The sequence below is a fragment of the Kocuria rhizophila DC2201 genome (genome assembly GCF_000010285.1).
Classification (GTDB): Bacteria; Actinomycetota; Actinomycetes; order Actinomycetales; family Micrococcaceae; genus Kocuria; species Kocuria rhizophila_A.
This window is the reverse complement of sequence record NC_010617.1, coordinates 1-57671: the sequence shown is the minus strand read 5'-3', so window position 1 is coordinate 57671 and position 57671 is coordinate 1. Positions and strand designations below refer to the sequence as shown.

The following is a 57671-nucleotide window of genomic DNA, read 5'->3' as shown; positions in this document are numbered from 1 at the left end:
CGTGGCCGGTGTGGTTTGGGGTGCCCTGGCACTGATCGTCACCGCCATCACCGTGCTGCGCCTGGACATCCCCGTGTTCTACTCGAGCGTCCAGGTGCGGATCTCCGCGGTGGGCCCGGGGTTGTTCCTGGTGCTGTTCATGGTGGGGCTGCTGACCACCGCCTCCGTACTCGCCTCCCGTTCCACGCAGACCGCCCCCGGCCGCGTGGTGATCGGCGCCGAACGCACCGCTCCGGGCGTGCTGCAGGTGCTTCGCCCCGTGGTGGTGCAGTTCTGCGTGTTCGGTGCCGTGGCCGGGCTGGGCCTGCTGATCTGGGCGTTCGTCAAGGGCGGCGCCATGGCCGGGTTCTCCGCCCTGTTCTGGCTGCCGATCGCGGTGGGCTGGCTGTTCGTGCTCTCGCTGCTCTCCGCGCTGACCGCGGGCGGTGCGGCCGTCTCCTTCACGGAGCTGACCGGCGGCTCCCACGCGTTCTACCTGTGGACCGAGGGCACCGTGCCCGCGTGGGCCGTGGTGCTGTGCATCCTGCTGGCGCTCGTGTCCGTGGTCTGCGCGGCCATTGCGTGGGCGCACGTGCGCCCCGTGGACCAGCGGGTGGCACGCAACCCGTTCGCGTGGGCCGTGCTGCCCGTCGCATACTTCCTGCTGGGGCTGCTGCTCATGTGGCTGCTCACCGTCAGCGGCTACGCCGCGCAGGGCTCCAGCCGATCCCAGGGTGCGGGCTTCAGCATGCGCCCGGCCGGGTGGACCTGCCTGGTGTTCCTGCTGTGGGGCGCGGCCATCGAGCTGCTCGCGCGCTTCGTGGCACCCGCCTTCATGCACTCCCTGCCCGCTCCCCTGACTCGCGCGCTGCGCGGTTCGGACCGGGCCCGCGGCCGCGCCGCCGTGGTGGCCTCCGCCGCCGGGATGGATGCTGCGGCCGCCGCCCGCACCGCTCCCGCCCAGGGCACCGTCCGGGAGGGCGACGCCGCGGCGCCCGGTGCCGCGGGCCCGGCAGGTGACGCAGCGGCGTCGTCCGCGCAGCACCCTGCCCAGGAGACCGTGAGCGCCCAGCGGGACGCCACCGCGCCCGGCGACCAGACGCGCGTGCTGCCCACGTACGACGACGCCGAGCACACCGCGAGCCTGCCCCCGCAGCGCACGCCCATGGACCCCGCGAAGAAGAAGCGGATCCGGTGGATCGCGGTCGTCGTGGGCGCCCTGATCCTGCTGGGCGTGGTGGCCGCGGTGGTGTTCTCCATCCTGAGCCGCACCGTGTTCGGCCCGGACAACCAGGCCGAGGACCTGCTGCAGTCCGCCAGGGACGGCAAGGCCTCCGCGGTCGCGGACGTGGCGGACCCGAACGTGAGCACCGCCCAGCGCGCCCTGCTCACGAACGAGGTGTACGGCGCCGCGCAGCACCGGATCTCCTCCTACGAGATCAAGGACACGCGCATCGACGGCGACCACGCCACCGTGAGCGCCACCGTGACCCAGGACGGCGTGACCACCCCCGTGGACGTGCCCATGGTCAGCGACTCCCGCAACGGACTGTTCAAATCCTGGCGCGTGGACGGCTCCGCGGGGATCCCGCTGTACCAGACGTTCAGCGTGGAGGTCCCGGCGGGCGTCAGCGAGCTCACCGTCAACGACAAGAAGGTGCCGGTGGACGCCCAGGACCAGTCCTACAGCACCCAGTTCACGGCGCTGCCCGGTGACTACGCCGTGGGCATCGACTCCGCGAGCAAGTACGTGAGCTACGGCGGTCAGCAGGTGGCCGAGATCCGGGCCGGGTCCGAGCCCATGAGCTCCGCCATGAGCTTCGACCAGTCCTACACCCCGGCGCTCGAGCAGGACCTCACCAAGCAGCTCAACGCCTCGCTGGACACGTGCGCCAAGAAGTCCGAGTTCGAGCCGCAGGGCTGCGCGTTCGGGTATCCGATCTTCGGGGACGAGGAGGACTACCGCAACCCCTCCTGGACCATCGAGCGCTACCCCACCTACTCGGTGTCCTCCCTGGGAGGCGAGACCACCTTCACCACCAGGAAGTCCGGTGAGGCACGGTTCGACTACCAGTACAACGACCAGTGGGACGAGGACAAGCCCGCCAAGTGGAAGGACCGGGACACCACCACGAGCATCTCCACCTCCGGCACGGTGACCGTGTCCGGGGACAAGATCACCGTGAAGACGAACGACTGATCCCCACCCGCCACCGCCCACCGCGGTGACACCGAACGCCCCTCCCCTCGCCCGGGGAGGGGCGTTCGTGCGTGGTGGACGCGGTGGCCCCGCCGTGCCAGGGGCGTCGAGGGTGCCGCGGAGGCGCTCCGGCAGGGAAGGCGAGGGCCGCGGAGGGGGCGGCGCAGCGTCGTCGTCCTGCCGCCGCGCCGCCCGGGCTCAGAGGTCCTGCGGCCCCAGTGGCAGGCCCAGCAGGTACCAGACCACGAACAGCAGGAACCAGCCGATGAGCATGGCGATCGACACCGGCAGCACCAGGGAGATCAGCGTGCCCACACCGGCCTCCTTCTGGTAGCGGCGCAGGTAGCCGAGCACCAGGGCGAAGTACGGGCTCACGGGGCTGATCACGTTGGTGGGGGAGTCGCCGATGCGGAACAGCGCCTGGGTCATCTCCGGGGAGACGTTGAGCAGCATGAGCATGGGCACCATCACCGGGGCCAGCAGGGTCCACTGGGCGGAGCCGGAGGTGATGAGCAGATTCATCACGGCCACGATCACCACGATGCCCGCGAACGTGAGCACGGGGCTAAGGCCCAGGGAGCCGATGAAGTCCGCGCCGTACACGGCCAGCACGGGCCCGATCCCGGACCACTGGAAGTAGGCGGTGAACTGGGCGGCGGCGAAGAACAGCACGAGCACGGGGGTCACACCGGCCAGCCCCTTTGCCATGGCCTCGGGGACCTCGCGGGCCTGCGTCATGGTCCCGGCGGCCCGGCCGTAGACCCAGCCGACCACCGCGAAGATGATGGCGATGACGATCCCCACGTTGAGCAGCAACGGGGACATCAGGATGGAGCCGTCCTCCGCGCGCAGCGGGGAACCGGGGATCAGCAGCAGCGCCAGGTAGATGGCCAGCATCACCACGAACGCGATCCCGGAGTTGCGCAGTCCGCGCTTCTCGCGGGGCTTCAGGCGCATGTCGTTGAAGTCGCCCATGTCCTGCTGCTTGGTGTCCGTGTCCTCGGCGAGCGCCTCACCGCGCTTGGAGAGCACCGTCTCGGTGACCACGGTGATGATGGCCGCGAGCACCAGGGAGGAGACGAACGTGAAGAAGTAGTTGGACACCGGGGTGACCAGCACGCTCTTGTCGATCAGCCCGGCGGCCGCGGTGGTGATCCCGCCCAGCAGCGCGTCGGACGCCGTGGGCAGCAGGGACGCGTTGAAGCCGGCCGCCACCGAGCAGAACGCCACGATCAGCCCCACCACGGGCGAGCGCCCGGCGGCCTTGAACGCGAGCGCGCCCAGCGGGATGAGCACCACGTACATGGCGTCAGAGGCGATCGAGCCGGTGATGCCGGTCAGCGCCAGCACGAACGTCAGCCACTTGGGGCCCACGCGCGCCACGGATCCGCGCAGCGCGGCGGAGAGCATGCCGGACTGCTCGGCCACGGCCACACCCAGCAGCACCACGATCACCAGGCCCAGCGGCGGGAACTCCACGAAGTTGGTGACGGACTCGGACACCATCTTCCGCAGCCCGTCCGGGGCCAGCAGGTTGGTGACCGCCACGGTCTCGCCGGTGGCGGGGTTGAGCGCGCTGAGGCCCATCGCGGAGAGGATCCAGCTGAGCAGCAGCACGATGCCCGCGAGCAGCAGGAACAGCCAGAAGGGGTCGGGGAGCTTGTTGCCCACCCACTCGATCCAGTTCAGGATCCGGAGCAGGACCCCGGTCCCCCGGTTGCCCGATCCTTTCGGACGGGCGCTGGGCGCGGTTGACGACATGGCGGGTTCCGTTCTGACGGCCGACGTGTGATCTGCCTAACGTACGCAACCGTCGGCCCGGCTCGGGGCAGGACACGGGCGCGCGGACAATGTGGCACCGCGGCCCGGCCCCGCTGTTCGCCGTGGCCGCGTCACACGACCTCCCTTAGTGTCACAGTGACTTTTAGCGGTTAGAGTCTCCTCAACACCATCCGGGCACCGGCCCGGTCCAACGGGCGGAGGGCGGTGGCCATGGGCACCCCGTGCACGAGCATTGCCGTGTCCACCGTGATCTTCACGGTGCGCCCCACCGGACCGGACGGGCGACACGAACTGCGGCTGCCCCTGGTGCGCCGGATCCGGGATCCCCACCGCCACCGGTGGGCACTGCCGGGCGGCCCGCTGAGTGAGGACGAGGGCCTGGAGGACTCCGCCGCCGCGTACCTGCGCCTCACCACGGGCCTCGACGCCGCCCACCTGGAGCAGCTCGCCACGTTCGGCGGTCTCACCCGCTCCCAGGGCGCCGACGAGCGCGTGGTCACCGTGGTCTACTGGGCCGCCCTGTCCCCCCGGGAGGCCGCCGCGGGCGAGGACGACCTCAACGTCACGTGGCTGCAGGCCACCGACCTGCCACCCCTGGCCTTCGACCACTCGCTCGTGGTGGCCCACGCCCTGGACCGGTTGCGGGACCGGATCGCGGACCCCACCGTGGCCCGCTCCTTCCTGCCCGACTCCTTCACCATCGCCCAGCTGCGCGAGGTGCACGAGGCTATCCTGGGCCGCGCCGTGGACGCCCCCAATTTCCGCCGCCACGCGCTGCGCTCCGGCCGGCTGCAGGACACCGGTCAGCGCGTTTCCGGTACCCCGCACCGGCCCCCCGCGCTGTACCGCTTCACCGAGGACACCGCCCCGGACTTCACCCGCTCCGGCCCGCACGCCGCAGAGCGTCCCGGCCACGCGAGCAGTCCCAGCCCGCCGGGACCGTCGAGCCTGCCGAGTCCGCCATCACCCGAGAGCCCTACGAGCCAGGAGACACCATGACCTCCGTCGCCACCCGCCTCACCCTGCTGTCCTCCCGCCCCGGGGACCGCGCAGCCGCGCAGCCCGGCACATCCGGCGGCTCGTGCAGCGCCGCCCTCGCGGAGCAGCCGTGGGACTTCCCGGCCCCGCTCACCGAGGGCTACGGCCCCGGGGCGTCCCAGCACGACGTCGTTCCCCCGGGCTCCCCCGCGCAGCCCGCCATCCCGCAGCGCTACCGGGACGCGAGCCCCGGGGAGCTGGATGCCATGATCAGCACGGCCAAGCAGACTCTGGGGAACCGCGTGGTGGTGATGGGCCACTTCTACCAGCGGGACGAGATCGTGGCGCACGCGGACTTCATCGGGGACTCGTTCCAGCTCGCGCAGCAGGCGAAGGCGCACCCGGAGGCCGAGGCCATCGTGTTCTGCGGCGTGCACTTCATGGCCGAGACCGCGGACATCCTCTCCACGGAGCAGCAGGCCGTGATCCTGCCCAACCCGGCCGCGGGCTGCTCCATGGCGGACATGGCGGACGAGGACTCCGTGGAGGAGTGCTGGGCGGAGCTCGTGGACGTCCTGGGCCCCCATGCCACGGACGAGCACGGCACCGTGCTCACGGATGAGCGCGGCGAACCGCTGGCCTCGGTGGTCCCCGTGACCTACATGAACTCCTCCGCGGCGCTCAAGGCGTTCTGCGGGCGCCACGGGGGCATCGTGTGCACGTCCTCCAACGCCGCCACCGTGCTGGAGTGGGCCTTCGCCCGCGGGCAGCGGGTGCTGTTCTTCCCGGACCAGCACCTGGGCCGCAACACCGCCAAGGCCATGGGCGTGCCGCTGGAGCAGATGCCGCTGTGGAACCCGAACAGGCCGCTGGGCGGCAACTCTCCCGCGGCACTGGATGATGCGCGGGTGATCCTGTGGCACGGCTTCTGCTCCGTGCACCGCCGCTTCACCGTCGCCCAGATCGAGCAGGCCCGCGCCGAGCACCCCGGGTGCACCGTGGTGGTCCACCCCGAGTGCCCCATGGAGGTGGTGGACGCCGCGGACTCCGCCGGCTCCACGGACCACATCCGCAAGGCTGTGGCCGCGGCGGAACCGGGACAGACCTTCGCCATCGGCACCGAGATCAACATGGTCAACCGCCTGGCCGCGGAGCACCCGGAGCACACCATCTTCTGCCTGGACCCCGTGATCTGCCCGTGCTCCACGATGTACCGCATCCACCCCGGCTACCTCGCGTGGGTCCTGGAGGAGCTCGTGGCCGGGCGCGTGGTCAACCGGGTGAGCGTGGCCCCGGAAGTCGCCGCCGAGGCGTCGGTGGCGTTGGAGCGCATGCTCGCCGCGGTGCCGCGTGCGTGAGGCACGGGATCGCCCGGAGGACGACGCCGCTCCGCGCGTTCTCGTCGTGGGCTCCGGTGCCGCCGGACTCACCGCCGCGCTGGGTGCCGCCGCCCGCGGCGCCCGGGTCACCGTGCTGAGCAAGTCCACCCTCGGGAACACCGCCACGGACCGCGCGCAGGGCGGAATCGCCGCCATGACCCGCGGCCTCCCCGGGGGGCAGCCCCTGGACACCCCGCAGCTGCATGCCCGGGACACCCAGGCCGCGGGGGTCGGGCTGTGCGACTCGGAGGTGGTGCGCGGCGTCGTCGCCGACTCCCCGGACGCGATCACGCTCCTTACCCGGCACGGCGTGTCTTTCGACCGCGTGGCCGGGGCAGACTCCCCGTGGGTCCAGGGGCTCGAGGGTGCGCACAGCGTGCCGCGGATCCTGCACGCCGGGGGTGATGCCACCGGACGGATGATCCAGGAGGCCCTCGCGGCACGGGTGCGGGAGACCTGCGATTTGGCAGATATGAGTGTCCAGGAATACACACTGGTCACCGGCATCCTGCAACGGGGCGGAACCGTGTCCGGCGTGACCGCGCGCTCCGTGGATCCGGCGGGTTGCCTGGGCCCCGAGCACGTCCTGGCCGCCGACCACGTGGTGCTCGCCACCGGCGGCGCCGGACACCTGTACCCGTTCACCACCAATCCCGAGGTGGCCACGGGGGACGGCATCGCCCTGGCCCTTCGTGCGGGGGCCGCGGTGCACGACCTGGAGTTCCTGCAGTTCCACCCCACCGCGCTGGCAGCCCCGGGCTCGTTCCTGATCTCGGAGGCCCTGCGCGGTGAGGGGGCCGTGCTGCGCAACCACCGCGGAGAACGATTCATGCTGGCGGTGGATCCCCGCGCGGAACTCGCGCCGCGGGACGTCGTGGCCCGGGCCATTGCCGCCGAACGGGTCTCCGCCCCCGGAGCGCACGTGGTGCTGGACTGCGCTACGGTGCCCGTGCCGGACGGCTTGACCCGGGCCGAGCACCTGGCCCGTCGCTTCCCCACGATCGACCGAGCACTGCGGGACCGCGGGATCGACTGGTCCCGCGAACCGGTTCCGGTGAGCCCCGCCGCGCACTACCTCATGGGTGGGATCACCACCGACGACGCCGGACGCACCACCGTCCCCGGGCTGTGGGCCGCGGGCGAGTGCGCCGCCACGGGACTGCACGGCGCCAACCGGCTCGCGTCCAACTCGCTGCTGGAGGCCGTGGTCTTCGGCAATCGCATCGGGCGGCTCGTGACCGACGCACCGGCCGATCCCACGTCCTGGCCGGCGTCCGATCGACATGACGCGCCTCCCACCTCACCGGACCGGCACACCACCCCTGGCAGCACGGCACCGTTCACCCGTGCGGCCCTGCAGGCCGTGATGTGGCGGAGTGCCGGAGTGATCCGCACCGAGGAAGGCCTCGCGGAGACGCAACGGGCGCTGGACGGGTGGCTCGCGGCGTCGTCGTCGGAGGGGCCCCGAACGGACGCGGACACCCTCGCGGAGCACGAGGACCGGAACCTGCTGACCGTGGCGAGCGGACTCGTGCGAGCGGCGCGGCGGCGGACCGAGTCCCGCGGGGCCCACCACCGCGCCGACGATCCGGCATCCACCGGTTCCCAGCACCCAAACCCGTCAACCGCACGTCATGCCGCCCGGGGCATTGACGGGGCCGCACACCCCGGCATCCCCAGCAGCGCGAACACGGCCCTCCCCGGAGGACACCACGACGTCAGCGCACCCACCAGCACCGAAAGGACAGCACATGCTGCACCGCTCAGCCGTTGAGACCGTGATCCGGGCAGGACTCGCGGAGGACGCCCCGTGGGGTGACCTCACCTCCGAGCTCGCGCTCCCCGAGGACGCAAACGCCACCGCCGCGGTGGTGTCCCGGGAGAACGGAGTGTTCGCGGGCGCGGAGGTGATCCGGGTGGGCTTCACCGTGCTGGACTCGGCCGCGGAGGTGGAACTGCACGTCGCGGACGGGGATCAGCTCGACCCCGGCACCGCCGTGGCCACGGTGCGCGGGCCGGCGCGGGCCGTCCTCACTGCCGAGCGCACGGTGCTGAACCTCGTGCAGCGGATGTCCGGGATCGCCACGACCACCGCGCGCTACGTCTCCGCCGTGGAGGAGACCGTGGCGGAGGTGGAGCGCTCGAACAAGCTTCCCGCCGGAACCATCACCCGCACCCGCGTGTGCGACACCCGCAAGACCACTCCGGGGCTGAGAGCGCTGGAGAAGCACGCCGTGACGTGCGGCGGCGGTCACAACCACCGCTTCGGGCTCTCGGACGCCGTGATGCTCAAGGACAACCACCTGGCCGTGCTCACCGCCGGGGGCGCACCCCTGTCCCGTGCCCTGCGCGACCTTCGCCGGAAGATGCCTCACACGACTTGCATGGTGGTGGAGGTGGACCGGCTGGACCAGATCGAGGACGTCCTGGCCGGTGGCGCGGACGTGGTGCTGCTGGACAACTTCGCGCCCGCGGACCTGGTCAGCGGGGTGGCCATGATCGACGGTCGCGCCGCCGTGGAGGCCTCCGGCGGGATCACCCTGGAGACCATCGGCCGGGTGGCCGCCACGGGCGTGGACGTGATCTCCGTGGGAGCCCTGACCCATTCCGCGCACGCACTCGACCTGGGCCTGGACATCGTCGTGGGCTAGTGGTTGTTCACCAGGCTCAGTAGGACCACGGAGTCCTCCTGGGCATGGAGGGAGTGTCGCTGCTGCGGGATCACGGCGTGCTCCCCCGCGGACAGCGTCACGAAGTCCTCGCCCGCGGCGAGCTCCACGCGTCCCTCGATCACCTGCAGGGTGGCCTCACCGGGGTTCTCGTGCTCCTTGAGCTTCTCGCCCCGTACGAGCGCTATCACCGTCTGCTGCAGGCGGCGGCCACGGCCCCCGTGGAGGTTGTGCGCGGCGCGTCCGCTGGAGACCTCGTGGGCCTGCTCCAGCAGTGTGCGGGCCAGTGTGGTGAGTGAGTTCGCATCCATGTTCCCTGTCTACCGCAGCTTCCGCCGCCCGTCATCCTTCCGCTCGTGAGAGGACACCCATGATCTACCTGGACCACGCCGCGACCGCCGCTCCCCGCAGGGACGTGCTTGAGGCCATGTGGCCGTGGCTCACCACGGAGTACGGCAACGCGTCCAGCCACCACGAGCGCGGGCGTCGTGCGGCCCACGCCCTGGAGGACGCCCGCGAGCGCGTGGCCGCTGTGCTCAATGCCCGTCCGGGTGAGGTCGTATTCACCTCCGGTGGCACGGAGGCGGACAACCTCGCGGTCAAGGGCATTGCGCTGGCCCGCCGCGAACGCGGGCCCGGCCGCGCCCGCGTCGTCACGAGCGCGATCGAGCACCACGCCGTCCTGGACTCGGCGGCGGACCTCGCCCGGTACGACGACTTCGAGGCGCGGACCGCACCCGTGGACACGAGCGGTGTCGTGCTTCCGAACGCCTTCCGCGCGCTGCTCCGGGGCGACGACGACGCGGCCGAGGTCGCTGTGGCCTCCGTGATGCTCGCGAACAACGAGGTGGGCACCGTGCAGGACATCGCCGCGCTGGCGGAGATCGCCACCGAGCACGGCGTGCCCCTGCACACGGACGCCGTGCAGGCCGCGGGCGTGCTCCCACTGGACGTGAGGACCCTCGGGGTGAGCGCACTGAGCCTTGCGGGTCACAAGATCGGCACGCCCCCGGGCATCGGGCTGCTCTGGATCAAGCGGGGCACACCCTTGCGGCCGCTGCTCAGCGGCGGTGGTCACGAGCGGGGACGCAGGTCCGGAACCTCCACCGTCGCGGGGGCGGTGGGGCTCGCCGTCGCCCTGGAACGCGCCGAGGCGGAGCGCGAGGAGCATGTTCGGCGCACGGTGGCGCTGCGGGGCCAGCTCATCGAGGGCATCCTCGGCCGCGTGCCCGGTGCCCTGCTCACGGGCCCGGACTCGAGCGCCGGTGGGAACAGGTTGGCCACGAACGCAAGCTTCTGCTTCCCGGGCGTCAACGGGGAAACTGTGCTGGTGGACCTGGAGAACCGAGGGGTGTTGGTGTCCTCGGGGTCGGCGTGCTCGGCGGGTTCCACGGAACCGTCCCACGTGCTCACCGCACTGGGCCTCTCACCGGAGGTGGCGAGCACCGCGGTGCGCTTCAGCCTGGGCAGGGACACCACCGCGCAGGACGTCGACACCGCGATCGCCGCCACGGCGGACGTGGTCGCGGCACTGCAGGGCCGCGGCTGATCCCGCCGTCGCCGCTTCGACGTCCGACGCCGCACACCGGGCCCGGTGAGCGCGGCATCCCGGTCCCTGCCCCGGGCGCCGGGCTCCCGGGAGTTCCCGGCGCCCACGACCCGACCCGGAGCGAGGAGTCGGCGCCGCGATCCACCTGCGCGGGCTACACCTCCACCGGGTACGGCGGCTTCTCCCCGCGGGCCATGGCCACGGCGTTCTCTGCGGCCATCCGCGCCATGCCGGCCCGGGTACCCGCCTCCGCAGAGCCGATGTGCGGGAGCAGGAACGCGTTGGGCAGCTCCAGCAGGCCGGGCTCCACGGCGGGTTCGTTCTCGAACACGTCCAGCCCGGCGGCGAAGATCTGACCCTCGCGCAGGGCGTGCACCAGGGCCTTCTCGTCCACCACCGGCCCGCGCGCCGTGTTGACCAGCACCGCCGTGGACTTCATGCGGCGCAGCACGTCCGCGTCCACCAGGTGCGTGGTCTGCTCCGTGAGCGGGACGTGCAGCGAGAGGTAGTCGCTCGTGGCCACGAGCTCGTCCCACGGCACCTGGGTGACGTGCCCCGCCAGCTCGCCCAGTTCCTCGTCGGACACCACGCGGTCGTGCGGCGGTCGCTGCGTGAACTGGACGGTCATGCCAAACCCGAGCGCGCGCCGGGCCACGGCCTTGCCGATCCGGCCCATGCCCGCGATCCCCAGGGTGGCGCCGGTGACGTCCTGGCCCACCAGCAGACCGGGGCGCAGTCCCTCGAACCTGGCCGCGCGCAGGAACTCGGAGGCCTCGTGCGCGCGGCGGGCGGCACCCAGCAGGAGCAGCACGGCCAGGTTCGCGGTGGCGTCGTCGAGCACGTCCGGGGTGTTGCCCACCGCGATCCCGTGCTGCGCGGCCGCCGCCACGTCGATGTTGTTGTACCCCACGCCGTAGTTCGCGATGCCCCTGATCCTCGCCTCACCCAGAAGCTCGGCGGAGAAGGCGTCCGAGGTCTGGGACAGCGCCACGTCGTACTCGCCGCCCGTCACCGCCTCCCGCAGCTCCTCGGCGCTCATGCCGCTTCGGATCTCCACGTCTCCCGCGTCGCGCAGGATGCTCGGGCCGGGCTCGGGAATCTGCTGGGTCACCAGGAAACGGAGCGTGCTCATGGGCGGGACTCCTCGGGAGGGGTGGCTGGTAGCGCGAAACCCCGCACGGCGAGCGCCGCGCGGGGTTTCGTGAGGTCATGGCATCGCGGGGCGACGCACCACGACGGGATCAGATGAGGGACTTGGCCCCGGCGCGCGCCTTCTCGAAACGCTCGGAGACATCCGCCCAGTTCACGATGTTCCAGAAAGCCTTGACGTAGTCCGCCTTGACGTTCTGGTAGTCGAGGTAGAAGGCGTGCTCCCACATGTCCAGCTGCAGCAGCGGGATGGTGGCCACGGGGACACCGTTCTGCTGGTCGTACATCTGCTCGATCACCAGGTTCCCGGCAACGGGCTCGTACGCGAGAATGGCCCAGCCGGAGCCCTGGATGCTCGTGGCGGCAGCGGTGAAGTGGTCCCGGAAGCCGTCGAAGGAGCCGAAGAAGTTGTCGATCGCCGCGGCGAGCTCGCCGGTGGGCTTGTCGCCACCCTCGGGGGACAGGTTCTTCCAGAAAATGGAGTGGTTGATGTGACCACCCAGGTTGAACTGCAGGTCCTTGGAGAGCTTGGCGGCGCCGGCGGCGTCACCGTTGGCACGGGCCTCCTCCATCTTCTCCAGCGCGGTGTTAGCACCGGTCACGTACGTGTTGTGGTGCTTGTCGTGGTGCAGCTGCATGATCTGGGCCGAGATGTGCGGCTCCAGCGCGGCGTAGTCGTACGGGAGGTCGGGGAGAGTGAACTTTTCAGCCATGGTGAAACATCCTTTCGTTTGCGGGCGTGATGGTTCAACTGTCCATCGCCGCCGTTCCGCAGGTCAAGGATGTTCAGCCACTGGCGTACGACTCCCGGGCCCCGGTCACGTTCCGTCACACCACGTTCCCCGCGCCCACTCCCGCCCTACCCTCGGGGCATGCCAGTCTCCGACGCCGCCCGCACCAGTTCCCGTCCCGCCCCGAGCACGGCGGGTCTCGACGTCCCGGACGTGACGCCTGCCCAGCACCGTCATGCCGCAGGCATCGTCGAGCTCCGGGACACATTGGCCCGCTGGATGCAGGCGCGCGGCATCGACCAGTGGCGCGAGGGCGAGTTCACCGCCGCCCAGGTGGAGCAGGAGATCGAACGCGGTGAGTGGTGGGTCATGGATTCCCCGGGCCACCCCGAGCGGGTTCTCGCGAGCGTCCGGGTGATCTGGGAGGACCCCATGATCTGGGGGCAGCAGTCCGAACCCGCCGGATACATCCACGGGGTGGCCGTGGACCGCCGCCTGCGCGGCACGAAAACGGGCCCGCGGCTCGTCCGCGCGGCCGAAGATGTCATCGCCGCGTCCGGTCGGTCGGTGTCCCGCCTGGACTGCGACAAGTCCAGCCCCGTTCTGGAACCGTTCTACGCAGGGCTGGGCTACACGCCCCGCGGCGAGGTGGATTTCGACGTGCCCGGCATGGACTACCGGGTGAGGTTGATCCGCATGGAGCGCACCCTGCCCCCGCGGGACGACACCGGGAGCACGGCAAACGGCTGAGGCCGCACACCGCCACCTCTGCCACCCGCGCAGAACAGGCCCCGCAACGCCGGCCAGGTGGCGGTCGGCGCACAGGTCCGCCGCGCTCTACGCCTGGTGCGCGCAGCGCCGCCTCAAAGCCTTGCGGTGCGCCGCCGACCGCGAACGCGCGGCCACGGCGGGTTCAGGCGCACGCGTCCCCTTCGGATACCGGGCCGGTGAAACGGCGACTCCGCTCGACGCCCGGGCCGTGACATCCTGCCGCATCCGCTCCAGTCCGCGGACGATCTTGTGACGGGAAACCCTGCGGGTCCAGGGCATCTTCCACCACAGCGCACCGCGCACGCGGAAGTCCGCACACATGTGCACATCGACCCCGGTGTCCGTGGGCGCCCACGTGTATTCGAGGGTCATGTCCACGGCCCCCCGCGTGGTGCGCAGGAGAAGTGACTTACCGGGCACCCGATCCGCGACGATCAGGATGAAATCCACGCTGAATGGGCCCAGCGGGACTTCGAACTCCAGCGCCGACCCCACATCCAGCTGTTGTTCCGGGGACGTGGGCCAGGTGAACTCCACCCCGAACCACTCCCCCATCTCCTTGGGCCGGCCGATCAGGCGGTCGAACTCCTCGACGGACACGGGTACCTCCTGCTCGGCGAGCAGGGTGAAACTGCGGTCGGCGTTCTCGACCTGGGTGATGCGAACGGACATGATTCCCCCTTGAGCGTGCCTCCCCGTGCCGCCCGTCCCACCGGGTAGCAACTGCACGCAAATAGTCGGTCGAATCAGTGTGATGCAGAAATGATGACGCGTCATCTCAGTCGAGGGGATGCACCGTGCACAGGCGGTGGAAAAGGGTTACCCACAGGGGTGGAGAAGCCAGTGAACAACCTGAACGCATGTTCGAGCCACATTCTCGGATGGCGGCACGAGCTGCCAGTGACATGCTTTTGACCTGGGGAAACGATCCGCGATCGGCTCCGGTCGCAACCGGGGCGCCCGTGGTATCAGTTATCCACCCCTGTGGAGAAGATGTGTGGATAACACGTTTTGTCCACACTTTTGGGTGGACCTGTCCACTTATGAGGGGACACTTGTGTGACAGTGTTATGTCAGGGGCGTCAGGGACGGCGCTCACGGGCAGTCAGCGGAATCGGTGGGCCTCCATGAGGATGCCCCCGAGAGGGTCCACCGACGCGTTCGCGTGGAGGGCGCGGCTGCGGGGAGGAACCCACTGAGGGTCTCTCCCGTGACGAACTGGGACCAGTCGCTGAAGTTGGCCAGGCACAGCACCACGCTGCGCCTGGCGGGCCGCTGATATCCGAGGACGTGGGGATTGTGGGTGCTGAACGGGATCAAGGTGGCGCCCTCGAACTCCGCTGCTCCACCCCGTTCCCCAGGTAGCTCAGGGGACGCCCCCGGTGCCCATGGCCAGCAAGTACGCCAGCAGGATGCGGTCGACGGCCGGGCCGGGCTCGGTCTCGAGCCCCGGGAGGGGAGCCAGAACGCGCGCAGCAGGTCGTGGACCCGGGGCTGGGACTCGCACGTGCTCCCCGGCTGCTTCCAGATGAGCGCCACCGCATCCAGGCGCAGAACCTGTGCGCCCTGGTTGGCCAGGAACAGCGGTTCCACGGCCATGGGGTAGAGACCTGCGGACTGGAGTAGTGGAGGTCCCACTGGAAGCCGTGGAACGTGGACCAGACCCAGCGCGGATCGGGATCACAGGGGCTCGCACGGGTGTCCCGGCGCATGTGTTCCTGCGGCACCTCCAGCAGCTGGCCCTGGCCGGTGACGTCCGCGCTGATGCGGCCCCGTCCAGCACAGGCACGCAGCACATCGCGGCTCGAAGGTGGCGGGCGCATGACCACCTGCTCATCCTCCGTTCACTGCACAGCTTGTGCACAGCGTTGTCCACAGGTGTGGAAACCTCGGGACCACGCCTCGGGCCCACGTGGGAGAACACTGGCATCGCCGCAGGTCAGCGTGGGCTGTGCACATCCCTGCCGTGTGTGGACAACCCTGTGTGGAAGAGTGCGCCCCCCCCGTCACGACGATCTGACGACCATGCACCTGAATGGGACATGACGAACGCCCGGGGTCCCGTCCGATGAACGGGACGCCCGGGCGCTGCGCGCTGCCCCCGGAGGACGACGGGTGTCAGGAGGCCTTGTCGTACCCGTGATCGGCCAACCACTGCTTGGCGGCATCCCCAGGGTTCTGCTGCTCGCCCCCACTGACCTCGCGGTTCAGGTCGATCAGGTCCTGGGTGGTGAGCTTGGTGGAGAACTGGTTGAGCGCGTCCACCGCCTTCTGGGGCAGCCGGTCCGGCGCGGTGAGCGGGAGCACCTGCTGCGCGATGAAGTTGTTCTTCGGGTCGTCCAGCACCACCAGGTTCTCGTCCTGGATGGCCGGGGTGGTGGTGAAGATGTCCGCCACCTGCGCGTCCCCCTTGGTGAGGGCCTGCACGGTGAGGGGCCCGCCGCCGTCGTTGATGGGCTGGAAGGACTTGAAGGAGCAGTCGTACTTCTCCTTCAGTCCCTTGGTGCCGTAGGCGCGCTCCTGGAACTCGGGGGGACCGGCCATCACCAGGTCTTTGCACACGGAGGAGAGGTCTGTGGCGGACTTGAGCCCGTACTTCTCCGCGGTGGCCTGCGTGACCACCAGTGCGTCCTTGTCCTCCGCCTTGGAGGCGTCCAGCACCGAGAGGTCCTGGTTCTTGAGGCTGTCCGGCAGCGCCTTCACGATGTCCTCGGCGGAGGCCGCCGTGGCGTTCTTGTCCGCGAACAGCAGCAGGTTGCCGGAGTAGTCCGGGACCACGTCCACGGAGCCGTCCTTGACCGCCCCCACGTACGCCTCGCGGGCGCCGATCCCTGGTTTCGTCTCCACCTTCACCCCGGCGTCACGCAGCACGCCGGCGTAGAGCTCCGCCACGATCTGCGACTCCGGGAAGTCCGCCGAGCCCACGGTGACGGAGTCCGAGGAGCCGCCCGAGGCGTCGTCGTTCTTGTCCGCGAGGGGGTCCGAACCGCCACTGCACGCGGTGAGCGCGAGCACGGCGGAGGCGGCCACCCCGGCGAATGCCGCGGGGCGCCACCGGGCGCGGGAGGACGGGTGCTGCGAGGTCATGGGCGATCTCCTGTCAGTCTGAGACCCGGTGACGTCACCAGGCGTTGGGTGAGAGCAAGAACTGCGTCGGCGGCCAGCGCGAGCACCGCCACGAGCACCACGGACGCGAGCATGCGCGAGTAGTCACGCACCGCGAGCCCGTCGATCAGGTAGCGGCCCAGCCCGCCCAGGTTGATGTAGGCCACGATGGTCACGGTGGCGAGCACCTGCAGGGCCGCGTTGCGGATCCCGCCGAGGATCACGGGCAGCGCCACCGGGACCTCCACCCTGAACAGGGTCTGCGACTCGGTCATGCCCATGGCCCGCGCGGCGTCCACGAGCGAGGGGGACACCGCGGCGATCCCCGAGTAGGTGCCGGAGAGGATGGGCGGCACGGCCAGCAGCACGAGCGCGAGGATGGGCGGCATCAGCCCCAGGCCCATGAGCAGGGTGAACAGCGTGAGCAGACCCAGGGTGGGCAGCGAGCGCAGCGCCCCCGCCAGGCCCACGACCGCTCCCCCGCCGCGGCCGGTGTGACCGACCCACAGGCCCAGGGGAACCGCGATCACCAGCGCGATGGCCATGGTCAGGGCGCTGTAGCCCGCGTGCTCGAGCAGGCGCTGGGGGATGCCCGTGGCGCCGGTCCAGTTGGCGGGGTCGGTGAGGAACTGCGCGGCTTCGGTGAACAGGCTCATGCGGGGGCACCTCCGGACTCCACGGCGGCCAGGGAGCCCGCAGCGTCCCGGGAGCCTCCGGCGGCCTCGGAGCGCACCGCACCACGACGCCGCCCGCCCGGCTTCCCGGGGCCCGTGCCCGTGCGCTGCCAGCGGGTCAGCACGTGGCCAAGCAGCCGCAGCAGCTGGTCCAGGACCACGGCGATCACCACGGTGGCCACGATGCCCACCACGATCTCGGCGATGATCGAGCGGCGCAGCCCGTCCGTGAACAGGGTGCCCAGCGACTGGATGCCGATCACGGCACCCACCGAGACCATGGAGATGTTCGAGACGGTGGCCACGCGCAGCCCCGCGATCATCACGGGAACGGCCAGCGGCAGCTCCACCCCGAAGAACCGGCGGGCGGGCTTGTACCCCATGGCCGTGGCCGCCTGCAGGACGTCCCGGTCCAGGGACTCGAACGCGTCCACGCACGAGCGCACCAGGATGGCGATCACGTACAGGGTCAGCGCCACGACCACGTTGACCACGGACGTGATGCGCGTGCCGAGCACCAGGGGCAGCACCACGAACAGGGTGAGGGAGGGAATGGTGTAGAGCAGCGAGGACCCGGTGACGAACACGGGACGCAGCCAGCGGTTGCCGGCTGCCAGCCGCGCGAGGGGGACGCTCATGAGCAGGCCCACCACCACGGGGATCACGGACTGCACCAGGTGCGCACCCGCGAGCTCCAGCACCGCGGGCCAGTTGTTGGTCAGCCAGTTCACGGGCGCCGCACCCGCTCGGTGCGGGTGGCGCGCTGGGCCTCGATGGCCCGCATCACCACATCGCCCGGGACCACGCCTGCCACCGAACCGTCGTCGTGGACCGCCACGGCCTGCCCGGACGGCGAGGACAGGGCGGCGTCGAGCGCGGTGCGCAGGGAGCCGCCGTCGTGCCACAGGGTCCCGCCCACGCGCAGCTCCTCGCGCCCGGCGGCCCGGCCGCCATCGTGCACGGGGAGCCAGCCCAGGGGGTGGCGACGCTCGTCCACCACGAGCACCCAGTCCGACGACGCCGCGCCGCCGCCCTGCCACGGCGCCGGGTTCTCGACTCCCGGGCCCAGCACGGTGCGCTCACCCGTGGTGGAGCTGAGCACCGTGACGGGCTGCAGCTCCACGGTGGCGTTGTCGAAGCTCAGGGAGCGGAAGCCGCGGTCCCGGCCGATGAAGTCCGCCACGAAGTCGTCCGCGGGTGCGCGCAGCAGCTCCTCGGGGCTGGCGTACTGGGCCAGGCGGCCGCCGCGGGCGAAGACCGCCACACGGTTGCCCAGCAGGATGGCCTCGTCGATGTCGTGGGTCACGAACACGATGGTGCGGTGCAGCCGTTTCTGCAGGTCCAGCAGCTCGTGCTGCAGGTCCTGGCGCACCACCGGGTCCACCGCGGAGAACGGCTCGTCCATGAGCAGGATGGGAGGATCCGCCGCGAGCGCCCGGGCCACCCCCACGCGCTGCTGTTGCCCGCCGGAGAGCTGGGCGGGGTAGCGCCCGGCCAGGGACTCGTCCAGGCCCACCGAGCTCAGCAGCTCGCGGGCACCTGCGCGGGCCTCACGCTTGGAGACCCCATTGAGGCGGGGGACCGTGGCGATGTTGTCCTCCACGGTCCGGTGCGGGAGCAGCCCGGACTGCTGCATCACGTACCCCATGGAGCGGCGCAGCTGCGCGGCGGGAATGCTGGAGACGTCCTGCCCGTCCACCTCCACCACGCCCTCGGTGGGATCGACCATGCGGTTGAGCATGCGCAGCGAGGTGGTCTTGCCGCAGCCGGACGGGCCCACGAACACCGTGAGGGATCCCGCCGGGACGTCCAGGTTGAGATTGTCGACCGCTGTGGTCCCATCCGGATAGACCTTGCTCACACCGCGATAGCGGATGGCCATGTCGGTCATGGGGTCCGTGTCCCTTCGTAGGCGTGGCCCTCATCATAGTCACCTGCAACAATCAGCGGACGAACTCATCGCTGTTTTCCGGGGCCAGGAACTCCTCCGGGATCCGCTCCGCGCCCGCGACGTCCGAAACCAGGTGACGGTCGATGGGCACCCCCCGGCGCAGCACGCTGATGCCACCCCCGGGCTCGTGCAGCACGCACGCGATCTCCGTGTAGGAGCGCACCCCGGACCTGCGCAGCGCGCCGTGGAGCTCGGAGCGCGTGATGTGGGCCCGCCGCAGGGCCGCCTCGTCCACCGCGTCGCCGACCATCAGCAGCCGGGCGGGGGCGTTGAACAGCCGGTGCCACCGCGGCCGGGCCCCGAGCTGGCCGAACACGACCTCCAGCAGGAACAGGGTGGCCAGGCCCAGCACGCCGCTCGCGAGCGTGGGCGGGTGCCCCAGGATCACGCGCCCCGCGACCGCTCCGAGCATCACGGTGACCACCACGTCGAATGTGGACATCCCCGAGAGCACCCGCTGGCCCAGGACCCGCACGAACACCAGGAACACCACGTAGATCCCCGCGGCGGAGAGCACCACACCCACCGCGTGCGGCACGGTGATGCCCAGCTCCGCCCACAGTGCGTCCCACCCGGTCACGCGCGCCTCCTGAGCTCGTGGGGAACCTCCGTCCGCCGGGAACGCTACCCGGCGGCGTCGTGGTCCGTGTGTGCGGCGGCGAACTGCGTGTCGTGCAGCTCCGCGTAGCGACCGCCGTGCGCCAGCAGCTCCTCGTGGGAGCCCCGCTCGACGATCCGGCCGGCCTCGACCACCAGGATCTGGTCCGCCCGGCGGATGGTGGAGAGCCGGTGGGCGATCACCACGGCGGTGCGCCCGGACATGGCCTCGTCCAGGGCGGCCTGCACGTGGGCCTCGTTGGTGGAGTCCAGCGCGGAGGTGGCCTCGTCCAGGATCACCACGCGCGGGCGCGCCAGCAGCAGCCGGGCAATGGTCAGCCGCTGGCGCTCACCGCCCGAGAGGCGGTAGCCGCGCTCGCCCACCACGGTGTCCAGCCCGTCCGGCAGGGACTCGATCACGTGGCGCAGCCGGGAGCGTTCCAGCGCGTCCCAGAGCTCAGCGTCCGTGACGCCCTCGCGGGCCACGGAGAGGTTCGCACGGATGGTGTCGTGGAACAGGTGGCCGTCCTGCATGACCATGCCCACCGCGTGGCGCAGGGACTCGAAGGTGGTCTCCCGCACGTCCTGGCCGCCGATGCTCACCTCGCCCGAGTCCACGTCGTACAGCCGCGCGACCAGCTGCGCAATGGTGGACTTGCCCGCTCCCGAGGAGCCCACGAGCGCCACGGTGTGCCCGGGGGCGGCGCGGAAGCTGACGTCGTGCAGCACCTCCTCCCCGCCGCGGGAGTCCAGCACCGCGACGTCCTCGAGGGACGCCAGCGAGACCTTGTCCGCGGAGGGGTAGGAGAAGTTCACGTGGTCGAACTCCACGGCCACGGGGCCCTCGGGCAGCGCACGGGCCGTGGGGCTCTCCACGATCAGGGGCTTGATGTCCAGCACCTCGAACACGCGCTCGAAGCTCACCACGGCGCTCATGATGTCCATGTGGGCGTTCGCGAGCATGGTCAGGGGCGTGTACAGCCTGGTCAGGAGCATGCCGAGGGCCACCACGGACCCGGCGTCCAGGTGGCCCATGAGCGCCTGGGTGCCGCCCACGCCGTACACCAGGGCCAGGGCGAGCGCGGAGACCAGGGTCAGCGCGGTCACGAAGGTGGTCTGCAGCATGGTGGAGCGGATGCCGATGCCGCGCACGTCCGCCGCGCGGGCCGCGAACTCGCGGGACTCCTGGGCGGGATCGCTGTAGAGCTTGACCAGGGTGGCGCCGCCCGCGGAGAACCGCTCGGTCATGCGGGTGGACATCTGCGCGTTGTACTGCGCGGACTGGCGCTGCAGCGCGGCGAGCTTGCCGCCCATGGCGCGGGCCGGGACCAGGAAGATGGGCAGCAGCAGCAGGGACAGCAGCGTCACCTGCCACGAGATGGTGACCATGACCCCCACGGTGAGCAGCAGGGACACCACGTTGGACACCACGCCGGACAGCGTGCCGGCGAAGGCGCGCTGCGCGCCGATCACGTCCGTGTTCAGCCGGGACACCAGCGCACCGGTGCGGGTGCGGGTGAAGAACGCCAGGGGCATGGTCTGCACGTGGTCGTAGACGGCGGTGCGCAGGTCGTAGATGAGCCCCTCGCCGATCCGCGCGGACTGCAGCCGGCTCAGCAGGGAGAGCCCGGCGTCCGCCACGGCCACCACGGCGATCGCGGTGGCCAGCCATATGACCGCGGAGACGTCGTGGCCGCCGGTGATGGCGTTGACCACGTCCCCGGCGAGCACGGGGGTCACGACCCCCAGTACGGCCAGCACCACGGACACCAGCACGAACGCCAGGATAGCCCCGCGGTGGGGGCGGGCGAAGGTGGCGATCCGCCTGATCGTGTCCCAGCTGATCCGGCGACCCTTGTTGTCCTGCCCGCTCATGGTCCGCCACAAGGCCGTGTGGGCGCTCTGCATACTCACGCGGCCACTGTAGACCCGCGCTCAGACGCGTCGAACGGCTCCCGCGCGGCCCGCTGAGGGGCCACGGACTCAGGCGGGGCAGTCCAGCCCGAGCACGCTGCGGGCGTTGGCCCCGGAGTTGAGGGCGCGGCCGATCTCGCGCAGCTGCACCACCTGCTCGGGGCTGAGCCGGTCGAAGACGATCTCCCGCACGTGGCGCACGTGCGCCGGCGCGGCCTCCTTGACCCGCTCCAGGCCGGCGGAGGTGATCTCAGCGATCACCACGCGGCGGTCGTCCTGGCGGCCCTCCCGGGTGACCAGACCGTCCCGCTCCATGCGGGCGACGATGCGGGACAGCCGCGACTGGGACGTGTTCGTGGCGGTGGCCAGCGCCGACATCTTGTGCCGGTGGTTCGGAGCCTCGGACAGCATGGCCAGCACCAGGTACTCGGCCAGGGACATGTCCTCCTCGCTGCGCAGCTGACCCTCCACGGATCCCGGCAGACGGAACATGATCGACACGAGCGCGAGCCACGCCTCCCGCTCGTCCTCGGACAGCCACTTCGTCTCAGTCATGCGCCCAATTGTAGTGTGCATATATTGCCGCTGCAAATGTTTCTCCCCCGTTCGTCCCCGCTCCGACGAATCCCACGGGCCACCGCGAACAGGCAGGGTCAGCGAAACCTATCCGGACGGGTCGGTGGTCAAGTCTTTCGACATCAATCTGACCTGGTCAGCGGCCCGGGACTCGGTGGCGGTGTACACCACCGACGCCACCGGTTGCCAGATGTTCAACAGCGGGTCGTCGTCACGCTTTCCCGTCTACTACACGGGTGTGGTTGCAATGACGGATTCCGACGTGGCCAGAGGCAGCAAGAGAATTCGCACATTCGCCGACATCGCGGTCACCCTCAGCAATGGCCAGACATTGAACAAGACCCCTCCAGTCGATTACTTCGGGTAGCGCACCACCTCGCCCACACGATTCTGGCCGAACCCGGATGACCAGTCCGACGTCGAGCGGTGCCTTCATAATGGACCCCATGGATTCCCTCGCCACCTGGCCCACTCCCCGCACCGTCAACGACCGCGGCTTCGACGCCGCAGCCATGCGCCAGCTGGGGCGGGCGCCGTCGGGGGCGGGGACAGCGGCGTCGTCAGCGGGGGCCGCTGAACCGGGGCCTGCGGACGGGACGGGCGACACCGCGGAGGGCATCAGCCCGCAGGGCGACACCCCTCAGGAGCGTGGGGCGCAGGGCGCTCCCGGAGCCGGGGCGGCCCGGAAGCCCTCGGTCGGCGAGCGCCTCGTGGCCTCCCTGCTGCTCGTGATCCCGCTGGTGTGCGCCGCGGTGGTGGTGCTCGCCGCGCTGCGCTTCGCGGACACCCGCAACGGGCTGTGGCTCGGACTCGTCGCCGTGGTGCTGGTGGTCTCCGCGCTGGGGTGGGTCGCGGCGCTGCGGAGGTCCTTCGCCAGGGCGCAGGGACACCTGGCCTCGCGGCTGCCCGGCGTGATCGGCCACGGCGTGGGGATCATCCGCGAGCTGGACGTGGAGTCCCCGTTCGACGAGAACGGCGTCTCGGACACCGTGACCGCCCACCTGACCGTGCGCGTGAACCCCACGCAGGGCCCGGCGTTCACGGGGACCGTCGACGCCGTCTACGCGGTCGCAGACGCCGAGAAGCTCGAGGTGGGCGCCCACGGCCCGGTGCGCTACCTGCGCTCGGACCCCGAGGGCACGGTGGGCATTGAGACCCGCCTGGACGAGGAGAAGGTGCAGCAGATCTACCGCGCAGCCGCCATGAACTGACGCCCAGGAACCCGGGACGTCCGCACGCGGACGCGCGCTGCCGTGGCCCGCACGCCGGAGAGCGCACGAGGGCGCACGGGGCACACGGTGGATCAGGACGCGGAGCGCTCCGGGGACACGGAGCGCTCCGGGGACACGGGCGCCGTCGCACGGACCGCCGAGGAGCCGGACGCGGCAGATCCACCGCGAGCGGCATCGTGCTCGGGTCGGGCGGCGCCGGACCGTCCGGAGACCTCACGCTGGGCACGCGCGGGAACCACGACGTCGTGCTGCTCGGTGTCCGCCTCGGGCTCCTCGACCACGCGGGTGCCCGTGCGGCGGGCGCGCCCGGGGCCGTCGAGCGAGGTGATGCTCACGGCCACGACGTTGAGGGCCAGGCCCAGGAGCGTGAGGATCCAGCCGAGCACCGCCACCGAACCCGAGGCGCACAGCAACCCGATCACCACCAGGGCCAGGGAGGTGATGTAGGCGGGGGTCTTCGCGCGCTGGAAATCGAACGTCATGTTCCCATTTCATCATGCTTCCCTGGCAGCCCCTTGCGTGCCGGGGCGGTGCGGGGAGGGCTTCACCCTCGACTTAACCGCTTGTCAGGCCCACCCCCGCGGCAGTTCACTGAGAGGTAGTTGTCAACGAAAGGATTGGAACGACATGCCCAGGAACCAGACCCTCCAGCTCAACGACGGGAACACTATCCCCCAGCTCGGCTTCGGCGTGTGGAAGGTGGATGCGGACGTGGCCGAGGACGTGGTGAGCCAGGCCCTGGAGATCGGCTACCGCCACATCGACACCGCCAAGATCTACGGCAACGAGGAGGGCGTGGGCCGCGCGATCGCCGCCAGCGGCATCCCGCGCGAGGAGCTGTTCGTCACCACCAAGCTGTGGAACGACGACCAGGGCTACGAGTCCACCCTCGAGGCCTTCGACGCATCCCTCGAGCGCCTCGGCCTGGACTACGTGGACCTCTACCTCATCCACTGGTCCCAGCCGGAGAAGGGCATGTACCTGGAGACCTGGAAGGCCTTCCAGGAGATCAAGGCGTCCGGCAGGGCCCGCTCCATCGGCGTCTCCAACTTCACGCCCCAGGCCCTGCAGGACGTGGTGGACACCGGCGTGGTCCCGGCGGCCCACCAGATCGAGCTGCACCCGTACTTCAACCAGCAGGCCATGCGGGACATGGACGCCCAGCACGGCATCGTGACCGAGGCGTGGTCCCCGCTGGGCCAGGGCAAGGAGGACCTGCAGGACGAGACCGTCAAGAGCATCGCTCAGGCCCACGGCGCCACCCCTGCGCAGGTGGTCATTGCGTGGCACCTGGCCATCGGCAACGTGGTGTTCCCCAAGTCCGTGACCCCCGAGCGCATCCAGGAGAACTGGGACGCCCAGGACGTCACCCTCTCCCAGGACGAGGTGGACCAGATCAGCGCCCTGACCAGGGACGACGGCCGCATCGGCTCGGACCCCGCGGACTTCAACGACTGATCCCCCGCGGGGCCGTTCCACGGCCCCGCGGCGCACCCCCCGGCCCCCTGCTCCCAGGGAGCCGGGGGTCTTCGCGAGGTGCGTCGAAGAACCGTTCACCGCCCCACCGGGTGCATCATGGTGAGTTATGAGTCAGCACACACCGGGTGGCGGCCACACCAGCGGCGCCCCCGTCAGCCCCGAAACGACAGTGGATCCGCACAACCCCGCGGGTCGGAAAACCTTCTTCGGCCAGCCAGGGATGCTGGCCAACCTCTTCTCCGTGGAGATGTGGGAGCGCTTCTCCTTCTACGGCATGCAGGCGCTCGTCCTGTACTACATGTACTACGCCGTGTCGGACGGCGGTCTGGGCCTCGACGAGGGCGTCGCCGCGGGCATTGTGGGCGCCTACGGCGGCACCGTGTACCTGTGCTCCATCCTGGGCGGCTGGGTGGCCGACCGCCTGCTCGGCTCCGAGCGCACCATGCTCACCTCCGCGGTGCTCATCATGTTCGGCCACATCGCGCTGGCCCTGATCCCGGGTGTGGCCGGTCTGACCGTGGGTCTTCTGTGCATCGCCGTGGGCTCCGGTGGCCTGAAGACCACGTGCGTGAACCTCGTGGGCACCCTCTACGAGCGGGAGGACCCCCGCCGTGACGCCGGGTTCTCCATCTACTACATGGGTGTGAACATCGGCGCACTGTTCGGCCCCCTGCTCACGAGCTTCGCATGGGGCACGTGGGGCTTCCACGCCGGCTTCGGCATCGCCGCCATCTTCATGGCCCTTGGCCTGGTCCAGTACCTGCTGACCCGCAAGGGCCTGCCCGACACCGTGCACACGGTGGCCAACCCCCTTCCCCGCTCGCAGTACGGCAAGTGGATCGGGATCGCACTGGCATTCATCGCCGTGGTAGTGGTCTTGCTGCTCACCGGGATCCTCAATCCCGGCAACCTCTCGGACGCCGTGATCCTGGTGGTCGTGGTGGCAGCCGTGGTGCTGTTCGCCACCATGCTGCGGGACAAGGGCCTCTCGGCGGATGAGCACTCCCGCGTGGTGGCTTTCATCCCGCTGTTCATCGCCACCGCGGCATTCTTTGCCCTCTTCCAGCAGCAGTTCACGGTGCTGGCCATCTACGCGGACACGCGCCTGCAGCTGTCGATCTTCGGCATCGACTTCAAGCCGTCCGCCACGCAGTCCATCAACCCCGTGTTCATCATCCTGATGGGCATGGTCTTCGCCGCGGTGTGGACCAAGCTGGGCACCCGTCAGCCGAGCACCCCGGTGAAGTTCGGCATCGCCCTGCTGCTGATCGGTGTGGCGTTCCTGCTGTTCATCACCCAGGCCCACACGGAGTCCGTGTTCGTCGGCTGGATCGTCCTGGTGCTGTTCTTCGCCACCCTGGGCGAGCTGTTCCTCTCCCCCGTGGGCCTCTCCCTGGCCACCAAGCTGGCCCCGCGCCGGTACCCGGTGCAGATGGTCGCGCTGTACAACCTGTCCATCGCCCTGGGCACCGCGCTGTCCGGCTCGCTCGCGGAGTTCTACTCCCGCGAGAACGAGGTCGGGTACTTCGGCACCATGGGCGCGATCACCATCGTGCTCGGCGTCGTGATGCTTCTGGTGGCCAAGCCCATCCTGAAGCTCATGCGCGGCATCCGCTGAGCCCACCGCCGCTGCGCAGAGCGCCTCGCACCCCCCGGGTGCGGGGCGCTCTGTCCGTACCGCGGCACCGACCGGACCCGTGGGCGGCAGGCGCGCGGGCGGCGTCGTCCCCGGATCCCGTCCCACGGCGGACGACGACGCCGCGCGGCCCGCAGGTGCCGCACGCGCCCCGCTCATCGCCTATGGTGTCCTGTACGCATGAGCCGCGAGTCACAGTCCTGCGAGGGCTGCCTGTCCACGCGCGGCCGGACGAGGTCGAACCGCGGAGGACGACATGAGTGACGCAAACACACCGCACGGTGCCACACCGGTGGCGAAGGGCCGGGACACGTCCGCGGCCACCACCGGCGGGGGCACGGACCCCTCGGGAGGTGACCACGAGCTCAAGCGCGTGATGGGCCCGGGGCTGCTGCTGCTGTTCATCGTGGGGGACATCCTCGGCACCGGTGTGTACGCCCTGACCGGCAACATCGCCGGCGAGATCGGCGGCGCCGCGTGGGCGCCCATCCTCGTGGCGTTCGTGGTGGCCACCATCACCGCGTTCTCCTACCTGGAGCTCGTGACCAAGTACCCCGGCGCGTCCGGCGCGGCGCTGTACACGCACAAGGCCTTCGGCATCCACTTCCTCACCTTCCTGGTGACCTTCGCGGTGCTGTGCTCCGGCCTGACCTCCGCCTCCACCGCCTCCACCACCGTGGCCGCGAACTTCGCCAAGGGCTTCCACCTGGACCTGAGCCCCTTCGGCGTGACCATGGTGGCCGTGGGCTTCATGGCGCTGCTGGCACTGATCAACCTGCGCGGGGTGTCCGAGTCCGTGAAGCTCAACGTGGTGCTCACGTGCATCGAGCTCACCGGCCTGCTGATCGTGATCCTGGTGGGCTTGTGGGCGGCGTTCCAGGGCAACGCGGACTTCAGCCGCACCATGATCTTCGAGACCTCCGAGGACAAGAACATGTTCCTCGCGCTCTCCTCCGTGACCTCCCTGGCGTTCTTCTCCTTCGTGGGCTTCGAGGACTCCGTCAACATGGTCGAGGAGACCAAGGACCCCACCCGCAACTTCCCCCGCGTGATGCTGTTCGGGCTGTGCATCACCGGCGTGATCTACGTGGTGGTCTCCCTCTTCACCGTGGCCATCGTGCCCATCGGCGAGCTCGGCGAGTCCACCACCCCGCTGCTGGACGTGGTGAAGATCGGTGCGCCCAACATCCCCATCGACACCATCTACCCGTTCCTCACCATCTTCGCCGTGGCCAACACCGCGCTGATCAACATGCTCATGGCCTCCCGTCTGCTCTACGGCATGGCCAAGCAGGGCGTGATCCCCGGCGTGCTGTCCAAGGTGCTGCCGGGCCGCCGCACCCCCTGGACGGCCATCCTCTTCACCACCGCCCTGGGCATGGTGCTGATCGTGATCGTCAACAACGCCATGGGCAAGAGCACCGCGTCCGCCCTGGGCGGCACCACCGCCCTGCTGCTGCTCGGCGTGTTCACGGTGGTCAACATCGCGGCCATCATCCTGCGGCGGGACCGCACCCAGGAGGGCCACGACTACTTCCACGCACCGCGCGTGCTGCCCTACCTGGGCGCCATCACGTGCGCGTTCCTGCTGGGCCCGTGGGCGCAGGACACCATCGAGTACCAGATCGCCCTGGTGCTGATCGCCCTCGGCGTGGTGCTGTGGGTGCTGAACTTCCTCTACGCACGACTGTTCACCGGCCGGCGCACGCGGTTCCAGCACCCGGAGGACATCGCCCACCTCGAGGACGTGGACCGCTGAGGTCCACCCCGCCGCCCCACCACCGCCCCTTCACGGACCTGGAGAAGTCATGAACATCGTCGTCGGTTACCTGCCCACGCCCGCCGGCCGCGCCGCGTTGCGCGCCGCCATGGACGAGGCGGCACTGCGCTCCGCCGGCCTCGTGGTGGTCCAGGGCCACCACACCAGGCGCTGGGGCCGCCACACCGGCCCCGAGGAGACCGAGACCGCCGTGCGCGAGGACCGCGCCGCCCTCGACGCTAGCGGTGTCCCGTACGAGCTCGTTCCCGTCGCGGACGACGCCGATCCCGCGGACACCATCCTCGACGTCACCGACCGTGAGCACACCCAGCTGCTGGTCATCGGCACGCGCAGGCGCACCCCGGTGGGCAAGCTCATCATGGCTCCCACCACCCAGCGCCTGCTGCTTGAGGCCGGCTGCCCGGTGCTGTGCGTCAAGGAGGGCTACGAGTCCGCCTGATCCGGGCACGGCGCGGGGTCGTCACCGGGCCCGCTGAGCACCCGGGCGCGTTGACCCCGGACGGCGTCGGCACCGGATGCCGTGGGCACCGAACATGGTGCGCCAGGCGCCCGTCCTGCGGGGCGGAGGTTCCTGCGGAGTGACGCAGGGTGGCGCCCCGTGTGACGGCATAGGGGTGGACCGTCCGCAGGGTGTGTTCCGCTCCGCTCCACGACGACCGCCCTGCTCCACGGCGAACGACCCGACCCACGACGACGACGAGCCGGACCTTTCACGGTCCGGCTCGTCGTTTCCGCGAGGGCGAGAAGGCGCGGCAGGTGGGCCCCGCCGGGTCTCGCCCGCGGGTCAGGCTGCGCGGTCCACCCGGTGCTCCTCGCGGGAGGATCCGGTGCGCTGCGCGGAGCGTGCGGCGCCACCGTGCGATCCGCTGGAGTCCGCCGCGTCCGCACGGGAGGCCTGAACGGTGCCCGCGTGCTGCGCAGGAGTCGGGGCCGTGGAACCGGTGCGTCGGGCGGCCACGGAGACCCCCGCCTGCTGCCAGCCGAATCCGAAGGCCAGGGCCGGCACCACGATGTTCGCGAGCGACGCGCCCGCAATCACCCCGGCCCACGCCACCGGCAGGGCAGCGAGGACGTCCAGGGGGTAGTGGGCGCCGGAGTACATGCGGGCCGCGCCCACCAGCACCACGCCCACGGTCCCCCACAGGAGGATGCTGTGCCGGGACCGCGCCGTGGCGGCCACGAGGGCGAGACCCAGGACGATGGACACCAGTGCTCCGGTGTGCGACGACGGGAACGACGTGCTGCCGATGACCACGCTGAGGGGGTCACCCGTGAGTGCGGGCCGAGGGCGTTCCACGGCCACCTTCACGAGCCCCACGGCACCCCAGCCGGCCAGGGCGGTGATCCCGAAGCCCGTGGCGTCCAGGGGGCGGCGCCGGATGACGGCGAGCCAGCCGATGACGGCCGCGATGATGAGCACGACAGCGCCGTTGGACAGCGCGAACTGCACGATCGTGGCAATGGTGTCCAGAAGGACGTTGCGATGCTGGGAGAGCCCCTCGAGCAACGCGGTCTCCCCGTCGGTCACCTGCGGTGAGAGCACCAGCAGACGTCCTATTGTCGCCGTCATCAGCACCACGACCAGAGGAACGGCTACGCGGTGACGCAACTGCGGCAAGTGCCACGGGGACCCGCCCGGCGAGGGGGAAGTGTACTGCGCCGGATTGGTCATGCCTCCCATGGTGACACGAGACACCGGACGATTCCTGGTGTCGGCGTGTCATGACCGCCGTGGCGTGGTAGGGCGTCGTGTTTCACGTGAAACGACATTTGAAAATCAACGTCATTCGTGTGCATGACTGGATAGCTATATGTATATACAAAAGGTTTCGCCGTCGCAGCCGCCCGGTGCACGCGTCCACGCGCGCCTCCCGGACGGCGGGCAATACTCTCATCCCGTCTGCACTGCTCGAACGATGACTACACTCAAGCACCACAAAGCATTCGAGAAGGGAAGAGACGATGGAGTACTCGCCCCCGGACCCCGCAACCTCCTCCCGGAGCCCCGGGGAGACCGCCGCACCCGGTGCAGCGGCGTCGTCGTCCGCCTCCACCCCGGCCGGGGGTGCCGACCGCGCGAGCGCGCCCGGGTCCCAGGCGGCCCTGCGGCTGGCCAACCGGCGGCGCGTGGTGGACGCTGTGCGCGGTCTGGGCGCCGTGACCCAGGCGAGGATCGCGCGGGAGACGGCCCTGGCTCCGTCGACCGTGTCCTCGATCGTGAAGGAGCTCACCGCGTGCGATCTGCTGACCGTGGAACCGGACCACGGCGGGCGGCGGGGACAGCGGGTGCGTTTCAGCGCGAGCGCCGGCCACCTCCTGGGCGTGGACGTGGGTCACCGTCACGTCGCGGTGGCTCTCGCGGACCTCAACCTGGAGATCCTCGCCCAGCGGCGCGCGGAGCTCTCCCCGCGGCACGGTGCCCGGGAGGTGCTGGATGTCGCGCGGGGCATGGCCGACGAGCTGCGGGACGAGCTCGGGATCCCGGCGGAGCGGGTGCTGCGCGCCGGAATCGGCCTGCCCGCCCCGGTGGACGCGCAGGGTCGGGGACTCGACTCAGCGGTGATCCTGCCCCACTGGTCCGGGCTCGACGTGCGGGAACTCGCCGCCCACGTGCTGGGATGCCCCGTGGTGGTGGAGAACGACGCGAACGCCGGTGCGGTGAGCGAGCACGCCCTCGGCGCGGGCCGCGGCGCCCGCGACATGGCCTACCTCAAGGTCTCCCACGGCGTGGGCGCCGGGCTGGTCCTGGGTGGCACCCTGTACCGCGGAGCCACCGGGGCGGCCGGGGAGATCGGGCACATCACCCTGGACGAGCGCGCCGGGCTGTGCCGCTGCGGCAACCGCGGCTGCCTGGAGACGTTCGTGTCCTCCGCCGCGGTGCTCGAGCTCGTGCGTCCGTCCGGGCAGCCCGTGGAGAGCGTCTCGGACGTCGTGGACGCGGCCCTCGCCGGGGACCCCGGGTGCTCCAGGGTGGTCTCGGACACCGGCCGGGTGATCGGCGTGGTGGTCGCGCAGCTGTGCAACCTGCTCAACCCCGAGCTCGTGGTGCTCGGCGGCGACCTCGCCCGCGCGGGAGAGCTGCTGCTCGAGCCCCTGCGCACGGCCGTGGACCGGTACACGCTCCACGGCAGCTCCCCGGTGCGGGTGGTGCCCTCCGAGCTCGGACCCCGGGCGCACCTCACGGGGGCGCTGCTGCTGGCCCGCGAGGACACTCCCCTGCCGGTATGACCGCGCGGTGCCGGAACCTCGCGCGGGACGGACGGACCGACGAGCGCACTCGGGGTGCCGGGGCGACACGATCCGCGTTGTGTTCGACTCATGGACATTCTGTGACCGGGGTCCTAGTCTTGGGTCACTGTCCTTCCCCGACAGCCGCCTCATCCGCACCCGGTGGGCCGCGCCTCCCGTCCCCTCGGGACCGCCCGCCGGCACCGTGCCTCGGATTCATGGCGAGTTCTCGGGTGCGGGACCCACTGAGCGTTGATTTTCGGGACAGCAAGGGAGCTGTGGGATGAGCCAAGCGGCACAAACACACCCGGCGGAGCACCACCGGACAAACACCGGTGCGGTAGTCCGCATCACCACCGTGGCCGCGTTCGGCGGTCTCCTCTTCGGATACGACTCCGCCGTGATCAACGGCGCCGTCTCCTCCATCCAGTCCAGGTTCGAGGTGGGCCCCGGCCCGCTCGGCTTCGCCGTGGCCGCCGCCCTGCTGGGTGCCGCGGTGGGCGCGTTCTTCGGATCGCGCGTGGCGGACCGGCTGGGGCGGATCCCCCTGATGAAGGTCGCGGCGCTGCTGTTCCTGGTCTCCGCGATCGGCTGCGGTCTCACCCAGACCATCGACTGGCTCATCGTGTGGCGTGTGGTGGGCGGCATCGGCGTGGGCGTGGCCTCCGTGATCGCCCCCGCCTACATCGCCGAGGTCTCTCCCGCGCACCTGCGCGGTCGCCTCGGGTCCCTGCAGCAGATGGGCATCGTGCTCGGCATCTTCCTGTCCCTGCTGGTGGACGCGCTGCTCGCCACGTGGGCCGGCGGTGCCTCCCAGGAGCTGTGGCTGGGCCTCGCGGCCTGGCGGTGGATGTTCCTGGTCATGGCCGTGCCCGCCCTGCTCTACGGCATCGGCTCGTTCATGATCCCCGAGTCCCCCCGCTTCCTGATCTCTGCGGGCCACGAGGACCAGGCCCGTTCCGTGCTCACCCGCATCTACGGGGACGTGGCCCTCGACGGCCGCGTGGAGAAGATCCGCCACACCGTGAACAACGAGCGCAAGCCCCGCTTCTCGGACCTGCGCGGCTCCATGGGCGGGCTCAAGCCCATCGTGTGGGTGGGCATCGGCCTCGCCGCCCTGCAGCAGTTCGTGGGCATCAACGTGATCTTCTACTACTCCAACGTGCTGTGGGAGTCCGTGGGATTCAAGGAGTCCGACTCCTTCACCATCTCGGTGGCCACCTCCGTGGTCAACGTGCTGGTGACCATCGTGGCCATCTTCCTGGTGGACCGGATCGGGCGCCGCCCGCTGCTGCTGGTGGGCTCCGCCGGCATGGCGCTGTCCCTCGGCGTCATGGCCGTGGTGTTCGCCACCGCCAGCAAGGTGATGGTGGACGGGCAGCTCACCCCGGACCTCGGCCCGGTGGCCGGCCCGGTGGCGCTGATCGCCGCCAACCTGTTCGTGGTGTTCTTCGGCGTCTCGTGGGGTCCGCTCATGTGGGTGCTGCTGGGCGAGATGTTCCCCAACCACATCCGCGGTGCGGCCCTGGCCGTGGCGGGCGCGGTGCAGTGGATCGCCAACTGGGCCGTGACGGTCTCCTTCCCGTCCATGTCCAACTACTCGCTGGGCCTCACGTACGGCGTCTACGCGTTCTTCGCGCTGGTGTCCCTGATCTTCACCATCAAGATGGTGCGGGAGACCAACAACGTGGAGCTCGAGGACATGACCGACTGAGTCCCTCCCCGTGCCGCAGCGCGCCCCGGACCGCCCTCGAGCGGTCCGGGGCGCGCTGCGTTGCGGGACCCGGTCATGTCGCATGCTGGACGCAATGTCCACCCCGAGCCTACGGTCGGGTATTTTCGGCAGGACACGCGCGGGTGCGTCCGGGTTCCGGGCCGGGCGGCGCACCCTTCTTTCGACGGCGAAAAGAGAACCTGCCATGACCCAGCACACCGCCACCGCAGCGTCGGGCCGCAAGTCGGCCGGCCACGTGATCGTCGACTCCCTCGCCGCGCACGGCGTTGAGCGGGCCTACGTGGTCCCCGGGGAGAGCTACCTGGACGTCCTGGACGGCCTCCACGACTCTTCGATCGAGACCGTGGTGTGCCGTCAGGAGGGCGGGGCCGCCTACATGGCGGAGGCGGACGGGAAGATGAACCAGGTTCCGGGCGTGGCCATGGTCACGCGCGGTCCCGGGGCTGCCAACGCCCACGTGGGGCTGCACACCGCGTGGCAGGACTCCACCCCCATGGTGCTGTTCGTGGGGCTCATCCCCTTCGAGCACCGTGAGAAGGAGGCGTTCCAGGAGTTCGACCCGCACCAGTGGTTTGCCTCCGGGGCCAAGCGGGTGATGGTCCTGGACCACGCGGAGCGCGCATCCGAGTACGTGGCCGAGGCCATGTTCGCGGCGCGCTCGGGCCGCCCCGGCCCCGTGGTGGTGGGCCTGCCGGAGGACATCATCACCCGGGAGATCGAGCCCACGCTGCACCCCGAGATCCCCGTGGCCGGCGGCGGCATGACCGTGGACGACTGGAAGGCCCTCAAGGCGGCGCTCAAGGCGTCCACGAAGCCGCTGTTCGTGTTCGGCGGCAACGACTGGAGCGTGGCCGGCGCACAGCGCTTCACCCAGTGGCTCGAGGAGCACCACATCCCTGCCGCCGCGGAGTGGCGCTGCGAGGGCACCGTGCCCTTCGGGTCCCCCTCCTACGTGGGGCCCATCGGCTACGGGCGCCCCAAGCCCACCGTGGATCTGCTGGAGGAGACGGACCTGCTGGTGTTCGTGGGCACGGTTCCCGGGGACGTGATCACCAATGGCTTCCTGGTGCGCCAGGACTGGTCCAAGAAGAACTTCATCGTGACCATGGACCCCTCCATGCGCGGCCGCTCGGGTGCCGTGACCTACCAGATCGTGGCCAAGCCGGACGTGTTCGTGCGGGACCTGGTGCGCATGACCCTCCCGGTGAAGGACACCTGGCGGGACTGGTGCCGCCGGATGCGCCGCCAGCAGGAGGAGTTCTCTGCCCCGCAGCCCCTGCCCGAGCAGGATGGTCCCGCCACCATGGACACCATGATGGCGGAGCTCGTGAAGGCCCTGCCCGAGGACGCGATGGTCACGTTCGGCGCGGGTGAGCACACCAACTGGGCGCACCGCTACTTCCCCACCAACGGCTACGCCTCGATGATCTCGGCGCGCAACGGCTCCATGGGGTACTCGGTGCCCTCGGCCGTGGCGGCGTCCCTGAACTTCCCGGGCCGCCGGGTGATCTCGATCGCCGGTGACGGCGAGTTCCTGATGAACGGGCAGGAGCTGGCCACGGCCGCGCAGTACGGCGCCACCCCCCTGGTGATCGTGATGGACAACCAGGAGTACGGCACCATCCGCACCCACCAGGAGCGCCAGTACCCGGGCCACGTGTCCGGCACGCAGCTGAAGAACCCGGACTTCGCGGGCATGGCGCGTGCGTTCCACGGCTTCGGGGTGCGCGTGGAGCGGGAGTCTGAGATTCCCGGGGCCCTCGAGGAGGCGTTAAGCGCCATCGACGAGGACCACACGTTCGCCCTCGTCCACCTGGTGGTGCAGCAGCGCCAGAAGGCATACTGAGCCGCGTATAAACGCTGGTCAAAGCGCACTTCCTAGAGCGGACGGCGCCGCGGTGCCCCTCCCCGGGGGGCGGTCACCGCGGCGTCGTCGCACGCGGAGGGCCTCGCCGCGCCTGCCCGGCCGGTGCCCACTGCGGCGAGCGCCGACCGTCACCCGAGCGGGTGGGCCTCCTGGTCCCGGTGCATGCGCCCGGCGAGCACCGCCAGCACCCCCAGGGCGGGCGTGAGCACGGCGACGCCCCAGAAGATCGCCGCGGGCGGGACCACCTGGGCCACCGGGCCCGCGACGGCCATCGAGATGGGCATGAGCAGCAGCGACACGAAGAAGTCCAGCGAGGAGATCCGGCCCAGCATGTGCCCGGGCACGCGGCGCTGCAGCAGCGTGCCCCAGATGACCTGGCCCGCGCCGCCCGTGGCGCCGAAGACGCACAGGGCCGCGGCCATGACCCACCACGAGCCGGTCATCCCCACCAGACCGAAGGGCAGGGTGCCGAAGCCCCACAGCCAGATCATGGTGGTGAGGTACTTCCGGGGCATCCGCAGGGACGCCATCACGCTGGAGCCCACGGCGGTGGAGATCCCGTACAGCCCGAGCATGGCGCCGTAGTCGGCCACCGTGCCGCCCAGCCGGTCCACCACCAGGAACGGGACGAGCACCTCCAGGGGTCCGATGAACATGAAGATCGCGCTCATGGCCCACAGCAGGGTCCACAGCAGCCACGGGGTGTGTACGCAGTAGCGGAAGCCGTCGAGCATCTGGGCCAGCATCGAGCCCGGACCTGCGGCGTGGCCGGACGCCGCGGCGTCGTCGTGCGCCGCCTCCTTGTGCCCCGCACTGTCGAATCCTGCGGCGTGGTGCCCCGCAGCGTCGTGCCCCGCCACGTCGTGGTGGTCAACGACGTCGTCGTGGTCAGCGGCGTCGTGCCCAGCAGTGGCGAATCCGGCGGCGTCGTGCCCCGCGGGGCGACCCTCCGGCAGCCGCAGGCGCAGCATGAACGCGAGCGCCACGGCGTGGCACACCGCGATGGCCAGGACGGAGGCGCCGGGCAGCGCGAGCCCCGTGAGGGCGCCACCCACCGCGGGGCCGGCGGCGAGCTGCAGCAGGGGCCGGGCCGTGCCCTCCACCCCGTTGGCCGCGAGCAGCTGGTGGGGCGGCAGGATCCTCGGCAGGGCCGCGGAGTACGCGGGGTAGAAGAAGCCCACCGCGCCGGAGAAGGCGAAGGCCGCGGCACCCAGGTGCCACAGGGCGAGCGTGCCCGTCCAGGTCAGCACCGCGATGCTCAGGGCGGTGACGAGGTTGACCACCTCCACGCACCGCAGGATCACGGGCAGCCGGAAGCGGTCCGCGGCCACCCCGCCGATCAGCACGAAGACCACCATGCCCACCGCGCCCGCCGCGGTGACGAGCGAGAGGTCCACCGCGGAACCGCCCAGGGCCATGACCCGGGCCACCATGGCCACGGCCCACAGCCCGGAGCCGAACACGCTCATGCCCATGGCCAGCGCCAGCACCGTGTAGGTGCGCGAGGAGAACGGCTCGAGGGCGCGGGGGAGCTTCACCGCCCCAGGCTACCGGCCCGGTGCACGGGCTCGTGCGAGCGGGCACGTGTGAGCGGGCTCGCACCATGGCGTACGGTGAAGGCCCAGCCCCGGTCCGGCCCCAGCCCAGCCCCGGTCCCGCCCCCGAAGGAGTGTGCATGCGCGCCACCCATGTCCCCACCAGCGGAAACGTGCTCGTGAAGCAGTGGCCCGATCCCCGCGCCTCGCAGGACGGCCAGTTCGTGGTCCGGGTGGTGGCCGCGTCCGTGTGCGGCTCAGACCTGCACTCGGTGCTGCACGGCACCCTGCACGAGCGGGCTCCCGAGCTCGCGGGCTACCCGGGGCACGAGGGCGTGGGTGTGGTCACGGAGTCCCGGTCGCCCAGGTTCCCCGTGGGCACGGCGGTGCTGTGCCTGCCCCCGGGTGAGCTCGGCGGCACCTTCGCGGAGCTCATGCTCCTGGACGAGGAGCACGCGGTGGCGCTGCCGCCCGAGGCGGATCCAGAGGACCTCACGCAGATGCGCCGCTACATGATGGCGCAGCAGATGGGCACGTGCCTCTACGCCATGAACCTCTACTGGCCCACCGAGGTGCCGGCCCGGCGCGCGGGCACGTGCGTGGTCATGGGCGCGGGCTCCGCGGGCCTCTTCTTCCTGCAGGACGCCCTCGCGCGCGGCTTCGAGCGGGTGGTGGTCTCCGACAGGGAGGAGTCCCGCCTGGCCATCGCGCGCGAGCTGGGGGCCGTCACGGTCCGGGTGCCGGAGGAGAGCCTGGCCGAGGTGGTCTCGGAGCTCACGGACGGCGCGGGTGCGGACCTCGTGATCGAGGCCGTGGGATCGGACACCCTGCGCGCGGAGGCCGTGAACATCGTGGCCCACCGCGGCATCGTGGGCTGGTTCGGACTCTACGAGAGCTTCGACCCCGCCCCGGTGCCCGTCTACGAGGTCTTCCGCAAGTGCGTGCGGCTGCAGGGTTCCGTGGCCGCCCAGTCCGAGCCCGGGCTCATCTCGTTCCACGAGGCCGTGCGGCGCATCCACGCCGGGGAGGTCGAGGTCGACTACTGCCTCGGCCCCGTGCACACGCTCGAGGAGACCCTGGACGTCCTGCGGCGCGCGGAGCGCGGCGGGGACGGTGAGGTGAAGTTCACGATCGTCCCGTGACCCGCCCGGGGGACGACGACGCCGGGCTCAGTCCCGCGCGTCCGCGGCGTCGTCCTCGGGACCCCTGTTCCGCATGCTGGTGACCACCTGGATCGCCACGGGGATCAGGGAGAGGAGCACGATCAGGATGGCGATCAGGTCCACGTGGTCGCGGATCAGCGGGATGCCGCCCAGCAGGGAACCCGCGACCACCATGATGGTCACCCACAGGAAGCCGCCCAGCACGTTCCAGCCCACGAACGCGCGGTACGGGTGCTTGGCGGTGCCCGCCACGAGCGGCACGTAGGTGCGCACGATCGGCACGAAGCGCGCGAGCACGATCGAGCGGCCGCCGTAGCGGCGGAAGAACTCCTCGGTCTGCGTGAGGTACTTGGTCTTCAGGAACCGGGCGTCGTCCGAGAAGAAGCGGCGCCCGAACCGGTGCCCCAGGTAGTACCCCACCTGGTCCCCGGCCACCGCGGCGAGGAACGGCACCAGGATCATGAGCCACAGCGGGATGTGCAGGGGCTCGTGCAGCAGCCCGCCCGTGAACAGCAGGGAGTCGCCGGGCAGGAATGGGAACAGCAGACCCGACTCGATGAACACGATCACGCTCATCCCGGCGAGCGCCCACGGGCCCAGTTGTTCGAGCAGCTGGGCGGGGTCCCCCAGCGGGATCAGCTGCGGGGCGAGGATCCCGGCCGTGTGCATCACTTCAGGCGTCATGGTGTCCCAGTATGCCTGGCCCGCGCCGGTGCCGCGGCATCCCGTGCGCGCACGACGCCGCCCTCCCGCCCCTCTCGAGCCCCGCCGCGGCCGCCGGGCGGGCCCACCCGGCGGGTGGCCGTGAAAGCCCTGGAGATCCCCCGCGAACTCGCCGGGCGCGCACGGCGAACCGGTGGACCGGAGGGGTTTTCCCTATGCTGTGTTCCTACGGTGACCGGTGCACCCCCGCACGCCCGGCACCCCGTCCATGGGCCTTCACGGGAAACGAGCACTCTGCAATGGCGTTCTTCGAGCTCACCGGGTGGCCCGTCTTCTTCGCGTTCACCGCGGCGGCGGTCCTTCTGCTGGCGTACACGGTGCTGGTGCTGCCGCGGCGCCGCCGCCCCGGCGTGGGCAAGTACGTGCTGCAGCTGGTGTGCGTGGTGCTGGTGGTGGTGCTGACCCTGATCAGCGTGTTCCTCAAGATGAACATGGACAACCAGTGGTACTCGAGCTGGGGGGACCTGTTCTCCAACGGCGGCGGGGCCGTGAGCGCCTCCAGCTTCGGGGCGGCCCCCGCTGCGGCGAAGGCCCTCAAGGACCTCCCCCACCAGCCCTTCTCCGCCGCCCAGACCGATCCCACCAGGAACAAGAGCTTCGGCTCGCAGGTGGACCCGGGCAGCACGTCTGGGCAGTGGGTGCAGTTCACCCTGCCCGGCAAGGAGTCCGGGATCACCCAGGAGGCCACCGCGTGGCTGCCGCCCTCCTACACGCAGGACCCGCAGCGCGCGTACCCCGTGATCACCGCGTTCACGGGCTTCCCCGGTGACGTGCGGACCTACACCAAGGCCATGGACATCGGCCAGCACATCCGTTCCGCGGTGTCCGAGGGGACCATGCGCGAGGCGATCGTGGTGATCGCGGACGTCTACCCGGGCAACAACGACACCGAGTGCGTGGACAGCAACCACGGACTCTGGGAGACCTACGTGAGCCGGGACGTGGTGTCGTGGATCCGCTCGAACCTGAGGGTCTCCGACGACCGTGACGCCTGGAGCACCTACGGGTACAGCGCCGGGGGGTGGTGCTCCACCATGTTCACGGTGCGCCACCCGGACGTGTGGTCCAGGAGCGTGAACCTGGCCGGGTACTTCACCCCCATGTACAGCCCCGGGCAGCAGTGGAAGACCAGGGATCCCGCGTCCTACAACCTCGCGCGGGTGGTCGAGCAGGAGAAGCCCGACGTGGACATCTGGTTCTTCTCCGGTGGTGAGGACACCATCTCCCTCAAGGCCATCCGCGCCTTCGCGCCCTCGGTGTCCGGGCCCACGGGTCTGTCCTCCAACATCTCCGAGAGCGGCGGGCACCGCGTGGCCCTCTGGGCGGCCCAGCTGGACGCCTCCCTCGCGTGGCTCGGCCACACGTCACCCGCGTTCGCACCGGTCCCGGCCTGAGCCCCGGGCGCGCACCGCATGAACGGTCTGGCATATTCAGGGGCGGTCCTCGCCACCGCCGTGGGCGGCTTCGACCCCGCCCCCATGATCATCATGGCGGCCGCCCTGGGCGCCAGGCTGCGGCACCGCCACATCATGGGTGCCTCCGCGCTGCTGCTGGCCGGCACGGCGGCGTGGGGCACTGCCCTCACGCTGCTCGTGGGGCCCCGGCTGCAGAGCGTGGGCTGGTGGGCCCTGGTGCGCCACGGCGCCGCGGCCGCGTGGATCGAGCTCGCGCTCGGCCTGGTGGTGGGCGGCTACGCCGTGTGGCGGGCCGTCGCACGACGCCGCTCGCGCGGGCGCGACCCCGAGGAGAAGCCCCCCGCCACCAACCCCTGGGCGCTGTACGTGACGGCCCTGGTGTTCGTGGCGATCGTGGTGCTCGACCTCCCGTTCGACGTGCACGTGGCGGCCGCCGCCACCCAGCCCCTCGTGAGTGCCGTACTCGGCTGGATCGCGTGGGCGCTGATCAGCCAGCTCCCCCTCACCCTGCTGGTGCTGCTGACCGTGGCCGGGCGCCAGGAGCGCTTCTCCCGTGTCCTGCGCAGGGCGTGGACCGCCGTGGCCCCGTGGGTGAACCTGCTCGTCACCGCCCTGCTGGGGCTCGCCGCCCTGGTGATGCTCGTGGACGCGGGGGCGTTCCTGGGGCTGGGCCGCTTCCTGATCGGCTGAGCGCCCCGCTCAGACCGCCGTCTGGGAGGCCGTCACGGGGTGTCCGGCGGCCAGGCGGCGTCGTCGGTCCGCCCGCTGCCGTCGGACGCCCGCGAGCGCGAGCAGCCCGCCCGCAATCGACAGGGCGCAGGCCACGACCGCCGGGGACCGGTACCCGAAGCCCGCGGAGATCACCGCACCTCCCAGCAGCGCGCCGATCGAGTTGGCCACGTTGAACGCGGCGTGGTTCAGGGACGCCCCCATGAGCTGCGCGGAGCCCGCGGCGGTGATGAGCCAGCTCTGGATGCTGGGCATGATGAACGAGTTGACCAGGGACATCACGAAGCCGGCCACGAAGATGCCCACGGGGGAGCCTCCCAGTGCGCCTATCAGCAGCAGTGCCAGCGCGAGGGCGGGGAACCCCACGGCCATGGTGCGCCGTGCGCTGCGGTCCGCGCTGATCCCGCCGAGCACGTTGCCCACGGTCATGCCGATGCCCACCACCGCCAGCAGCCACGGGATGGCCGCCGCGGGAAGGCCCGCGAGCTCGCGGCCCATCTGGGAGAGATACGTGTAGATGGCGAAGAACCCGCCGAAGCCCACGGCGGCGACACCCATCACGATCCACACCTGCGGCAGGGCGAAGGCCCGCAGCTCACCGCGCCGGCTCGCGCCCACCACGGGCTCCTGACGCGGGACGGTGGCCCACAGACCCAGCACCGTGAGGGCGAAGACCACGGCCACCGCCCCGTAGGCAGTTCGCCACCCATACGCCTGACCGATGGCCGTCATCACCGGCACACCCACCACGTTGGCCACCGTGAGACCGGACAGCGCCAGGGCGACCCCCTTGGCCTGGTTGCCGGGGCCCATCACGGTGGCGGCCACGAGGGACGCCAGGCCGAAGTAGGCGCCGTGGGGCACACCTGCCAGGAAGCGCAGCACCAGCAGCGATTCGAAGGAGGGGACCAGCGCGGAGGCCAGGTTGCCCGCGAGCAGCGCCGCGGCCATCACCAGGAGCATCACGGTGCGGGAGGACCGCGCCGCCACGAAGGAGATCACGGGGGCACCCACCACCACACCCACGGCGTACGCGCTCACCAGCTGACCGGCGCGCGCGATGCCGGTCTCCGGGGAGCGGCCGTAGAGCTGCGGCAGGAGGTCCTGGGCGATCTGCGGGAGCAGCCCCATCGAGGCGAACTCGGTGCAGCCGATGCCGAACCCGCCCAGGGCCAGGGCGAGCAGTGCGAGTCGACGGCGGGCGGGAGTCAGCTGGGTCATGACCACGCTGCCTTTCGTGGATCCGGGGAGTGTGGACGGCACGGGAGGCCCGTGCGTCCCGAACGGCTCGGCGCACGCGTCGGCGGGTACGGCAGTGAGCGGGTGGTGTGCGCGGGACGGTTCAGGAAACACATCCGCGAGAGTGCACAGAACACTGGAACACCCCACCCCGCCGGATTATTCGCGTCCCGCCGGGGCTGTGCGGGAGATCACCGGGCGCTTCTCCCCACCCGGTGCACGAGAGTTTTCCACAGGTGTGGACGAACGTGTGAATATCTCGTCCCACATGTGTGCTCCGGGCCGCTCGGGCCCGCCGGAGCACTGTCCACAGCAAGGTTCACAGCTGTGGAATTACAACTTTGTAAGTTGTTAACAGGTGTGGACAACCGCTGTGGAGAACTCGGATGACCGGGGTTCATGCTCGTTCGCGCAGCCCTGGCAGCATCAGCACGCCCAGCAGCGCCCCCGCCACCAGGCCGCCCACGTGGGCCTGCCATGCCACACCCGCCACCAGGAACCCGAACACCAGGTTGATCCCGATCAGCACCGCAATGGGCGTCACGCTGCCGCGGAAGTGGCGGATGAACACGAACATGGCCCCGAAGAGCCCGAAGATCCCCCCGGACGCGCCGATGACCAGCACCCCGGGGTCACCCCACAGCGCCACGCCCACGGAACCTCCCAGCACGGATCCGAGGAACAGGGCCGTCATCCGCCACGGGCCCAGCAGCGGTTCGAGCATGCGGCCGAAGAGGTACAGCGTGTACATGTTCAGCAGCAGGTGCACGGGCGAGGGCATGGCGTGCACGAAGCCACTGGTCAGCATGCGCCAGGGCTGGGTCTGTGTGAGGGCCGGCGCATAGCCCAGCAGCGAGGAGAGGTCGTAGGGCGTGAACAGCCACGTGGCCCATTGCAGCGCCCACCCCGCCCCGCAGAGCCCGATGATGCTCCATGTGACCGGCCAGTGGCCGCGGGCCCGGACCGGGCGGGGCGGAACATCGCCCGGGGGAGGTTCCGGCATGCTCCCCGGGTAGGGGTTCTCGGGCTCATTGCTCATGTCTGCTCCGGCATGTCTACTGGTAGGAGGCACCATGCCCCCCGGATAGACGTGGAGCCCACCCGGTAACCGGGTGGGCTCCACGCTGTGCGGTGTGAAGGACTCAGACGGCTTCCACGTCGATGGAGGTGATCACGCAGTCCTCCACGGGGCGGTCCTGCCCGCCGGTGCGGACCTCGTTGAGCTCGTCCACGACCTTCTTGGAGGCGTCGTCCGCGACCTCGCCGAAGATGGTGTGCTTGCCCTGCAGCCACGTGGTGGGCGCGGTGGTGATGAAGAACTGCGAGCCGTTGGTGCCGCGGCCGTTGCGGGTGCCGGCGTTGGCCATGGCCAGCATGTAGGGGGCGTTGAAGTTGAGCTCCGGGTGGATCTCGTCGTCGAAGTTGTACCCGGGGCCGCCGATGCCCTGACCCAGGGGATCGCCGCCCTGGATCATGAAGTCCTTGATGATGCGGTGGAACACCACGTCCTTGTAGAGCGGGCCGTCCTGCTTCTCACCGGTGCGGGGGTCGGCCCACTCCTGGGTGCCGTCCGAGAGGCCCACGAAGTTCTTGACCGTCTTGGGGGCGTGGTTGCCGAAGAGCTCCACCACGATGTCCCCGTGGTTGGTGTGGATGGTGGCCTTGTGCGTGGCGATAGCGGAAGTCATGACTGTCATTCTGGCACGCGCGTCGCGGCGCCGTCAGGACGGGCCGGAGCCGTTCAGCGCACAGTGAAAAGCCCCGCGTGCTTCCCGTTCACCGGGAGTCTCCCAGCTCACAGAACGTATGCTGGGGGTGGAGATGTACGCGATCACCACCGTAGGAGGGAGACATCATGAGCTTGTTCAAGAGCAAGGCCCAGAAGCAGGTCAAGGCCGCCAACAAGGCCGCCGAGTCCAAGGTCGTCCACGCAGGAGACTGGCTGTCCACCGAGATCGGTGAGCTCGGTGAGAAGCTGCAGCAGGGTGTGCAGGCCGGCGCCTCCGCCCTCGCCAGCGGCGTCGAGGCCACCGGCCCGTACGTGCAGGAGGGGCTGGGCAAGGCCCAGAGCCTCGGCGAGGACGCCAAGAAGCGCAGCGAGAAGGCCAAGGCCGCCGGTGTCGCCGCCGCGGCTCCCCTCGCCGCCAAGGCCGCGAAGAAGACCGAGCACGGCCGCGCCGCCGCCCAGGAGAAGTACTCCGGGGCCGTCGCCGCCCTGGCCGGCAAGGTCGCGGACGCTGACACCTCGGACCAGTTCGACGCCCTCGTGGCCAAGCTGACCGGTGACAAGAAGACCGTCAAGCGCATCCAGAAGGCCGCCAAGAACTCGGCCAAGGAGTACGCCAAGCAGCAGAAGAAGGCCCAGGGCGGCCACAAGGGCCTGCTGGTCCTCGGTCTGCTCGTGGCCGGTGGTGTGGCGGGCGTGGCCGCGTGGCGTGCCTCCCGCCCCGTGCAGGATCCCTGGAAGACCCCCGCCACCGCGTCCCCGCGCGTGTCGGCCTCCCCCGTCAACACCAACTCCACCGTGGCCGCCGGCACCGGTGTGAAGGTGGACGACATCAAGGATCCCACCTCTTCCGTGCACAAGGAGGGCACCGCCTCCCAGGCGGCCCACCGCGCCACGGAGAGCGTGAAGTCGGTGGCCGAGGACGCCAAGCAGACCGTCAACGAGGTCAAGGAGCAGATCAAGGGCTCCAAGACCGACGACACCAAGCTGGGCTCCCCGGACAACGCCTCCAAGCACAACCCGGGTGACACCAAGCACTGAGGTTCCGTGAGGCTCCCCCGCGGAGCCCCGTGACCACCACGACGCCGCGTCCCTCTCAGGAGGGGCGCGGCGTCGTCGTCGGTGGGCAGGGCCCGGGCGGGTCAGGAGAAGATGCCCGCCACCGTGTCGTAGGTCTGGTAGACGCCCAGGATGATGAACAGCACGGCGCACACCACCAGCACCGCGTTGGTGAACATCCCGTTGCGCCACCGCTTGGGGGTGCGCGAGGTGTTCAGCAGCCCCAGGAGGGTCACGGCGAGGAACGGCATGAACAGGGCCCCGAGCACGCCGTAGAGCAGGATCAGGAACACGGGCTTGTCCAGCAGCAGCAGGAGCATGGGCGGGAACGTGAGCCACAGCAGGTAGAACTTGAAGTACTTGCCGCCGTTCACGGTGTCCGGGTGGCCGCTGGGCTTCTTGCGGACGTTGCCCCAGTAGTCGGCGAACATCAGGGACACCCCGGACCACACGCCCACCACGGACGAGAACGAGGCCGCCCAGAAGCCCACCAGGAAGGTCACGCCGATCACGTCCCCGTAGCGCTCGCGCAGCACCTTGTCCAGGTCCAGCAGGCCCTTGTCCCCGGCGCTGATGGCGTAGCCGGCCGAGTAGAGTACCTCGGCGCCCACCACGAGCATGGCGAGCACGAAGATGCCCGTCACGGTGTAGGCCACGGCGTTGTCCAGCTGCATCACGCGCATCCAGCGGGGCTGGTGCCAGCCCTTCTCCCGCAGCCAGTAGCCGTAAGCGGCCAGGGTGATGGTGCCGCCCACGCCACCGGCCAGGGCCAGTGTGTAGACCACGCCGCCCTGCGGGATCACGGGGATCAGCCCGGTGATCATCTGCGGGATGTTGGGCAGGGTGATCACGGCCAGGCCCACCATCACCAGGAACATGATGCCCACCATGGCCGCGGTGAGCTTCTCCACCACGGCGTAGCGTCCGGCCCACACGATTGCGAAGCCGATCAGGCCCATGATGATCGCCCAGGCCCACAGGGGCAGGAACGGGAACAGCGCCGCGAGGGGCAGCGCGGAGGAGGACATGGCCGTGGCCCCGTACACGAAGCCCCAGATGAGGATGTACGGGCCGAAGTACCACGAGGTCCACCGGCCCAGAGAGCGCCAGCCCTCGAAGATGGTGCGGCCACTGGCCAGCGAGTACCGCCCGGCGCCCTCCACCAGCACGATCTTCATGATGGTGCCCGCCACCACCGCCCACAGCAGGGTGTAGCCGTAGCGAGAACCGGCGGTGAGCGTGGCCACCATGTCCGCGGCCCCCACACCCGTGGCCGCCACCACGAGACCCGGGCCGATCAGCTTCCACCGTTCGATCCTCTCGAGCGGTTCATGGGGGTCCACCGACGCCAGGGGCTGCAGGGGGGTCTTGTCGCGCATTCGGGTACTCCGCACCTCGGGATATGGGGGACGTCACAGCCAGTGGTGACCAGTGTGTCACGGAGCCCGGCGCGGACCGCGACGGTGGCGGACCGTGGCGCCCCGCGGCGTCGTCACCGGTTACCGGCCAGGGACCTCGGCACTGGGAGGTCGTGGCACCGGGAGGTCGCGGCACCGGCGAGGACCTCGAGCGGGAGCGGCCGCAGCGCTCCGGGAACGCGAAAACCCCCGGCCACGCGAGGTGACCGGGGGTTGGGCTGCCGTGGAGCCTAGGAGATTCGAACTCCTGACATCTGCCTTGCAAAGGCAGCGCTCTACCAACTGAGCTAAGGCCCCGTATTCGGTTGTGGCGCCCTCCACCGGTGGCGGGAGCGCCGTGCCGCGGATCTCAGTCCACGGGGTCCACTGCCGAATTCCAGGCGTTCCGCTTAGCCTCGGACTCGCGCCAGGACTTGAAGGCCGCCACGGACAGGCCAGCCACGGCGATCAGTGCCGCAATGCGTGACTTCACGGGAGCCTCCGGACGAGTGACGACTCGCGGTGGGAATTCGATGGGTGGGCGTACCAGGAATTGAACCTGGGACCTCTTCGTTATCAGCGAAGCGCTCTAACCGTCTGAGCTATACGCCCTCAGCGTGGCCGCAACAGAGCATTCTCTGGCTGGCCACGCCAAGACTTTACCGGAGGTTGGTCCCCGCACCAAATCTGGGCGGGGCCGCACTCAGTCGTCGGTGAGGGTGACCCCGATGCCGCCGATCAGCGACGCCGCGATGTTGTAGAGGATCGCACCCAGCACGGACAGCGCGGACAGCAGGATCACGTTGACCACGGAGATCAGGGTGGCGAACAGGGCCACGTTGCCGAGCGAGAGGAACTGCTTGATGTCGGTGCCCTCGGCGCTGCCGCCGAGCATCGACAGCAGCTCGTTGATGCCCTCGAACAGCCCGGTGAGGTTCAGCACGAGCCACAGCACCAGCGAGGCCACCACGGTGATGATGCCGAGCGCCACGGACAGCAGGAACGCCAGCTTCAGCACGGACCACGTGTCCACCTTGGACACCACCAGGCGGGCGCGGCGCACCTTGGCCCGGGGGGCGGGTCGCACGAGGCCCTTGCCGGAGCTCTTCCCGTTCTGCTGGGACGGCGACTTCCTGGGGGCAGAAGTCTTCGCGGGTTGACCCGCTTTCGAGGCCGAGCTCGCGCTCATGCGTCACCTCCGTTGTCGTTGTCCTCCAACGCTACTGCATCGTTTTGCGCATCGGACGCAGGGCCGTCCTGCTCCTCGGCCTCGGGCACGGACCCGTCCGCCGCCACGTCCGTCTCGGCCACGACGACGCCGCCCGGCCCGGTGGCGTCCGCGGCGTCCTCCTCGGCCACTTCCTTCTCGATCTCCCGCTCGGCGTTGCGGGCCACGCCCACGATGGTGTCGTTGGGCCCCGGCTTGGCGAAGATCACGCCCATGGTGTCGCGGCCGCGGGCCGGCACCTCGCTCACGGTGGAGCGCACCACCTTGCCGCTCTCCATGACCACGAGCACCTCGTCGTTCTCGCCCACGATCAGACCGCCCACGAGACCCCCGCGGACCTCGGCGAGCTTGGCCACCTTGATGCCCAGTCCGCCGCGGCCCTGCACCCGGTACTCCTGCACCGCGGTGCGCTTGGCGTAGCCGCCCTCGGTCACCACGAACACGTGGGAGTCGTCGCTGACCACGTTGGCCGAGAGCAGCTCGTCACCGGAGCGGAACTTCATGCCCGTGACACCGGACGTCGCGCGGCCCATGGGGCGCAGGGCGTCGTCGTCCGCGGTGAAGCGCAGGGACTGGCCGTGGCGCGAGATCAGCATGATGTCGTCGTCGGTGTCCACGAGCATGGCCGAGACCAGCTCGTCGTCGTCGCGCAGGTTGATGGCGATCACCCCGGCGGAGCGGTTGGTGTCGTAGTCCGTGAGGCGGGACTTCTTCACCAGGCCGTTGCGCGTGGCCAGCACCAGGTAGGGGGCGTCCTGGTAGGAGTGCAGCTCCATGACCTTGGCGATCCGCTCCTCCGGCTGGAACTCCATGAGGTTGGCCACGTGCTGGCCCTTGGCGTCCCGCCCGGCCTCCACGAACTCGTAGGCCTTGACGCGGTAGACCCGGCCCAGGGTGGTGAAGAACAGGATCCAGTTGTGGGTGTTCGTCACGAAGAAGTGCTCCACGACGTCGTCCCCGCGCAGCTGGGCACCCTTGATGCCGCGGCCGCCGCGGTGCTGGGCGCGGTACTCGTCCGCGCGGGTGCGCTTGACGTAGCCGTCGCGGGTGATGGTGACCACCACCTGCTGCTGCGGGATGAGGTCCTCCATGGACACGTCCCCGTCGAAGCCGTAGAGGACCTCGGTGCGGCGGTCGTCCCCGTAGCGCTCCACGATCTCCGCGAGCTCCTCCGAGATGATCCCGCGCTGGCGAGCCTCGGACGCGATGATCTCCTCGTACTCGGCGATCAGCCGCTGCAGCTCCGCGTGCCGGTCCTGGATCTTCTGACGCTCCAGGGCGGCCAGGCGGCGCAGCTGCATGTTGAGGATCGCCTGGGCCTGGGCCTCGTCGATGCCCAGCAGCTCCATGAGCCCGTTGCGGGCCTCTTCCACGGTGGGGGAGCGGCGGATCAGGGCGATGACCTCGTCCAGCGCGTCCAGGGCCTTGAGCAGACCCAGCAGGATGTGCGCCTCCTCCTGCGCCTGCTTCAGGCGGTACCGGGTGCGCCGCACGATGACGTCCATCTGGTGGCTCACCCAGTGGTGCACGAACGCGTCCAGGGACAGCGTGCGCGGCACACCGTCCACGAGCGCGAGCATGTTCGCGGAGAAGTTCTCCTGCAGCTGCGTGTGCTTGTAGAGGTTGTTGAGCACCACCTTGGGCACGGCGTCCCGCTTGAGCACGATCACCAGGCGCTGGCCGGTGCGCCCCGAGGTCTCGTCGCGCATGTCCGCGATGCCCTGGACCTTCCCGTCCTTGACGAGGTCCGCGATCTTGATGGCCAGGTTGTCCGGGTTGACCTGGTACGGCAGCTCGGTGACCACCAGGCACGTGCGGTTGTGGATCTCCTCCACACTGACCACCGCGCGCTGCGTGATGGAGCCGCGGCCCGTGCGGTAGGCCTGCTCGATGCCCTTGTGGCCCAGGATCTGCGCGCCCGAGGGGAAGTCCGGGCCCTTGACCCGCTTGATGAGCTCCTCCAGCAGGGTCTCGCGGTCCACGTCCGGGTTCTGCAGGTACCACTGGACGCCGTCCGCCACCTCGCGCAGGTTGTGCGGCGGGATGTTCGTGGCCATGCCCACCGCGATGCCCGCGGAGCCGTTGACCAGCAGGTTCGGGAACCGGGACGGCAGCACCGTGGGCTCCTGCTGCTTGCCGTCGTAGTTGTCCTGGAAGTCCACGGTGTCCTCGTGGATGTCCCGGACCATCTCCATGGCCAGCGGCGCCATCTTGGTCTCGGTGTACCGGGGCGCGGCGGCGCCGTCGTTGCCCGGGGAGCCGAAGTTGCCCTGGCCCAGCGCGAGCGGGTAGCGCATGGTCCAGTTCTGGATCAGACGCACCAGGGCGTCGTAGATCGCGGAGTCGCCGTGGGGGTGGTAGTTGCCCATCACGTCGCCGACCACGCGCGCGCACTTGTTGAACGAGCGCTCCGGGCGGTAGCCGCCGTCGTACATGGTGTAGAGCACGCGGCGGTGCACGGGCTTGAGACCGTCCCGCACGTCCGGCAGCGCACGGCCCACGATCACGGCCATCGCGTAGTCCAGGTAGGAGCGCTGCATCTCCGTCTGCAGGTCGATCTGCTCCACGCGGTCGGAGGTCACCTCGACGTCCTCGACCACCACGCCCTCGGGGGTGTTCTCCGGGTCCACGGGGCCGTTGCCGTCCTGGGTCTCGTCACTCATGCGTTGCTGTCCGTTCCTTGTGAGCTCTCACGGTCCACTGTTCATGCCGGCAGGGGAATATCCGGCGGGTGACATGCCTAGATGTCGAGGAACCGAATGTCCTTGGCGTTCTGCTGGATGAACTCCCGGCGGGACTCGACGTCCTCGCCCATGAGCACCGAGAAGATCTGGTCCGCGGCCGCGGCGTCGTCCATGGTGACCTGCAGCAGCGTGCGGTGCTCCGGGTCCATGGTGGTCTCCCACAGCTCGGTGTAGTCCATCTCGCCCAGGCCCTTGTAGCGCTGGATGCCGTTGTCCTTGGGCAGCCGGCGGTTCTCCGCGAGCCCCTTGGCCAGGGCGGCGTCCCGCTCCGCGTCCGAGAACACGTAGTCGTGCGGCGCGTTGGACCACTTGATGCGGTACAGCGGCGGCTGCGCGAGGTACACGTAGCCGTGCTCGATCAGCGGGCGCATGAAGCGGAACAGCAGGGTGAGCAGCAGCGTGGTGATGTGCTGGCCGTCCACGTCCGCGTCCGCCATGAGCACGATCTTGTGGTACCGGGCCTTGTCGATGTCGAAGTCGTCCCCGATGCCCGCGCCGAACGCGGTGATCATGGACTGCACCTCGGCGTTGGACAGCGCACGGTCCAGGCGGGCGCGCTCCACGTTGAGGATCTTGCCGCGCAGCGGCAGGATCGCCTGGTGCGCGGGGTCGCGGCCCTGCACCGCGGAGCCACCGGCGGAGTCGCCCTCCACGATGTAGATCTCCGAGAGCGTGGGGTCCTTGGAGGAGCAGTCCTTGAGCTTGCCGGGCATCCCGCCGGACTCCAGCAGACCCTTGCGGCGCGTGGTCTCACGGGCCTTGCGGGCCGCGAGCCGGGCCTGGGACGCGTAGATGGCCTTGCGGATGATGTCCTTGGCCGGGTTCGGGTTGCGCTCCAGCCAGGCCCCGAACAGCTCGAACATCTCGCGCTGCACGAAGGTCTTCGCCTCCGAGTTGCCCAGCTTGGTCTTGGTCTGGCCCTCGAACTGCGGCTCGGAGAGCTTGATGGAGATCACCGCGGTGAGACCCTCGCGGACGTCCTCGCCCGTGAGGTTGTCGTCCTTGTCCCGCAGCAGCTTGTTCTCCCGCGCGTAGCGGTTGATCAGCGTGGTCAGCGCGGTGCGGAAACCCTCCTCGTGGGTGCCGCCCTCGTGCGTGTTGATGGTGTTGGCGTACGTGTGCACGGACTCGTTGAACGCCGTGGTCCACTGCATGGCCAGTTCCAGGGACATCTTCTTGTCCGGGTCGTCGACCTCCAGGGAGATCACGTCCTGGTGGATCAGGTCCGCCTTCTTGGAGGAGTTCAGGAACGTCACGTAGTCCAGCAGGCCGTCCTCGTAGCAGTAGACCACCTGCCGCGCGCCGGCCGCCGCGGCGTCGTCGCCCCCGGCCGTGCCGCCGTCCTGGCCCTCGAGCGGACCGGAGGCGTCCGAGGGGGTGTCCCCGGCGATCTCCTCGCCGGTCTCGTCCGAGGCACGCTCGTCCGTGAGGGTGATGCGCAGACCCTTGTTCAGGAACGCCATCTGCTGGAAGCGCGCGCGCAGGGTCTCGAAGTCGAAGTCCACGGTCTCGAAGATCTCGGCGTCCGGGTAGAAGACCTGCGTGGTGCCGGTCTCCTCCGTGGCCTCGCCCTTGACCAGCTCACCCTGCGGGCGGCCGCCGTTCGCGAAGCTCATCCGCCACACGTGGCCCTGGCGCCGCACCTCGGTGTCCACCTGCCGGGACAGGGCGTTGACCACGGAGATGCCCACGCCGTGCAGACCACCGGAGACCGCGTAGCCGCCGCCCCCGAACTTGCCGCCCGCGTGCAGGATGGTCATCACCACCTCCACGGTGGGCTTGCCCTCGGTGGGGTGCATGTCCACGGGGATCCCGCGGCCGTTGTCGGAGACGCGCACGCCGCCGTCCGCCTGCAGCGTCACCTCGATGTGGTCGCAGTAGCCGGCCAAGGCCTCGTCCACGGAGTTGTCGACCACCTCGTAGACCAGGTGGTGCAGGCCCCGGGGCCCGGTGGAGCCGATGTACATCCCCGGGCGCTTCCTGACCGCCTCGAGGCCTTCCAGGACGGTGATGTCGCTCGCGCCGTACTCGTGCTGTGGGGAGTCCTCTGTAGCCACGGGGTTTCCGGTCCTCCTGCGTAATCGGTGACGCTCGCCGCCCGGCCCACATGAGTACAGCCGATGAGACGGCTCGCGGCTCATCGGCTGGCGGGGCGAAGAGATCTGTGGCTTCCCATTCTAGCGGATGTTCCCACGGATCAAGCGCTCAACGGCCCCCAGACGCTCCGGGACCCCGCGGGGCTGGGTGAGGCCATTTCCGGGGTGCGGCGCGGCTCGCGCGATTCTGGCGGGTTTTCGGCGGCCCGCGCCCTATCCGTACGTGTCCCGCGGTCCCCGCCCCTGCACCGCCCACCGGCCGCGCTTCCAGCTGGGACCCACCGGCCCCTGGATCTCGAGCCGCGTGACGATGCCCTCGCCCAGCTTGTCCGCGAAGCTGCGCAGGATCTCGGACTGGATCAGCCGCAGCTGGGTGGCGTACGCCGTGGAGTCGCAGCGCACGCGCACCACGGTGTCCTCGAAGTGCTCGGGCCACGTGTGCTCGGCGTTGCGCGGGCCCACGAGGGAGGCCCAGTCCGCGAGCACGGTGCTCACGTTCACGGGGGTCTTCCACCCCCGGTGGGTCATGAGCGTGTCCACCACGGAGGACAGCGGCCGCGGATCGCGCGCCGAGCGTCCCGGGCCCGAGAAACCGCCCAGCTGCCGGGGGTCCGTGCCGTACCGGTTGCGGCTGCGCAGCGCCGGGGAGCCCGTGCCCTCCTCCATGGCCAGGCCGAAGGCGCGCATGTTCTTGGCCGCGGCCGCCTGGGACAGCGGCATGTCACCGCGGTCCCGCGCGGCCTTGCGTGCCCGCTGCAGGGCCACCGCCGCGGCGTCCACCACGTCCCGGGGGACGGTGTCACTCATCGCCGGGATCTCGTTCCTCGGGGCGGCGCGGGTCGGACTGCTGCGTCCGTGCGTCCTGCTGGCCGGGCCGCTGCCGTTCGGGCTGCTGCTCTTGGGAGCGCTGCGTCTCCAGGCGGAGCCCGTCCGGTGCCGTGCTGCCCGGTGCCTCCGACGCGTGCTCCGGTGACCCCGCCGGGGCGGGTGGTTCGCGCGGCAGGTCCGCGTGCGGCGTCGTCACCTCGCTCGGGGCGGCCGCCGGGGACGACGACGCCGCGGCGCCCCGCACGCGCACCGCCCCCGGTTCCACATCCACCACCGTGTGGGAGTGCTCCAGCAGCGCCGCCGGGAGGTCCTCGTCCACGGCGGCGGTGACCAGCACCTGCTCCGCCTGCCGCACGAGCTCCGCGAGCCGGCGCCGGCGCCGGGCGTCCAGCTCTGCGAAGACGTCGTCCAGGATGAGCACGGGGGCCGCGCCGGGCGAGGGGTCGTCGGCGAGGTGCACGTACCACGAGCCCAGGCGCAGGGCGAGAGCGGTGGACCAGGTCTCCCCGTGGGAGGCGTAGCCCTTGGCAGGCGTGTCGCCCAGGTGGATCACGAGGTCGTCCCGGTGCGGTCCCACCAGGGTGATGCCCCGTTCGCGCTCCTGGCGCTCCATGCGCTCGAACGCCTGCATCATGAGCTCGTGCAGGTCCGCCACGGAGAAGTGCTGCAGGGCCTGCTGCTCCGCACCGGGGGCAACCGACGAGCTCTCGTACTCGAGCGTGACGTGCTTGGGACCCTCGGTGAGCTGCTGGTACGCGCGGTCCACCTCCGGTTCGAGCGCCTTGAGCAGCTGGAGCCGCGCGGCCATCACGGCGGCACCGGCGCGGGCCAGCTGGTCGTTCCACACGGCCAGGGTGGCGCGGTCGGAGTCGGAGAGACCGTGTGAGCGCCGCGTGGACTTCAGCAGGGCGTTGCGCTGCCTGAGGGCACGCTCGTAGTCCGAGCGCGCGGCCGAGAGCACCGGGCGCATCGCGGTGGCGAGGTCGTCCAGGAACCGCCGCCGGTGGGAGGGGTCCCCCTTGACCAGGGTGAGGTCCTCCGGCGAGAACAGCACGGTGTGCAGGATCCCCAGGGACTCGCGCGCGCGGACGGGCGCCGCCCGGTTGAGCCGCACCCTGTTGGCCCGGGTGGCGTTGAGCTCGTGCTCCAGGACCGTGCGCTGGCCACCGCGGTTCACCCGCAGCCGCACGATGGCCCGTTCCGCACCGGTGGCGATCAGCGGGGTGTTGCCCGAGACCCGGTGGGAGCCGAGGGTCGCGGCCCAGTCGACGGCCTCCACGATGTTGGTCTTGCCCACCCCGTTGGGCCCCACGAAGACCGTGAGCCCCGGGGTGAGCGCGAGGTCCAGGCCCGCGTAGGTCCGGAAGTCCAGCAGCGAGAGGTGGTCTACGAACACACGATCACTGGTTGGGCAGGCGGACCGGCATGAGCAGGTACTTGTACTCCACGGTGTCCTCGCCGTCGAGCTCCTCCTGCGCGGAGAGCACCGCGGGCTTCGGCGGGGCGGTGAAAGAGAAGCGCACAAAGGGCGAGTCGAAGGCGTGCAACCCCTCGGAGAGGTACGTGGGGTTGAATGCCACGGTGATCTCGTCCCCGTTGAGCTGGGCGTCCAGCACCTCGGAGGCCTGGGCGTCCTCACCGGTCCCGGCGTCGAGCGCCACCTGGCCGTCGCTGAAGGCCAGGCGCACCGGCGTGTTGCGCTCGGCCACGAGGGACACACGCCGCACGGCTTCGACGAGCTCGGAGGTGCGCACCACCGCGGTGATCGGCGTGTTCTCGGGGAACAGTGAGCGGATCTTGGGGTACTCACCGTCGATCAGCAGGCTCGTGGTGCGCCGCCCGCCCGACTCGAAGCCCACCAGTTCGGTGTTCGGGGCTAGCGCCATGTTCACGTCCCCGGAGGATCCCAGGGTCTTGGCGATGTCGTTGAGGGTCTTGGCCTTGATCAGCGCCGCGGTGGAGATGGTGGGATCGGTGGGCCGCCAGGTGAGCTCCCGCATGGCCAGGCGATAGCGGTCCGTGGCGAGCAGGGTCATCTTCTCGCCCTCGATCTCCATGCGGATGCCGGTGAGGATCGGCAGGGTGTCGTCCTTGGACGCGGCGATGTTCACCTGTGCCACGGCGTGGGCGAACTCGTCCCCGGCGACCACTCCGGAGAGCTCGGGAAGACCGGGTAGCTGGGGGTAGTCGTCCACGGGCATGGCCGCGAGGTTGAACTTGGAGGAGCGGCACGTGAGCGTGACCTTGCCGCCCTCGGCCTCGAGCTGCACCGGTGCGGACGGCAGGGAGCGGCAGATGTCCGCGAGCAGCCGGCCCGAGACCAGGGTGGTGCCCTCCTCCACGACATCCGCGCTGATGGTCAGGCGTGCGGAGATCTCGTAGTCGAAGCTCGCGATGGAGAGGGATCCGTTCTCGGCCTTGATCAGCAGACCCGAGAGCACGGGCACGGGGGGTCGCGGGGACAGCGAACGAGCAGTCCAGGTGACTGCTTCAGCGAGTACGTCGCGCTCGACCGAGAACTTCACGGGGGTGCCCCTCTTCTGGCTGTGGACGGGAGTGTCTGCCTGCATCGTATCCGGCCGGGAGGACGCTGCCCCAACGGTGCCGTGGGCGTGTGCAGCCGTGGCTGCGCCGCGTACCTCGGAGATTCTTGTAATTACAGAGATCGCGGTGTGGTGCTCGGGGTCGGACGGTCGGGATTTTTGTTGTTCGGCGGAGCTTCTCTTAAGGGTCAGAAGTGTTAATAACCCCTGTGGAACTTGTGGATAACTGCCTGCATCCCAGTTCCCGAGCGAGTCCGGGGTGTTGACGCGCTGTGGAGGATTCGATGCCGGTCTGTGAGCGTGGAGTGCGTAACTTCCGCGTGATTCCGGAGATTCCACAGCTTCGCCCACCGCTGCGCGGCAGTTGTCCACGGATCCGGACGCGCTGTCCACAGATTTTTCCACATCGCAGGATTTCCGCTCGTGCACACGGTGTCCACAGGGCCTTTTCCGCCTGTGGATTCGGGGGCGTCTCTCCCGTCGGCGCGTGGTTGCGGCCTGTGGATGAATCACAGGAAAGGGGCCCCGGACGCGGTGTCCGGGACCCCTCAGCGGTGGTTCCCCGTGGCGGGCGCCCTGCGGCGCCCGGCTCAGCCCTCGCGCGACTGCTGCTTGATCCGGTTGGTCAGCTCCGTGACCTGGTCGAAGATCTGACGGCGCTCGGCCATCAGGGTGCGGATCTTGCGGTCCGCGTGCATCACCGTGGTGTGGTCGCGGCCGCCCAGCTCCTGCCCGATCTTGGGCAGCGACATGTCCGTGAGCTCGCGCAGCAGGTACATGGCGATCTGGCGAGCCGTCACGAGGGTGCGCGTGCGGGACTTGGACTTCAGCTCGTCCAGCGTGATGTTGAAGAACGCCGCGGTCTGGCCGAGGATCGACGCCGCGGTGATCTCCTGCCCGCCGTCGTCCGTGATCAGGTCCTTGAGCACCAGCTCGGCCAGCGGGAGATCCACGGGCTGCTTGTTCAGGGACGCGAACGCCGTGACGCGGATCAGCGCGCCCTCGAGCTCGCGGATGTTCGTGGAGATGTGCGAGGCGATGTACTCCATCACGTCGTCCGGGGCGTCCATCCCCTCGCTGATGGCCTTCTTACGCAGGATCGCGATGCGCGTCTCCAGCTCGGGCGGCTGGACGTCCGTGATCAGACCCCACTCGAACCGGGACCGCATGCGCTCCGCGAAGCCCGTGAGCTGCTTGGGCGGCATGTCCGAGGTGATCACGATCTGCTTCTCGTGGTTGTGCAGCGCGTTGAAGGTGTGGAAGAACTCCTCCTGCGTGTGCTCCTTGCCCGCGAGGAACTGGATGTCGTCGATCAGCAGCAGGTCCACGTTGCGGTAGATGCCCTTGAAGGACGAGCCCTCGTCGTCCCGGATGGAGTTGATGAAGTCGTTGGTGAACTCCTCGGAGTTCACGTACCGCACCCGCATCTTGGGGTAGAGGCGCTTGGCGTAGTGCCCAATTGCGTGCAGCAGGTGGGTCTTGCCCAGCCCCGAGTCCCCGTAAATGAACAGCGGGTTATATGCCTTGGCCGGCGTCTCGGCCACGGCGAAGGCTGCGGCATGGGCGAAGCGGTTGGACTGGCCGATCACGAAGGAGTCGAAGACGTACTTGGGGTTCAACCGGGCGGAGCTGTCCCACTCGGAGTCGGCCGGGCTGGTGTCGGAGCCGCTGCCCGTGCTCAGGACCTCGCGGGGCTCGTGTGCCGGGGCGGGCCGTTCCTGGTCCCGGCGCGGGGGCATGGTCCTCATCTGCTCGTCCGTGCGCATCCGGTCCTCGCCCGCGGCGGGACGCACGAAGCGCTCACCCGGATCGGCGGCCTGCTCCTGCGGAGTCAGGAAGGACCCGGGTGCCCGCTCCGCCTCGATCTCCGTGAGGGAGGGTCGTGAGGCGCCGGTGCGGGCGTCGTGGGACCGCTGCGCTCCTGAATCCTCGGTCCGGGAGGGGGCGGGGTGCGGTGCGGCGGCGTCCTCGTGCCGGGGGGATGCGGCGGGACCGCTCGTGGAGCGGGGGATCTCGAGCTCCGGGTCCACCACGAAGGCCACGAGGGTCTCCGTGCCGAACACGCGGTGCACGGTCTCGTCCAGCACGTCGGACATGGGCCGGTGCTGCAGATACTCACGGGTCACCTCACTGGGGACGGCCACCAGCAGCGTGGTGCCCATGAGCCCCCGGGGCTCGCACACGGCGATGTTCCCCCGGGCCCTGCCGCTCACACGCGGGTTCTCGTTCATGGCGCGGACGCACTCTGCCCACTGTTCGAGCAAAGCCTGGTTGTCCTGCTGCAT

General features: G+C 70.2%; 48 protein-coding genes and 2 tRNA genes (1 of these 50 running past the window's edge). 20 read left to right on the top strand and 30 right to left on the bottom strand.

Features of this window, described 5'->3' with window-relative positions; genetic code table 11:
• Positions 1 to 2179 carry the 3' portion of a hypothetical protein gene (locus tag KRH_RS00250; RefSeq protein WP_012397123.1) on the top strand. The gene continues 704 nt to the left of window position 1, outside the view, so the window shows 2179 of its 2883 coding nt (coding positions 705–2883); its start codon lies beyond the left edge, outside the window; its stop codon occupies positions 2177 to 2179.
• A 198-nt stretch (positions 2180 to 2377) separates the two neighbouring features.
• Here KRH_RS00250 and KRH_RS00245 read toward each other — a convergent pair whose 3' ends face one another.
• Positions 2378 to 3940 (bottom strand): AbgT family transporter, encoded by a 1563-nt coding sequence (locus tag KRH_RS00245; RefSeq protein ID WP_012397122.1) that lies wholly within the window; start codon positions 3938 to 3940, stop codon positions 2378 to 2380.
• Between the two features lie 231 nt (positions 3941 to 4171).
• Between KRH_RS00245 and KRH_RS00240 the strand changes: the two genes are divergently transcribed.
• From KRH_RS00240 to nadC, 4 genes are read left to right on the top strand one after another with little or no spacing between them, the layout of a single operon-like run.
• Positions 4172 to 4960, top strand: coding sequence for an NUDIX hydrolase (locus KRH_RS00240; RefSeq protein ID WP_050738082.1), 789 nt, complete (start codon positions 4172 to 4174; stop codon positions 4958 to 4960).
• Entirely contained in the window at positions 4957 to 6297 is a 1341-nt protein-coding gene (gene nadA / locus KRH_RS00235; RefSeq protein WP_012397120.1) for a quinolinate synthase NadA, read from the top strand. Before KRH_RS00240 ends, nadA begins: the two co-directional genes overlap by 4 nt.
• Positions 6290 to 8092 carry an L-aspartate oxidase gene (gene nadB / locus KRH_RS00230; RefSeq protein ID WP_012397119.1) on the top strand — a complete coding sequence of 601 codons (1803 nt, stop codon included), beginning with the start codon at positions 6290 to 6292 and terminating at the stop codon, positions 8090 to 8092. The genes nadA and nadB overlap by 8 nt, the downstream gene beginning before the upstream one ends.
• On the top strand, positions 8070 to 8969 hold the full coding sequence (gene nadC, locus KRH_RS00225; protein ID WP_012397118.1) for a carboxylating nicotinate-nucleotide diphosphorylase: 900 nt from the start codon (positions 8070 to 8072) through the stop codon (positions 8967 to 8969). Before nadB ends, nadC begins: the two co-directional genes overlap by 23 nt.
• Here nadC and KRH_RS00220 read toward each other — a convergent pair.
• A complete protein-coding gene (locus tag KRH_RS00220) occupies positions 8966 to 9298 on the bottom strand; it encodes a cupin domain-containing protein (RefSeq protein WP_012397117.1) in 333 nt (110 codons plus the stop codon). The two genes, nadC and KRH_RS00220, sit on opposite strands and share 4 nt — an antisense overlap.
• Positions 9299 to 9357: 59 nt before the next feature.
• Here KRH_RS00220 and KRH_RS00215 point away from each other — a divergent pair, with 59 nt between their 5' ends.
• Positions 9358 to 10536, top strand: coding sequence for a cysteine desulfurase family protein (locus tag KRH_RS00215; RefSeq protein ID WP_012397116.1), 1179 nt, complete (start codon positions 9358 to 9360; stop codon positions 10534 to 10536).
• 154 nt (positions 10537 to 10690) lie between these two features.
• Here KRH_RS00215 and KRH_RS00210 read toward each other — a convergent pair whose 3' ends face one another.
• Both KRH_RS00210 and KRH_RS00205 read right to left on the bottom strand, forming a co-directional pair.
• On the bottom strand, positions 10691 to 11668 hold the full coding sequence (locus KRH_RS00210) for a 2-hydroxyacid dehydrogenase (protein WP_012397115.1): 978 nt from the start codon (positions 11666 to 11668) through the stop codon (positions 10691 to 10693).
• 109 nt (positions 11669 to 11777) lie between these two features.
• Positions 11778 to 12398: a superoxide dismutase gene (locus KRH_RS00205; protein WP_012397114.1), complete on the bottom strand. Its 621-nt coding sequence runs from the start codon at positions 12396 to 12398 to the stop codon at positions 11778 to 11780.
• 159 nt (positions 12399 to 12557) lie between these two features.
• On the opposite strand from KRH_RS00205, the gene KRH_RS00200 reads away from it, so the two are divergent.
• The gene (locus KRH_RS00200; protein WP_012397113.1) at positions 12558 to 13166 is read left to right on the top strand and encodes a GNAT family N-acetyltransferase; all 609 of its coding nucleotides are present in this window, start codon (positions 12558 to 12560) and stop codon (positions 13164 to 13166) included.
• Between the two features lie 87 nt (positions 13167 to 13253).
• On the opposite strand, the gene KRH_RS00195 is transcribed toward KRH_RS00200, so the two are convergent.
• From KRH_RS00195 to KRH_RS00160, 8 genes are all read right to left on the bottom strand, one after another.
• Entirely contained in the window at positions 13254 to 13859 is a 606-nt protein-coding gene (locus KRH_RS00195; RefSeq protein ID WP_012397112.1) for a hypothetical protein, read from the bottom strand.
• 1446 nt (positions 13860 to 15305) lie between these two features.
• On the bottom strand, positions 15306 to 16274 hold the full coding sequence (locus KRH_RS00190; RefSeq protein ID WP_012397110.1) for an ABC transporter substrate-binding protein: 969 nt from the start codon (positions 16272 to 16274) through the stop codon (positions 15306 to 15308).
• On the bottom strand, positions 16271 to 16948 hold the full coding sequence (locus KRH_RS00185) for an ABC transporter permease (RefSeq protein ID WP_012397109.1): 678 nt from the start codon (positions 16946 to 16948) through the stop codon (positions 16271 to 16273). Before KRH_RS00185 ends, KRH_RS00190 begins: the two co-directional genes overlap by 4 nt.
• Entirely contained in the window at positions 16945 to 17697 is a 753-nt protein-coding gene (locus tag KRH_RS00180; protein ID WP_012397108.1) for an ABC transporter permease, read from the bottom strand. The genes KRH_RS00185 and KRH_RS00180 overlap by 4 nt, the downstream gene beginning before the upstream one ends.
• On the bottom strand, positions 17694 to 18857 hold the full coding sequence (locus tag KRH_RS00175; RefSeq protein WP_012397107.1) for an ABC transporter ATP-binding protein: 1164 nt from the start codon (positions 18855 to 18857) through the stop codon (positions 17694 to 17696). The genes KRH_RS00180 and KRH_RS00175 overlap by 4 nt, the downstream gene beginning before the upstream one ends.
• 52 nt (positions 18858 to 18909) lie before the next feature.
• On the bottom strand, positions 18910 to 19497 hold the full coding sequence (locus KRH_RS00170) for a DUF421 domain-containing protein (protein ID WP_012397106.1): 588 nt from the start codon (positions 19495 to 19497) through the stop codon (positions 18910 to 18912).
• Positions 19498 to 19541: 44 nt separating this feature from the next.
• Positions 19542 to 21428 carry an ABC transporter ATP-binding protein gene (locus KRH_RS00165; protein WP_012397105.1) on the bottom strand — a complete coding sequence of 629 codons (1887 nt, stop codon included), beginning with the start codon at positions 21426 to 21428 and terminating at the stop codon, positions 19542 to 19544.
• 69 nt (positions 21429 to 21497) lie between these two features.
• Positions 21498 to 21983, bottom strand: coding sequence for a MarR family winged helix-turn-helix transcriptional regulator (locus KRH_RS00160; RefSeq protein ID WP_012397104.1), 486 nt, complete (start codon positions 21981 to 21983; stop codon positions 21498 to 21500).
• A 124-nt stretch (positions 21984 to 22107) separates the two neighbouring features.
• Here KRH_RS00160 and KRH_RS00155 point away from each other — a divergent pair, with 124 nt between their 5' ends.
• Together KRH_RS00155 and KRH_RS00150 are read left to right on the top strand one after the other, a co-directional pair.
• On the top strand, positions 22108 to 22371 hold the full coding sequence (locus KRH_RS00155) for a hypothetical protein (RefSeq protein WP_012397103.1): 264 nt from the start codon (positions 22108 to 22110) through the stop codon (positions 22369 to 22371).
• A 79-nt stretch (positions 22372 to 22450) separates the two neighbouring features.
• Positions 22451 to 23215: a hypothetical protein gene (locus KRH_RS00150; protein WP_105590640.1), complete on the top strand. Its 765-nt coding sequence runs from the start codon at positions 22451 to 22453 to the stop codon at positions 23213 to 23215.
• A 92-nt stretch (positions 23216 to 23307) separates the two neighbouring features.
• Here the strand turns inward: KRH_RS00150 and KRH_RS00145 are convergent, their stop codons facing one another.
• Complete coding sequence (locus KRH_RS00145; RefSeq protein ID WP_012397101.1) at positions 23308 to 23718, bottom strand: hypothetical protein; 411 nt, start codon at positions 23716 to 23718, stop codon at positions 23308 to 23310.
• A gap of 145 nt (positions 23719 to 23863) precedes the next feature.
• On the opposite strand from KRH_RS00145, the gene KRH_RS00140 reads away from it, so the two are divergent.
• The 4 genes from KRH_RS00140 to KRH_RS00125 all read left to right on the top strand — a co-directional run bounded on the left by KRH_RS00140 (position 23864) and on the right by KRH_RS00125 (position 28570).
• The gene (locus KRH_RS00140; RefSeq protein ID WP_012397100.1) at positions 23864 to 24694 is read left to right on the top strand and encodes an aldo/keto reductase; all 831 of its coding nucleotides are present in this window, start codon (positions 23864 to 23866) and stop codon (positions 24692 to 24694) included.
• A 127-nt stretch (positions 24695 to 24821) separates the two neighbouring features.
• A complete protein-coding gene (locus tag KRH_RS00135; protein WP_050738012.1) occupies positions 24822 to 26333 on the top strand; it encodes a peptide MFS transporter in 1512 nt (503 codons plus the stop codon).
• A 274-nt stretch (positions 26334 to 26607) separates the two neighbouring features.
• Entirely contained in the window at positions 26608 to 28110 is a 1503-nt protein-coding gene (locus tag KRH_RS00130; protein WP_012397098.1) for an APC family permease, read from the top strand.
• 49 nt (positions 28111 to 28159) lie between these two features.
• Positions 28160 to 28570 (top strand): universal stress protein, encoded by a 411-nt coding sequence (locus tag KRH_RS00125; RefSeq protein ID WP_012397097.1) that lies wholly within the window; start codon positions 28160 to 28162, stop codon positions 28568 to 28570.
• Between the two features lie 345 nt (positions 28571 to 28915).
• Here the strand turns inward: KRH_RS00125 and KRH_RS00120 are convergent, their stop codons facing one another.
• Positions 28916 to 29701: a phosphatase PAP2 family protein gene (locus tag KRH_RS00120; RefSeq protein ID WP_226905796.1), complete on the bottom strand. Its 786-nt coding sequence runs from the start codon at positions 29699 to 29701 to the stop codon at positions 28916 to 28918.
• Positions 29702 to 30093: 392 nt separating this feature from the next.
• On the opposite strand from KRH_RS00120, the gene KRH_RS00115 reads away from it, so the two are divergent.
• From KRH_RS00115 to KRH_RS00105, 3 genes are all read left to right on the top strand, one after another.
• Positions 30094 to 31359, top strand: coding sequence for an ROK family transcriptional regulator (locus tag KRH_RS00115; protein WP_012397095.1), 1266 nt, complete (start codon positions 30094 to 30096; stop codon positions 31357 to 31359).
• Positions 31360 to 31642: 283 nt separating this feature from the next.
• The gene (locus KRH_RS00110; RefSeq protein ID WP_012397094.1) at positions 31643 to 33073 is read left to right on the top strand and encodes a sugar porter family MFS transporter; all 1431 of its coding nucleotides are present in this window, start codon (positions 31643 to 31645) and stop codon (positions 33071 to 33073) included.
• A gap of 205 nt (positions 33074 to 33278) precedes the next feature.
• Positions 33279 to 34940, top strand: a complete 1662-nt coding sequence (locus KRH_RS00105; protein ID WP_012397093.1) for a thiamine pyrophosphate-dependent enzyme — start codon at positions 33279 to 33281, stop codon at positions 34938 to 34940.
• 149 nt (positions 34941 to 35089) lie between these two features.
• Here the strand turns inward: KRH_RS00105 and KRH_RS00100 are convergent, their stop codons facing one another.
• Complete coding sequence (locus KRH_RS00100; protein WP_012397092.1) at positions 35090 to 36499, bottom strand: MFS transporter; 1410 nt, start codon at positions 36497 to 36499, stop codon at positions 35090 to 35092.
• A gap of 137 nt (positions 36500 to 36636) precedes the next feature.
• On the opposite strand from KRH_RS00100, the gene KRH_RS00095 reads away from it, so the two are divergent.
• Positions 36637 to 37638: an MDR/zinc-dependent alcohol dehydrogenase-like family protein gene (locus KRH_RS00095; RefSeq protein WP_012397091.1), complete on the top strand. Its 1002-nt coding sequence runs from the start codon at positions 36637 to 36639 to the stop codon at positions 37636 to 37638.
• A 27-nt stretch (positions 37639 to 37665) separates the two neighbouring features.
• Here the strand turns inward: KRH_RS00095 and KRH_RS00090 are convergent, their stop codons facing one another.
• Positions 37666 to 38343, bottom strand: a complete 678-nt coding sequence (locus tag KRH_RS00090; RefSeq protein ID WP_105590558.1) for a DedA family protein — start codon at positions 38341 to 38343, stop codon at positions 37666 to 37668.
• A 278-nt stretch (positions 38344 to 38621) separates the two neighbouring features.
• On the opposite strand from KRH_RS00090, the gene KRH_RS00085 reads away from it, so the two are divergent.
• Both KRH_RS00085 and KRH_RS00080 read left to right on the top strand, forming a co-directional pair.
• Positions 38622 to 39776 (top strand): alpha/beta hydrolase, encoded by a 1155-nt coding sequence (locus KRH_RS00085; RefSeq protein ID WP_012397089.1) that lies wholly within the window; start codon positions 38622 to 38624, stop codon positions 39774 to 39776.
• An 18-nt stretch (positions 39777 to 39794) separates the two neighbouring features.
• On the top strand, positions 39795 to 40487 hold the full coding sequence (locus KRH_RS00080) for a hypothetical protein (protein ID WP_012397088.1): 693 nt from the start codon (positions 39795 to 39797) through the stop codon (positions 40485 to 40487).
• Between the two features lie 9 nt (positions 40488 to 40496).
• Here the strand turns inward: KRH_RS00080 and KRH_RS00075 are convergent, their stop codons facing one another.
• The 3 genes from KRH_RS00075 to KRH_RS00065 form a co-directional block, all read right to left on the bottom strand.
• Positions 40497 to 41747 carry an MFS transporter gene (locus tag KRH_RS00075; protein ID WP_041297242.1) on the bottom strand — a complete coding sequence of 417 codons (1251 nt, stop codon included), beginning with the start codon at positions 41745 to 41747 and terminating at the stop codon, positions 40497 to 40499.
• A 415-nt stretch (positions 41748 to 42162) separates the two neighbouring features.
• Positions 42163 to 42804: a rhomboid family intramembrane serine protease gene (locus KRH_RS00070; RefSeq protein WP_226905797.1), complete on the bottom strand. Its 642-nt coding sequence runs from the start codon at positions 42802 to 42804 to the stop codon at positions 42163 to 42165.
• Positions 42805 to 42907: 103 nt separating this feature from the next.
• Complete coding sequence (locus KRH_RS00065) at positions 42908 to 43462, bottom strand: peptidylprolyl isomerase (protein ID WP_012397085.1); 555 nt, start codon at positions 43460 to 43462, stop codon at positions 42908 to 42910.
• A 158-nt stretch (positions 43463 to 43620) separates the two neighbouring features.
• On the opposite strand from KRH_RS00065, the gene KRH_RS00060 reads away from it, so the two are divergent.
• Entirely contained in the window at positions 43621 to 44532 is a 912-nt protein-coding gene (locus KRH_RS00060; RefSeq protein ID WP_041297240.1) for a hypothetical protein, read from the top strand.
• A gap of 101 nt (positions 44533 to 44633) precedes the next feature.
• Here the strand turns inward: KRH_RS00060 and KRH_RS00055 are convergent, their stop codons facing one another.
• From KRH_RS00055 to dnaA, 11 genes are all read right to left on the bottom strand, one after another.
• A complete protein-coding gene (locus KRH_RS00055; protein ID WP_012397083.1) occupies positions 44634 to 45929 on the bottom strand; it encodes an Nramp family divalent metal transporter in 1296 nt (431 codons plus the stop codon).
• 263 nt (positions 45930 to 46192) lie between these two features.
• Positions 46193 to 46265, bottom strand: a tRNA-Ala gene (locus KRH_RS00050).
• A gap of 52 nt (positions 46266 to 46317) precedes the next feature.
• Positions 46318 to 46440 carry a hypothetical protein gene (locus tag KRH_RS12740; RefSeq protein ID WP_260856768.1) on the bottom strand — a complete coding sequence of 41 codons (123 nt, stop codon included), beginning with the start codon at positions 46438 to 46440 and terminating at the stop codon, positions 46318 to 46320.
• Between the two features lie 45 nt (positions 46441 to 46485).
• Positions 46486 to 46559: transfer RNA gene (locus tag KRH_RS00045), tRNA-Ile, on the bottom strand.
• Positions 46560 to 46650: 91 nt separating this feature from the next.
• Positions 46651 to 47136, bottom strand: a complete 486-nt coding sequence (locus KRH_RS00040; RefSeq protein ID WP_041297239.1) for a DUF3566 domain-containing protein — start codon at positions 47134 to 47136, stop codon at positions 46651 to 46653.
• Complete coding sequence (gyrA, locus tag KRH_RS00035; protein ID WP_041297238.1) at positions 47133 to 49838, bottom strand: DNA gyrase subunit A; 2706 nt, start codon at positions 49836 to 49838, stop codon at positions 47133 to 47135. Before gyrA ends, KRH_RS00040 begins: the two co-directional genes overlap by 4 nt.
• A 77-nt stretch (positions 49839 to 49915) precedes the next feature.
• On the bottom strand, positions 49916 to 51976 hold the full coding sequence (gene gyrB, locus KRH_RS00030; RefSeq protein ID WP_012397079.1) for a DNA topoisomerase (ATP-hydrolyzing) subunit B: 2061 nt from the start codon (positions 51974 to 51976) through the stop codon (positions 49916 to 49918).
• A 252-nt stretch (positions 51977 to 52228) separates the two neighbouring features.
• Positions 52229 to 52822, bottom strand: coding sequence for a DUF721 domain-containing protein (locus KRH_RS00025; protein ID WP_012397078.1), 594 nt, complete (start codon positions 52820 to 52822; stop codon positions 52229 to 52231).
• Positions 52815 to 54239, bottom strand: coding sequence for a DNA replication/repair protein RecF (recF, locus tag KRH_RS00020; RefSeq protein ID WP_012397077.1), 1425 nt, complete (start codon positions 54237 to 54239; stop codon positions 52815 to 52817). The genes KRH_RS00025 and recF overlap by 8 nt, the downstream gene beginning before the upstream one ends.
• A gap of 4 nt (positions 54240 to 54243) precedes the next feature.
• Positions 54244 to 55368: a DNA polymerase III subunit beta gene (gene dnaN / locus KRH_RS00015; RefSeq protein WP_012397076.1), complete on the bottom strand. Its 1125-nt coding sequence runs from the start codon at positions 55366 to 55368 to the stop codon at positions 54244 to 54246.
• Between the two features lie 608 nt (positions 55369 to 55976).
• A complete protein-coding gene (dnaA, locus tag KRH_RS00010; RefSeq protein ID WP_012397075.1) occupies positions 55977 to 57671 on the bottom strand; it encodes a chromosomal replication initiator protein DnaA in 1695 nt (564 codons plus the stop codon).

Coding starts and splice junctions, on each gene's coding strand:
- KRH_RS00055 (WP_012397083.1), bottom strand. CDS start 45,929: ATGCGCGACAAGACCCCCCTGCAGCCCCTGGCGTCGGTGGACCCCCAT.
- KRH_RS00080 (WP_012397088.1), top strand. CDS start 39,795: ATGAACGGTCTGGCATATTCAGGGGCGGTCCTCGCCACCGCCGTGGGC.
- KRH_RS00095 (WP_012397091.1), top strand. CDS start 36,637: ATGCGCGCCACCCATGTCCCCACCAGCGGAAACGTGCTCGTGAAGCAG.
- dnaA (WP_012397075.1), bottom strand. CDS start 57,671: ATGCAGCAGGACAACCAGGCTTTGCTCGAACAGTGGGCAGAGTGCGTC.
- KRH_RS00190 (WP_012397110.1), bottom strand. CDS start 16,274: ATGACCTCGCAGCACCCGTCCTCCCGCGCCCGGTGGCGCCCCGCGGCA.
- gyrA (WP_041297238.1), bottom strand. CDS start 49,838: ATGAGTGACGAGACCCAGGACGGCAACGGCCCCGTGGACCCGGAGAAC.
- nadA (WP_012397120.1), top strand. CDS start 4,957: ATGACCTCCGTCGCCACCCGCCTCACCCTGCTGTCCTCCCGCCCCGGG.
- KRH_RS00220 (WP_012397117.1), bottom strand. CDS start 9,298: ATGGATGCGAACTCACTCACCACACTGGCCCGCACACTGCTGGAGCAG.
- KRH_RS00090 (WP_105590558.1), bottom strand. CDS start 38,343: ATGACGCCTGAAGTGATGCACACGGCCGGGATCCTCGCCCCGCAGCTG.
- KRH_RS00110 (WP_012397094.1), top strand. CDS start 31,643: ATGAGCCAAGCGGCACAAACACACCCGGCGGAGCACCACCGGACAAAC.
- KRH_RS00065 (WP_012397085.1), bottom strand. CDS start 43,462: ATGACAGTCATGACTTCCGCTATCGCCACGCACAAGGCCACCATCCAC.
- KRH_RS00140 (WP_012397100.1), top strand. CDS start 23,864: ATGCCCAGGAACCAGACCCTCCAGCTCAACGACGGGAACACTATCCCC.
- KRH_RS00105 (WP_012397093.1), top strand. CDS start 33,279: ATGACCCAGCACACCGCCACCGCAGCGTCGGGCCGCAAGTCGGCCGGC.
- KRH_RS00070 (WP_226905797.1), bottom strand. CDS start 42,804: ATGAGCAATGAGCCCGAGAACCCCTACCCGGGGAGCATGCCGGAACCT.
- KRH_RS00135 (WP_050738012.1), top strand. CDS start 24,822: ATGAGTCAGCACACACCGGGTGGCGGCCACACCAGCGGCGCCCCCGTC.
- KRH_RS00240 (WP_050738082.1), top strand. CDS start 4,172: ATGGGCACCCCGTGCACGAGCATTGCCGTGTCCACCGTGATCTTCACG.
- KRH_RS00145 (WP_012397101.1), bottom strand. CDS start 23,718: ATGACGTTCGATTTCCAGCGCGCGAAGACCCCCGCCTACATCACCTCC.
- KRH_RS00160 (WP_012397104.1), bottom strand. CDS start 21,983: ATGACTGAGACGAAGTGGCTGTCCGAGGACGAGCGGGAGGCGTGGCTC.
- KRH_RS00115 (WP_012397095.1), top strand. CDS start 30,094: ATGGAGTACTCGCCCCCGGACCCCGCAACCTCCTCCCGGAGCCCCGGG.
- KRH_RS00175 (WP_012397107.1), bottom strand. CDS start 18,857: ATGACCGACATGGCCATCCGCTATCGCGGTGTGAGCAAGGTCTATCCG.
- KRH_RS00085 (WP_012397089.1), top strand. CDS start 38,622: ATGGCGTTCTTCGAGCTCACCGGGTGGCCCGTCTTCTTCGCGTTCACC.
- KRH_RS00200 (WP_012397113.1), top strand. CDS start 12,558: ATGCCAGTCTCCGACGCCGCCCGCACCAGTTCCCGTCCCGCCCCGAGC.
- KRH_RS00245 (WP_012397122.1), bottom strand. CDS start 3,940: ATGTCGTCAACCGCGCCCAGCGCCCGTCCGAAAGGATCGGGCAACCGG.
- KRH_RS00195 (WP_012397112.1), bottom strand. CDS start 13,859: ATGTCCGTTCGCATCACCCAGGTCGAGAACGCCGACCGCAGTTTCACC.
- KRH_RS00130 (WP_012397098.1), top strand. CDS start 26,608: ATGAGTGACGCAAACACACCGCACGGTGCCACACCGGTGGCGAAGGGC.
- KRH_RS00120 (WP_226905796.1), bottom strand. CDS start 29,701: ATGACGGCGACAATAGGACGTCTGCTGGTGCTCTCACCGCAGGTGACC.
- KRH_RS00150 (WP_105590640.1), top strand. CDS start 22,451: ATGGATTCCCTCGCCACCTGGCCCACTCCCCGCACCGTCAACGACCGC.
- KRH_RS00025 (WP_012397078.1), bottom strand. CDS start 52,822: ATGAGTGACACCGTCCCCCGGGACGTGGTGGACGCCGCGGCGGTGGCC.
- KRH_RS00215 (WP_012397116.1), top strand. CDS start 9,358: ATGATCTACCTGGACCACGCCGCGACCGCCGCTCCCCGCAGGGACGTG.
- KRH_RS00060 (WP_041297240.1), top strand. CDS start 43,621: ATGAGCTTGTTCAAGAGCAAGGCCCAGAAGCAGGTCAAGGCCGCCAAC.
- KRH_RS00210 (WP_012397115.1), bottom strand. CDS start 11,668: ATGAGCACGCTCCGTTTCCTGGTGACCCAGCAGATTCCCGAGCCCGGC.
- KRH_RS00205 (WP_012397114.1), bottom strand. CDS start 12,398: ATGGCTGAAAAGTTCACTCTCCCCGACCTCCCGTACGACTACGCCGCG.
- KRH_RS00185 (WP_012397109.1), bottom strand. CDS start 16,948: ATGAGCCTGTTCACCGAAGCCGCGCAGTTCCTCACCGACCCCGCCAAC.
- nadC (WP_012397118.1), top strand. CDS start 8,070: ATGCTGCACCGCTCAGCCGTTGAGACCGTGATCCGGGCAGGACTCGCG.
- KRH_RS00125 (WP_012397097.1), top strand. CDS start 28,160: ATGAACATCGTCGTCGGTTACCTGCCCACGCCCGCCGGCCGCGCCGCG.
- KRH_RS00040 (WP_041297239.1), bottom strand. CDS start 47,136: ATGAGCGCGAGCTCGGCCTCGAAAGCGGGTCAACCCGCGAAGACTTCT.
- KRH_RS00075 (WP_041297242.1), bottom strand. CDS start 41,747: ATGACCCAGCTGACTCCCGCCCGCCGTCGACTCGCACTGCTCGCCCTG.